Below are 57,671 nucleotides of genomic sequence, written 5' to 3'. Positions count from 1 at the left end.
AGTCCGCAAAACTTCAAAATAGTGTTGAGCAGTTTCATCATTACGGAACTTCTGTAACTGTTCTTCTTCACTAGAAAATGCCATCAAATTCGTCTCCTTCATACAAGACAAAACGGCGTGTTCTCACACGCCCTTCCGCCCTTAGCTTATTTCTTTGAATTAGCTTTCAATTGATCTTGTGTTGGTGCACCTTTCCATGCTGGAAGGTCAACCTTGTTAGAAGCATCATAAATGGTTTGGGCAACTTCATCATTTTGGTAAGCTTTAATCAAAACTTTGATTGCATCAGCCTTATTTGATTTTTCCCAATCCTTGTTAGCTGCAATGATGTTAACCCAATCTTTCAAATCTTGACTTGGATCTTCTTGGAAGAGGGTTGTATCGTAGTTAACGTTTTGTTGTTGGGCATATGAGTTATTAACAACTGCTGCATCTACAGATGAAAGAGTTTGAGCTGTTTGTTCAGCTGCGATTTCTTTGATTTCCAATTTCTTTGGATTTTCAGAAATGTTTTTGATTGTTGCCAATTCACCTTTTTTAACATCTAATTTAATCAAACCAGCTGTTTGGAGAAGAGTCAAAGCACGGCTTTCATTTGTACCATCATTAGGCACTGAGATAGTAGCCCCTTCAGGAAGATCTTTCACATCTTTATATTTAGCTTTTCCGTTTTCAGTACCTGAGAAAAGGTGGATAGGGCTAAGAAGTGTATCTGCTGCAGCAACAACATCACCCTTGTTTTCTTTATTCCAGTTATTCAAGAAATAAATGTGTTGGAAAGCATTGACATCGATTTCACCGTTTTTAAGGGCTTCGTTTGGTTGGTTGTAGTCCGTAAACTCTTTCAACTCAATCGTTACGCCTTTTTCTTTAGCCAATTCTTTGACCTTATCCCATACTGGTTCAGTTGCATCATCCAATGTCATGATACCAACTGTCAATGTTTTATCATCTTTAGCTGACTTGTTACCACCAGCACCACATGCAGCCAAGGCTACTGTTGAAGCGACTGCTAATCCTGCAATTCCAAGAATTTTTTTAAATTTCATCATAAGCTCCTTTAAATTGTTTTAAGTGTAAAACTATTATCCCATAGGATGAGAATTGTAGCAAATTGTTTATAATTGTATGAATCTATAGTTATTAGCTATAGCCTATCCTAAATTTTATTTATAAGAAAATGCTGAGAAATATCTATCCTCAGCCTATTTTCTTATTTTTTGCTTGGTACTTTCAAGGCATCTTTAGTTGGGATATAATCTTTATTTCCAAGGAATTTTTCAGCCAATTTAGCCAAAGTACCATCCTTTTGGAGTTCTTCCAAACGTTTATTTACAAATTTTTGAAGGTCTTTTTGATTATCAGCAAACAAGAAGTAAATGTATGGTTGTTGATCAGACTTAAGTTCAATGGTCTTCAAGTTTGTCAACTTATTGTTTTTGATAATTGAATTAACAGTTGGGGCATCAAAAATCTTGAAGTCATACTTACCTTCATTCAAACTTGTCAACATTTGTGTAATATTTTCATTTGTGTAGTTAAGTTCAACTGGCTTATCTGAATGTTTATCATTGAATTCAGTCAATTGAGTAGCTGTTGATGTTCCTTGAACTACCTGTGTAGAGTGACCAGCGATGTCATCATACTTCTTGATTTTACTATCTTTTGGAACCGTCAAGACTGCAGGTGTTGTTCCAATTGGATATGAGAAGAGGTATTTTTGGTCACGTTCTTCTGAGTAAGAGATATTGTTCCCAGCCATTTGGTATTTAGCTGAGTCAAGACCTGTAAAGACTGAAGTCCATTCTGTTTTTTGGAATTTCACTTCATACTTGTCAGAGTCTTTGAAGACCGCTTTAGCCACTTCTACATCGTAACCAGTTAATTCACCGTCTTTTTCGTATGAAAATGGTGCTGTTGTTCCGACCGTTGCAAAATTAACAGTTTCTTTAGCACCAGATGATTTTGACGAAGATGTATCTGAAGATGTATCTTTTGATTTTGAAGAACATGCAGCGAGCAATGCTACTGAGGCAATGGCTACACCTGTGATTCCAAGAATTTTTTTAAGTTTCATAATTGTCTCCTTTGAGATTGATTGTTCTAATTGTAACAAAAATCACTAGTCTTAACTAATACTTAAACATAATCAAGGTGATAAGAAAATCCTATCACTCTGAAGTATCAATTGTTTGACAAAATAAAAAAGGGAGAAAACCAATAACGATTTTCTACCTTTTTACTCATTAGTAATGTGATAAGCGCTTAATCACTTGCTGATTACTGAGAACCTCCCTTGCAGGAAAGAAATCAGCCTTCCCATTCTCAAAAAGAAGAACATCTGCCTTCTCATGATGAAGATGCTTAAAGTGATGGGCTGACATGATAATGGTTTTGCCAGCCGAATGAAGCTCATGTAAGAGCTCTCTAAAAAATTCTTCATATTCTTTAGAGAGATTGTTGAAGGGTTCATCAAGAATATAGACATCTGGATTGGTTACCATAATGCTGGCAAAGGCTACTTTCTTCTTTTCACCACCAGACAATTGATAAGGCACTCGGTCCCTTAAATCGTCAATTTTAAGTAGGGTTAGAGTGTCCTCAACACGTTTTGAGACTTCTTCTTCAGTCAAACCTAACTGACGAGGCCCAAAGGCAATCTCATCATAGACCGTACTATTAAAAAGCTGACTATCTACATCTTGAAAAAGAATACCTAACCGACTATAGAAATCACGTTTTTGACGTTTGTCCTTCAACCATTCCCTGACCTCTTTCCCTAGGAAAAGAATACGGCCAGACTCTTCTTGTTTGAAGCCTATTAATAGACTGATGAGACTCGACTTTCCAGTCCCATTTTCCCCCATCAACATCACATATTGCCCTTGTCTAATCTCCAAATCAAGACCAGTAAAGACCTTTTTTTGTTCATAGGCACAGGCCACTTGATTCAATTGAAACATCTCATCCTCCTAAAAGAATTTGTCCTAAAATTACTACCACTAGTCCAACCAAGGCAACCCAATCCTTCCATGTGAACGACCGTGATGACTTGACATACTCACCAACAAAGCAACGGGCTTCCATGGCCTGAGTGAGTTCCTCACCATAACGTATTGCTTTAAGGTAGAGAATTCCCCAGACATTGCTCCCAATTTGGAAACGGTGGTTACCACCATAGCTACGTGCCTCAATTCCTTTAAGCAAGTCCATTAATTGTTTCCCGAAAACATCAATATATTTTATGGTAATATCCAACTGGAGTAGAACAAGGTCAGGAAAATGCAGACCCTTTAGGGCAGCTAACATCTCACTTATCGTACTCGTCTCCGAATAATAGGCAATGGCCAAAGCAATCAAGGGGAGCCTTAAAAGAAAGAGGGTTTGTCCACCGCTAAATAAGAGATGGGGTAGATAAATAATTATAGGGAAGACCAATAATAAAATGGTCTTTTTTAAGGTCCTAACTAAAACAGAATGAGGTAGGAAAGCCACACCAAATCCTAAGACTAAGCCTAGAATCCATAGGACTGTGAGGTTTCGACTAATCCCAACTGAAAAAAGAAACAAGAGGAGAAGTAAAACCTTAGCCGTTGGATGAAAGATTGATGCGACTGGCACAGGATGTGTCTCAAACTTTTGGATAAGAGCTTCCAAATGGTGACGATTTCGGATAAGAAAGCTATTTTTACCAACTTTAGTCACTGCTGGGCGTTCTTCTAGCATCCAATCTGGCAGAATCATTTTTCAACCTTTCTACCAAAAATCAAGCGGTAGAGGATAAAGGAAATCAAAACAGCAGACGCAGCACTTAGGATATATCCCAAGACTTCAGGAATTCCTGCAATACTATAATCAGGGAAGATGGCGTGAAATGAGAATCCATTTAGCATACCTTTGGGCGCTTGAGCTACCACATGATAGTGGGACAATTTTTCCACCAACTCTTGAACATCCCATTCAGCAAAAGCTGTTCCAGTGGCCAATAAACCAAGAGGGGTTAAAATAATCATCGCCAAGATAAACAACAATAAAGGACGAAGCTTTTTGACAGTCGTTTGCTTATTATTCTCAAGATTCAAACGTTCAATGAATTGTTGTACACCTGCTGTGAAAAAACCTTCTACCAGACCAATTAAGAGGTGAGTCACACCCATAACTGGAATCGTCACCGACAATGGGTAAGGATTGTAAAGAGGGTTACCACTGCTATCTTTAAAGAAAATCGGCTGAATACCAAGTAAGACAGCAACTGTCAAGGCCGCAACCACAATACCAATGTAGCCACCAAAGAAGCTTGCGATTATCTTGTTCTTGGTCCACTTTTTCAAAAGAGTATAAACAGCGTAACCTACAAATGGCATAACAACAGCCATACAAAAAGTATTAGCACCAAAAGCCAAAATACCACCGTCACCAAAGAGTAAGGCCTGCATAGCCAGAGCAACACTAACCGCTAAACAGGAGGCCCACGGACCCAATAAAATAGCAATCAATACCGCACCAACGGCGTGAGCACTCGTTCCACCTGGCGCTGGAAGGTTAAACATCATGATAAGGAAGGACAAGGAAGTCCCAATTCCCAACATAGGAATCGTTTGCTTATCTGTATCCACCTTTACCTTCACTTCTTTGACAGCCTTATACCAAATAGGCAACATCACTGCTCCCATTGCTGCACAAGTCGTAGGACTTAGGTAATTTTCAGGAATATGCATTTTTATCTCCTCATATCATTTTTTCTCAAATTTAAAGGACTTAATCCATATATTTCTTGTCTAAAATAATCAGCACAAGCATAAATCACACGACGATTATCTTCAGCAGTCTTTCCCAAGATACGTAAAACCAGACCCGGAATATCCAAGGCTGAGATAGCAAAGTCAGACTCTAGATTCAAGTCTTCTAAGTGCTTCTGCAAAGCCTTGACAAAGGCTTCATCAATAGCTGGAGACACCATTACCAAACTATTGTAATTGCGCCATCCCTCAAAATAACCAAGCTTAAACATATCTTGTTTTTGAGGCTCCAAAAGGGTCTGATCACTGTAAACAAGCTCATTATCTTGGTAAATCTGTGTCAAATTACGAAAATAATGGTATTGAAATGGTAAATCCTCGTGTGACCAGCCCGCCGTCACACCATCTGAATAAATCAAGTGAGCAGACTTATCCATATCAATACGACTGGTTTGAAAATAGCGTGATTTTAAATAAGGAATCACTTCATCAGCCATGTACTCCAAATAACTATCTTCTTCAAGTGTGATGGACGTATTCTGTTGCGTTAACTGTCCCTTTTCACACTTGTAGACATAAGTCGGTGTTTGGGTTGTCACTAGGGCATGAGCATCTTTACTAACATCAATGGTTACTTGATACTGTTCACCCTCGACAAATCCCCCACCCATATTAATGAGAAAATAGTAAGGCACACCATTGGCATCCGAATTATCCGCTGACACTCGAGAGTTACCCTCTTGGTATTTCTTATGAGAGATTGTGCGACCATTTCGATTCGAAAAACCAAGATGGACAAAACCATCATATGTTTGCGTCATCTTATAAATCCTCTAGTAGGAAATTCTTGCGAATCCATGTTTCTACTTCCTTAACATTGTCTTCATTATTCAGATTTGTGAAAATGAAAGAATCCTCGTTACGGAAATGAAGGGTGTCTTCACGCATACGGTCGAGGTTAGCTCCAACATAAGGTGCAAGGTCAGTCTTGTTAATCAAGAAGAGGTCACTCTTAATCATCCCTTGACCAGCCTTACGAGGGATTTTTTCACCCTGAGCAACGTCAATAATGTAAATAGTGAAATCAACCAAGTCAGGGCTAAATGTCGCAGCCAAGTTGTCTCCACCACTTTCAAGGAAGATAACATCCAAATCATGGTTGAAGCGTTCTTGAAGGGTTTCAATCGCTTCAAAGTTCATAGAAGCATCCTCACGAATCGCAGTATGAGGACATCCACCAGTTTCTACACCAATGATACGGTCTTCATCTAGGCTTGAATTTTTCGCCAAGAAAAGGGCGTCTTCTTTGGTATAAATATCGTTGGTAATAACCGCTAAATTTAGGTCAGACATACGTCGTGTGAGACGTTCAAGCAAAAGAGTCTTCCCTGAACCAACAGGCCCACCAACTCCAATAATTACAGTACGTTTTGTCATTGTTTTTTCCTCTCAACCTTGTTGATATTTTAAGACATGAATAGGCGGAACACCTGAGTTTCATGTTTCATCTGAGCCAATTCAAGACCAGGTGTATTGGCCCCAAGGTAGGACGCATCCAGCTCTTGAATGGCTTGTGTTATGTGTTCTAATTGTGAAAAGCTACGTAAAACGATCTCTTGTCCAGCAAATTGTCCAAGGGGAATGGCACGAACAGCATTTTGAACCATAGTCGAGATAACGCTATAGCCATAAAGTGCTATGGCCTCACTGCAACCAATCCCCTTGTTGAAGACATAAAGAGCAAAGACAATAGCAGGATTGCCATAAACCTCACCCTTACGTATTTTGGACTGATAGTCATCCAATACTGGAATAGCATGTAGCCTTTGAATCAGGCGCAACATTTGCTTAGCAATCATCTTCGTTCCTTGTCTGGTTTCACGCGCTTGCGTCGAAACAGTCAAAGTCTTATCATATTGCCAAACTTGAGCCAAATCATCAGAAGTCATGGCATCATAGACTAGCTTAATCACAAGTCCTTCACCATACTTAAATTGGCTATCTAAATAAGCCTCTTGCCATTCCTCATAGCCCTTATCATCTGTTACAGTGTCTTCACGCAGATAATTTTCCATCCCAAAAGAGTGGTTAAATGATCCAATTGGAAAGGTTGAATCAACAATTTGAACAATTTCAAGATAGTCTCGCAAAGACACGTTAGCAAAAGGATTAATGTTCATGGGCAGTCAAATTCACGTGACGAAGGGGTTTGTCAAGGACCACTTCCTCAATCGTGTAGGCAATGTCTTTTTGAGTCAATACTTGCTCTACAACAGGGTCAACTTCCAAATAAATCTTGGCATCTTTCACCTCAATTGGTTTATGAGTATTCCCAAGAATATGAGCTGTAATTCCCATTTCATCCATATCTTTAGGAGAAATGACAATCAAATCCTGTGATTCAACACCAATCGCCAAAACATGATGGTCATCAATGAAAAAGGCAGAGCCATTTTGCAATTTTTGCCCCTTATCAAGACGAATACCAAATTCATTGCCGTGGTCGCTTTTCACACGAATAATTTTTTTATTAAGATCATCACTTGAAAGAATGACTGTTTCAATATGATATTTATCAACATCAATATCTTTAACAAGAGCATCTACTTTTGTAAAAATCATACTTTTTCCTTTTCTATTACATTTAAAAACTGCATCAAAGTCATTTAGCGCTTTAAGAAAGCACTAAAAACGTTTTCGCCATAAAATACAAAAGAGGTTGGAGGAAAAATTCCAGCCTCATTTATATGACACTTTTTCTTAGAACAAGAAATAGCGTTGAGACAATGATGTCGTATGGATTGGTTCACAAGTAACTAATTCATCATCAATAAAGACATCAAAGGTCTGTGGGTCAATACGGATTGTTTTTGGAGCGTAATCATTAAGTTTCATATCACGCTTAGTCAAGTTACGTGTATTCTTAACCGGAAGAACAATCTTATTCAAACCAATTTCTTCCTTGATACCGTGATCATAGGCATATTGAGAAACAAATGTAAGATTTGTTTGGTGAACCGCTTGACCATAAGCACCATATAATTTACGCATGATACGAGGTTGAGGTGTTGGAAGACTTGAACCAGCATCACCCATAACACCGTAAGTTAACATACCACCCTTAAGCACCAATTTAGGTTTTGCACCAAATTGAGCTGGTTCCCAGATAACGAGGTCCGCAAATTTACCAACTTCTACAGAACCAATATAGTCTGCAATACCATTAGTGATAGCAGGGTTAATAGTATATTTAGCCACATAACGTTTGATACGGTTATTGTCGTTAAACTCTGAATCCCCTTCAAGTGGACCACGTTGAGCCTTCATCTTATCAGCTAGTTGCCAACAACGCATAGCAACCTCACCGACACGTCCCATTGCCATGGCATCAGAAGTCATGATACTAAGGGCACCCATATCGTGAAGAACATCTTCTGCAGCAACAGTTTGCTTACGAACACGTGATTCCGCAAAGGAAACATCTTCTGGAATTTTTGGATCCAAGTGGTGACAAACCATAACCATATCCAACAATTCACCAATAGCATTTGTGGTGTATGGGTTAGTTGGGTTTGTTGATGATGGCAAAATATTTTCTTTACCAGCAAAAACCATGATATCTGGAGCGTGTCCACCACCTGAACCTTCGGTGTGGAAGGTGTGAACGGTACGACCTTGGAAAGACTCAAGAGTGTTTTCCATGAATCCACCTTCATTCAATGAGTCAGTGTGGACCGCAAAGGAAACATCATATTTATCCGCAACTTTAAGAGAATTATCAATTCCTGCGTAAGTTGCACCCCAGTCTTCGTGTGTCTTAATACCTGCTGCACCTGCCTTGATTTGTTCTTCAACCACTTCAGTTTCAGAACCAACACCTTTAGCGAGGAAACCAAAGTTAGCAGGCATATCGTCTACAGCTTGCAACATACGAGTAATGTGGAATTTACCTGGCGTACATGTTGTTGCATTACTTCCGTCAGCAGGACCAGTACCACCACCAAAGAGGGTTGTGATTCCATTATCCAAACCGAATTCAGGAAGGTCAGCAGAAATATAGTGTACGTGAAGGTCAATACCACCAGCAGTCACAATTAAACCTTCTGCTGCAATGGCTTCTGTACTAGCACCCACAACAAAGTCCACATTGTCCATTGTATCTGGATTACCACCACGACCGATAGCAACAATCTTACCATCACGAATACCGATATCCGCTTTAATGATACCTGTATAGTCAATGATGGTAGCACCTGTAATAATCGTGTCCACAACTGATGGATTTTCACGTGTTTCCGTAGCACTGACACCCATACCATCACGCAAAACTTTACCACCACCGAACTTAGACTCCTGTCCATATACTGTGAAGTCTTTTTCAATGGCTGCAAAAAGATTGGTATCTCCAAGACGTACGCTATCTCCTACAGTTGGTCCATAGTGTTGAGCATATTCTTTACGATCCATTTTAAAACTCATCTATCTGCCCTCTTTCTAGTCTAAGAAACCATTGACTTTGTTATTGAAACCAAAAATACGACGTTTGCCTCCAAAGTCAATAAGTTGCACTGTTTTCGTTTCACCTGGTTCGAAACGAATGGCTGTACCTGCTGGAATATCTAGACGTTTGCCTCGTGCTTTCTCACGGTCAAATTGAAGACCAGCTTCGTTTGCTTCGTAAAAATGATAGTGAGACCCTACTTGGGCAGCACGGTCACCCACGTTTTTCACTTCAAGACTAATGGCCTCATAACCACCATTATAATCAATTGGCTCACTCGCCACATGGTATTCACCTGGAATCATTACATTTTCTCCTTACTGAATAGGATCATGAACAGTAACCAATTTTGTACTGTCTGTAAAAGTAGCTTCAACTTGAATCATTGGAATCATTTCCGCAATTCCCTCCATAACATCTTCACGTGTTAAGAGATTACGAGCTTCATCCATCAATTGAGCAACCGTTTTACCTTCTCTTGCACCCTCAAGTACATAATCTGTAATCAAAGCGACTGCTTCTGGGTGATTCAGTTTGATCCCTTTATCTTTACGTCGTTGAGCAATCATAGCCGCAAGACTAATCATCATTTTTTCCTGCTCACGCATTGTCAATTGCATCGTTTTTCCTCCTTAAATCAATGCTTACCACTTGCCCCAAAGCATCAAAAGCCCTGGAATCCAAGCTGTTACAATTCCTTCAAAAATAGCTAGGTAAGGAACAAATTTCCCTAGGTTCTTCTTAAGGTTAATTTCAATAAAGGCAGTTAGCCATAGAATGCCCCACAAGAACCAAATAATACCATACCAAGCATTACCACCATATCCAGATGTTAAGCAAAGAATCCCTGCTGGTATCGTATTAATTGCCACAAATAAACTAAACCAGCCGTACAAACGTTGATCAAAATCAAAAATCGTATTGATAGCTGAATAAAGATAGGTAAAAGCAAACAAAAGACCTGTGGCACTACCATAAAACCAGTCAGCACCTTTTCCTGTGCAGGCCCCATAAGCAATGACAATAATATTGAGAATCAATCCCAAACCACCTGTAAAGATATTCATGACAACATTTGATTTGTCGGGAATCTCTTCCAAGCGATGAAATCCATTACTCATTAAAACCATGCCAACATAGAGTAGGATGACACCTAACATAAGAACCTCCTAAATTCTTTTTTATGTTAATATCATACTACTTTGACAACACATGTCAACGAATTTTCAGAATTTTTGCAACATCACTGTAGGCCTCAATCTCACATAAAATGTCAAAAAATAGCGTCACTTTTGACCATCAAGCAAGATGATTCCTTGTACTATTTCGGATGAAGGTGGACAAACCATTTATAAATTAGGCAAACACTTTTTTCGAATGAGAAAAATACTGCCAATCATCAGCCAGATTCTATCATCTCGTGTGAGAAAAATTTTTATGGTGGCGTTTTATTCCTCTCTCCTTCTCTAGTCCTAAGTCCATAGACCTATTTTTAGTAATTTTACGGTTGCGTAACAATTATCTTCATTTTTTATGATAAAGTCTTCTTTGGATTTAAAATCTAAAGGAGAATTATGATGGAAACAAATAACTGCAATACCGATTTACAGGTAGTCTCTCAGGAGTATCCCTACGAAGAGGAAAGTCTGCAAACCAAAACAAAAAAACTCTTGAAACATATTTCACCAAGAGACATCTGGAAACTCAAGAGCTTGATTATCGGTTTACTTGTCGCCTGCTTCCTCTATGTTGCTTATCTTACCAATCTTTCTTTTGCCTTACCGGCAATAATTGTACTCATAATGACTGTCGAACTTGGCTGTCGTTTACTGGCAGGAAAAGAAAAGAGAGGAATGCGTCTTGAATCAGGAATATTTATGACTACTAGCCTCCTACAAGGTCTGCAAATAAGTCTTTGGGGACTACACGACAGTTGGGAAAGTGCTCAAATGCTCTGCCTTCATGCCAGTTTTCTACTTTATTTAATGGCACGAACTGGACAAAGTAGCCAGAATAGACTGGGAATTATGGTTTGGATAGACCTCATCTACACGAGCTGCCTCTTCCCTCTGAAATATTTTTCCTTGGAGTTTTTACACTCCCCTATAAAACAAGACCTAAGCAAGAACTTTCTAAAGAAGAACGACACAACCGCCAGCTCCATAAGGGGATGATTTTAGTTAGTATTTTTGTAGCCTTGATACTTACTATATTTGCTGCCAGCCAGCTCAGTCAGGTATTACCTGCTTTCGGACAACTTTGGAAACAAGTTTTCCAGACACTTGCTACTTTGTTTAACTTCAACATTCACTTCGAAAACAGTGGCCTAATCATCTTCCGTTTGCTTTCAAGTATTCCTCTAGCTTTGGGACTTTTTGCCCAACTGGCTGCAGTCTATTTAGCCAAGGATAAGCCACTCAGTCAAACTCAACTTGAAACTAGTCTCAAAAAGACCCGTCTTTTCCCAAAACTGGCAGCTTATATTGTGATTGGAAGTCTCTGCTTCACTTATGCCCTATTTTTACTCACTGCCACAAGTCAAATGGGAGAGCTACTTTCTCTCAACCAAGTCAATATCCCAGCCCATCAAGCCTCACATATGGCTGTTCAGGGCTTCTGGCAATTGGTTCGCGTTTCTATTCTGAATTTTGGTGTCTTAGTGGGACTCTATCTTTACTCAAAAGAAAATATCTTTAACCACAAAGGACTCCGTTGGATTAGTACTCTACTCTTTACTTTTACTAGCCTCTTTGCCCTTATCGCTGGTTGGAAACTCTTTGGGGTCTATATTGCACTTTATGGCATTACACCACGTCGCTTACTGTCAGGATGGTTTGTGACCGTGCTCTTCGTTTGGTGTATCCTTACGCTTATTAGACTTTATAAACCCATTCAAACAACTCGTCTAGCCATCTTTTATGCGACTATCAGCTTTACCCTCGTTAGCCTCTTAGGTAGCTTTATTTTATAAGAAAAAGGAGTGAAACTAGATTTCCTAGTCTCACCCTTTTTTCATTGGAGTTATTTTGAATTTCTTGTTGGGAAGGCGTACATTACCCAGAGAGCTACCGTTAAAGGAGTTGCCTTTAAAACTATCCAAGCAACATTAAAATCAGCATCACGTAGACGACGAATCTGAATTGCAATTGTAGGAAGTGCTGTTGCTGCTATGAATAAAATGAAAGCCGTCAATGTAAAGCCAGCAGCTTTTGTTTGACCAAGTAAGTCCATCAGTAGGAAAATCAAGCTACCGATAACGCCATTAATCAAGACTACCCACCAATAGTCTGATCGTTTTGTACGACCATAAAAATCGAGATAGCCTAACCAAAAATTTTTATATGCCTCTAACATGTTTACACCTCTTAATATGATGTTAACAGTATACTATAGAAACTTTATAGGTGCAAGATGTGAAATGTTAGACTTCTTAAGTTTTTTTCATATAAGTAAGGAAATTTTTTAAATAAACTGAAACGGATTGAAAATAGGACTATCTCCTTCGACCTGTCCGTTAGTCATGGTCACTATGCGACTAACATGCTGACGGACACTGGCTCGGTGAGCAATGAAAATCACTGTTCGTTTCATTTTAGCAAGATTAGTCAACACCCTGTTCTCTGTATCACTATCTAGACCGCTTGTCGCTTCATCAAAAATCAAGATAGGTTGTTTAGACAAGAGAGCCCTTGCTATCGCTAACCTCTGTTTTTGACCACCAGAGAGGCCTCCATCTTCAGATACTTGGGTCTGAAAGCCTAGTGGCATTTTTTGAATATCGTCTAAGATATCAGCTTGTTGGCAAACTTTAAGAAGTTTTCTCTCATCAACTTCTCCTTCAAATCCTAATAGCAGATTTTCTAAAATGGTTCCCGTAAACACATAGGTCTGCTGGGGGACATAGGTTACCAATTGACGTAACTCTGCATGGCTAATGGCACTTTTATCCAGACAAACATGTCCAGCAGACCTTGTATAATAACCCGACAAAATTTTAGCCAAAGTTGTTTTTCCAGACCCACTCTGCCCCATGAGAGCAATCTTCTCACCCTTGTTAATGGTCAAATCAACATCACTAAGAGTCTCTTGCTGATAACTGAAACGATGGCTAACACCTCTGAGAGTTAATTGCTTAAAGGACAAATCCTTGAGTTTTCCCTTTTCTTCCTTATCCACAACATAAACTTCTTGAAGACGATTATTGGCTACCTTGGCCTGCTGAATTTTGGATTGGAGATTGATAATATTAATTAAAGGAGTTGTAAAATAATTCAGCAACATATTATAGGTAATCAACTGACCAGCAGATAGCTGTCCTTCCATGACCAATTGCGCTCCATACCAGAGGATAAAGACATTGGAAACTAGCTGAACCCCAGTCTTTAAACCATCTTGTGTTAATTGCCACTTGGCCTTAGACAAGGACTTCTTCAAGTAGTCATGGAATTTCACCTCAATTTCTCGATAACGTCTCTCTTCAACTCTTAAAGATTTTAGCGTTTCAATGCCTCTCAAATCATCAATAACGGAGGTATTGACTTGACTGTTTGCCTCCATCAACTGATAATTTTCCTTCTCAAAAAGCTTATAGAAAGCTAGAATAATCAAAACATAGAGAGGTACTACAGTTAAAGTCATCGCAAAAAGCGAAGGGTTTTGTAAAATGAGAGCCACGGCTAGAGTCATCACAATGGTCACATCTAAGAAAATCGATAAAATGGTTGAAGCCAGGGCATCGATAATGGTATTGGCGTCTCCAAAACGTGACGTGATTTCCCCAGTACGACGTGAACTAAAGAAACTAATGGGCAAAGAAAGCACATGCTTGATATAAGGAAGGATGACCGCAATGGACAAGTAATTACCCAATCGATGCAATAGATAATCTTTGAAGAAAGTAAAAACTTGTTGAGCTAGATAAGCGATACACAGGCCTAGAGAAATCATGGTCAGAAGAGCATAGTCTTCTTGAGGAATCAAGCGGTCAATAATAGATTGCAAATAATAAGAACCAATAATATTAACAAGAGTCACTAGAAAACTCAGCAAGACAATGACTGCTATCAATCCCTTACGACGAAATAAAATTGGTAGGAATGAAAGGAGACCAGGTACCTCTTCCTTATATTTAATGTAGGTTTCTCCTGGTTCAAAAAATAGAGTAACCCCTGTCCATTCCTTAGCAAACTCCTCAAGTGACATTTTAATGACCTTCTTGCTAGGATCTGGATCACCAACAACGACCTGACCCTTGGCTTGACCAAACACCGTATAATAATGTTGAAGACCACCATCCTTAACCACATGTGCAATAAAAGGATAAGATAGATTTTCTTGTTTAAACAAGTCTAAATCCGCACGAATAGCTTGCGTTTCAAGACCCAACTGCTTGGCTGCTTCAACCAAGCCAAGCGCAGAAGTGCCTTCACGAGAAGTCTGAGCCAACTCCCTCAAATAAGTCAAACTATAAGATGAACCATAGTTTTTAAGAATCATGGCCAAGGCAGCTACACCACAATCACGCTGATCAACCTGAGAAATATATGGATATTTTGACATGGTGACTCCTATTTAATAATAAATAATGAAGAATGGTGCTGCTGCAATAAGTAATACTAAAAATTTTCTTAAGTTTTTCAAAATTAAACTCCTTAATATTTTTATTAACTATATGATAAACGTTTAACTATAAAAAAAGTAGTGACATAAATGTCACTACGCAGTTGTTTACAAACCATCTGCCGCTTTCTCTGCTCGAGTCTTTTCTTCCAAAACGGAATCTTCTAAAACCGACGCAAACATTATAGCCTTATCATAGTTTTCAGCAGCTTTTTTCTTGTTCCCATTATGTATAAGCTCATACTTAGCTTCTAAAATATAGACACCTGGTTTGTAACTATGAAACTGTGATTTTTCTATGACAGCTAAAAGTTTATCTATTACTGTTAAGAAATCTGAGAAGGACTCATGAGAAATCTTTAAAGCAGCTATAGCCATCAAATCATTAAATAAGGCAATATTATAAGCATCATCCGTTGGGATGTTTTGCTTTAATACTCTACCTGCTATTCTGTCAAAAATCTTTTTATCATACTGCTTTCTCCCATAAAGATGATAGAAATAATAATCAATAACTAACAAATCATTAGTTGAAAACTTCTTCTTTCTTTTGACTTGTTCAAACAAATCTTCATAGATTTCTTCGACTTTAGGTCTCTCCTACCAACTGGTAAAACTCAATATATTTTCGAGAATATCTAGAGTCAATAGTTCCTCTTCTGGAAGAATATCAAAGAATTGATCATACACATCTTCAATAAGATCCAACTTCTGTTTAACTCTCTCCTTATCTCCGTACGTTGGGAACTTTATTAAACGATTTTTCATCTCATAGTAAGTATCAGGAATTTCAATCCTGTCATGATCCAATAAGTCAGCCATGCTTTTTCCCAGACGTTTTGCTATGTAGGATAATTTATCCAAAGAAGGGAGAGACTCTCCTTTTTCAATACGAATTAACTGGCGAACGGTCAACTCCTTACCATCTAAACAGAGCACTTCACGTGACATCTGTTGACTTTCACGCTCAGTTTTTATTCTTAATCCGATACTGTTCTTAATACTCAATAAAATCTCCTTTATTCAATTCAAAAGCTTAAGGCTATTATATCACAGTTGTAATGTAATTGACATATAGTTAATATTTTTTAATGTATCGATAATTCATATGATCTTTAAGAAATACGGACCTGTATCGTTGCCTTAATAATGAGTCAAAGGTTGGAAACATCTGTTCCAACCTCTTGATGCTATTTCTGTTTACTTTGGAACCGCCATTCAAAGCGAATACGGTCGTAAGTCGGGTAAATAGCATTCAGTAAACCAAATGCCAAGGTAAAACCGGCCAAAACATCTGTAGGATAGTGAACCCCCACGTAAATACGGGAAAGTCCGACGAGCGCAATTAGAAGCCCCGTAACAATATAAATGACTACTTTTGCTCCTTTTTTAGCCAGACGCTGAGCAAGGACAATAGCAATCGCACCAAGAATCATGAAGGTTCCCAGGGAGTGGCCACTAGGAAAAGAATAACCACCAGCATGGACCAAATGCGTAATTGATGGACGTGGGCGTTGGTAAATATATTTCAGACTTACAATCATGATACTAGCGAGAACGCCACTGGTTCCCACAAAGATAGCTTCAGATTTGTACTGGTTTAAATAAAGCCAAATTACCGCTACAATTGCAATAATGGCCTGAACAGGCGTGTTCCCAAGGACCGTAACCGCCTTAAAAAAATGCGTCAGTTCTGTTGGCAAATCTCCTCGAACCCAGGTCTGGATGCTGCTATCAAATCCTGTCAAGGCTTCAGGGTAGAACTTGACCATGTAACCGAGAGCAACAAATAGTAAAAGGGCAAAAGAAGTATAAATATAATGTATTTGTTTGTGTTTCATATTTATAATTTTACTAGAATTTTTATAATTTTACTAGAATTGACTTAAGCGGAGCATAAATCATAGCAAAGACTACTGCAAAAATCAAACCTTGAAGCAAATTAAAAGGTACAACCATAGTAAAAAGGTATTTATAAAGTCCTATGAATTGTCCAATATCGAAATTAGCAAATTTAGCATAGAGTGGTACTGCATAAATGTAGTTGAGGACAACCATGGCAAGTGTAAGAGCTAGTGTTCCTACAACTGAACCAAGAATAAAATTCTTACTTGTTTGGTTTTTCTTCCAGAAATAGCTAAGTCCCCAAACAAAGAATCCTAAAGCAATAAAATTCATAGGAAGTCCAATTATTGAACCTGGACCCCCATTGTTTAGCAAAAGCTTCAGCAATGAACGCAACAAGAGAACGCCAATAGCACTCTTAAAATCAAAGATGACTAAGGCAATCAGAACAGGAAGGATTGAAAAATCAACCTTCAAAAAATCTGCTGCCGGAATCAATGGAAATGAAAAATAAAGCAACAAGAATGAAATTGCGGATAAAATGGCGATATAAGCCAATTTACGTGTGTTTGTCATAAAAAAATTCCTCCAAATTTGAACAATTTGAAAGAAGTTCCCAATGGATTTGCCTATGCCAAAAAAGCCTACGCAAAAAGACTGGTCTTCTTCCATCCAGACTGTACTGTCGGTTGAGGAATCACACCTCATCAGCTTGCGCTCGCGGACTTATCTAAGATTACTATCAATACCATTAATGTCTAAAATCCTCCAAAAGCTGACGAGCTATCTAGAGAATCTCTTTCAATTAGGTCCTAACAGTAGATTATAGAATCACCACCGGTCGGGAGTTTCACCCTGCCCTGAAGACCTTTTAAGAGTAACATAAAAAAACCTTTGTGACAAGGTTTTGGAATTATGGATTTCTAATCTATTGATAACCATTAACTATATACTCTTGGTATGGAGATAAGGCTGTTTATTTTAATTTGTCATGCTGATAACGGTGACTCAATTCCAACCCCTCGAACTGCTGCTGACGAAGAGCCTCATAAACAATCATGCAAACCGTATTTGATACATTAAGACTACGGACATGTTCATCATTCATCGGAATACGGATAGCTTTTTCAACATGCTCACGCATAAATTCCTCGGGTAGACCCGTATCTTCACGTCCAAACATAAAGTAGTGGTCCTTGCCATCATCATAGGCCTCATCAGAATAAGTTTTATCCGCAAACTTCGTAACTAAATGTAAACGTCCTTGCTGATTTTTAGCCATAAAATCAGCTAAATTATCGTAATAGGTAATATCGAGTTTATCCCAATAATCCAAACCTGCACGTTTCATTTTCTTGTCATCAATCGGAAAACCCATTGGTCGAATAATATGAAGAGGGCTATTGGTCGCTGCACAGGTACGGGCAATATTCCCTGTGTTTTGTGGGATACGAGGCTCAAACAAGACAATGTGATTACGTGACATAACAATTCTCCTAGACATAAAAAATACCATGTCGCCCGGAGTCAAGCTCAGCAGACGACATGGTTGTGGACGTTCATTAGCTTAAATCATGACAGGTTAGATTTAAAATAACGAATCTTTAAACACTATTTTAGCACTATTGTTATAAAAGTCAATACTATTGACAGAAAAAATTATTATTTGTGATCTTGTCATCTAATTTTCATAGGAATCACTTATAAAGGCCTGAAAAGGATGATTTTTCAGCCAAAATAGAGTATCATAGAAGTGATTACTTGGAGGTAACTCATGCGTATTATTGTCGTAGGTGCCGGTAAAGTCGGTGCCGCACTCTGTCGTTCTCTTGTCGAAGAGAAGCACGATGTTATTTTAATTGAGCAGAAGGAAGAAGTCCTTAAACGCCTCATCAAGCGCTACGATATTATGGGCTTTGCCGGTAATGGCGCCAACTTCAAAATTTTAGAACAAGCCGAGGTCAATAATTGTGATGTTTTTATTGCAATGACTGACAAAGATGAGGTAAACATGATTTCAGCGGTTCTGGCCAAACAAATGGGGGCTAAAGAAACCATCGTTCGTGTTCGTAACCCAGAATATTCCAATGCTTATTTCAAAGACAGAAACTTCCTTGGATTCTCAGCGGTAGTTAACCCCGAACTGCTAGCAGCTCGGTATATCGCCAATACAGTTGAATTTCCGAATGCTTTATCGGTTGAGACTTTTGCTAATGGGCGCGTCATTCTTATGGCCTTTAAAGTTACCGAAAACAGTCAATTATCTGGCATGAGCCTTGAACAATTCCGGAAGAAATTTAGTAACATTTTGGTTTGTACGATTGATCGTAAAAATGAACTCATCATTCCAGATGGGAATGCCACCATTCAAGTTGGCGATAAGATCTATGTAACTGGGAAACGTGTTGACATGGCACTTTTCCACAGCTACATCAAATCAAAAAGCATTAAAAATCTTATGTTAATTGGTGCTGGACGTATCTCCTACTATTTGCTCAATATCTTGAAAAACACTCGTATTAAGGTCAAATTGATTGAGCAGAAAATGGATCGAGCACAAACTTTTAGTCAGGTCTTCCCAGAAGTTTCTGTCATTCTGGGAGATGGTACTGCCAAAGACCTTCTTCTTGAGGAAAGTGCTGCTAGTTATGATGCGGTAGCTACGCTCACTGGGGTAGACGAAGAAAACATCATTACCTCTATGTTCCTTGAGAGTCTTGGTATTCATAAAAACATTACCAAGGTTAACCGTACCAGTCTTTTAGAGATTATCGATACACGTGAGACTTCAACAATTGTCACACCAAAGAGTATTGCCGTTGATACTGTCATGCACTTTGTCCGTGGACGCTATAATGCCAAAGATTCTAGTCTTGATGCTCTTCACCATGTGGCAAATGGTCGCATCGAAACCTTGCAATTTCAAATCAAGGAAAATAACCAAATTGCCGGTATGAAGCTTTCTGACATTGATTTCGCTAACGGTGTTCTTATCGCCGCTATCATCCGTAATGGGAAAGCGATTTTCCCTACTGGTGAGGATAGACTGGCTTATGGTGATAAAATCGTGGTCGTTACCCTCTTACAAAACGTGACTCACATTTACGACTTGTTAAAGAGGTAAGCTGCTATGAATAGATCTATTGTCCGTTTTCTTATTTCAAAACTTCTGCTTATTGAAGCTGGTCTCTTAGTTGTACCACTTATCGTTGCCCTTATTTACCATGAGGATGCTAAGGTATTTGCTAGTATTTTGGGGACGATGGGGATACTTCTCCTCCTTGGTGGTATTGGCTCTCTCTTTAAACCAAAAAATTACCATATTTACACAAAAGAAGGAATGCTCATTGTAGCCCTCTGTTGGGTACTTTGGTCCTTCTTTGGAGGCTTACCATTTGTTTTCGCTGGGCAAATCCCAAGTGTTATTGATGCTTTCTTCGAAATGAGCTCGGGTTTCACAACCACAGGAGCTACAATTCTCACTGACACTGGGGTCCTGACACACTCTCTTCTCTTCTGGCGAAGCTTCGCCCACTTAATTGGAGGGATGGGGGTATTGGTTTTTGCATTAGCTATCATGAACAACAGTAAAAATGGTCACCATGAGGTTATGCGTGCAGAGGTCCCTGGCCCAGTCTTTGGTAAGGTTGTTGCCAAGCTGAAAAATACAGCTCAGATTCTGTACATCATCTATCTGGTCATGTTTGTGATTTTTGCTATGATTCTATGGATTTGTGGTATGCCACTCTTTGATAGTATTATCATTGCTATGGGAGGTGCTGGTACCGGTGGTTTTGCAGTCTACAATGACTCTATCGCTCACTATCATAGCGACTTGATTACCTATGTGGTTACAGTTGGTACCCTTCTTTTTGGGGTTAACTTCAACCTTTATTTCTATATTTTGCTGCGCAAAGTCAAATTCTTCTTCCAAGATGAAGAATTACGTACTTATTTTGCGATTGTTGCAATCTCAACAGGTTTAATCGTCCTCAATATTTTTGGTATCTACCACAATTTGGCTGATTCGTTTAAATATTCATTCTTTGAAGTGTCAACCATCATCACAACCACTGGTTTTGGTCTAACAGATATTACCAATTGGCCTCTATTTTCTCAGTATCTCCTGCTCACCTTGATGTTTATTGGGGGATCAGCAGGTTCTACGGCTGGTGGTTTCAAGGTTATCCGTGCAATGATTATTGCTAAAATTGCTCGTAATCAAACCCTAGCAAGTCTTTACCCTAACAGAATCCTTTCCCTTCACATTAATGGAAGCGTTCTTGATAAAGAAACACAACATAGTGTCCTTAAATACTTAGCTGTATATGTATTTATTATGCTAGGTCTAGTAGCCATTCTGTCATTGGATAATCAAAATCTTTTAGTAGTGACAAGCGCTGCTGCTTCAACCTTCAACAACATTGGACCATTACTAGGAACCAGTGATAGCTTCGCTATTTTTAGTCCTTTGTCTAAGCTTATCATGGGATTCGCTATGATTGCTGGACGCTTGGAAATTTATCCTGTATTGCTCCTATTCCTACCAAAAACTTGGTCAAAAATTTAAGCATAAAAGAACTCCTTTGGATTACTTATCCAAAGGAGTTTTATGACGTTTTAGGCTAAAATAATCTGGAACCGGATCCTCTCCAGTTTCTGAAAAAGGGTGACATCGTAAGATACGAGCAATACCCATAAGAACACCTTTTAAACCATGTTTTTCAATGGCTTGAATCATGTAAACCGAACAGGTTGGACGAAAGCGACAAGACGGTGGAAAGAGGGGAGAAATCCATCTCTGATAGGCCATAACCAGAACAATCAGAAACCTCTTTATCATTTAACCTTGTTAACAGCAGCGTTATGAAGCTGACTGATTTCTTTTTATTGAGACGACGTGATTCACCTGGACGAAGGCCTGTCAAATCAAGAGTCCCAAAACGGGTACGTGACAACTTATCAACAAGCAAGCCCACTGACTCAAACATTTTCTTAACCTGGTGGTTACGGCCTTCATGAATGGTTAATTCAACAACTGAACGGTTCTTTTCATGATCAACCTTAACAATATTGTAACGTGCTGGCTTGGTTTTCTTACCGTCAATCACCACACCACGAGTTAAAGGACGAAGATTTTCCTTGGTCGCAATGCCTTTCACACGCGCCAAATAAACCTTGTCAATCTCATTACGTGGGTGAATCATTTTATCAGTAAAGTCACCATCATTAGTCAAGATAAGAAGGCCCGTCGTATCCCAGTCAAGGCGACCGACTGGATAAATACGTTCCTTAACATGAGGCATAAGATCAATAACCGTCTTACGATCCTTTTCATCAGATACTGAAGAGATGACCCCACGTGGTTTGTTCAGAAGATAGTAAACTTTTTCCTCATTGTAAATAGGACTGCCATTGACTTCAACAGTATCACCGTTTTTGACAATTGTTGCCAATTCCGTAACTGTCTTGCCATTTAGGGTCACACGACCTTCTTTTATGAGTTCCTCAGCCTTACGACGACTAGCCACACCAGCGTGGGCAATATATTTATTAATACGCATTCTTTTTCTGCAGCTTTTGCGCTGTATCCTTTCTACCTAGCATCTCTGCTATGTTCCTTTAGCTTTTGGTAATCAAACTTTACCAAATCTCAAGCTTGATTATCGAAATCCACATGTTCTTCCAAATCTTCTTCCTTAAAGAGACTGGTTTCCTGATCCTCGAGTTCTAGTTGGTCGATAGCCACCAATTCATCCAAACTGTTAATTCCCATATAGTCTAGAAAATAATCCGTCGTCGCATAAAGGTTAGGGCGACCAACAGCATCTTTTTTACCAGCTTCTCGTACCAAATCGAAAGCCTGAAGCTTAGTAATGGCGCCACTGGAATTAACACCCCGAATAGCATCAACCTCAGCACGAGTAATAGGCTGTTTATAAGCAATTATAGAAAGAACTTCAAGGCTCGCTCGAGAGAGACTTTGGTTAATTGGCGTTTTTGAGTACTCACGAAGAAGACTTGCAAAGCCTGCCTTAGTCACTAGCTTGTAAGTATTTGAGGACTCCAATAAACAAAGAGCTGAATCCTCATCTGCCTCATACTTTGCCTGCAATTTTTCCAAGGACTGAGTAAGTCCCGTAACTGGCATTTCCAAAAGCTGTGCCATAGTACGTAGACTGAGTCCATCTTCACCAGCCACAAAAAGTAGGGCTTCTAATCGTGCTAAGTGGCTACTCATTCGTCCATTCCTTTCTTAGTGTGATTGTTCCAAAAATGGTTTCCTGCTGTACCGAAATGCGATGTACCTTAATCAATTCAAGGGTTGCTAAAAAGAGGGTAATCACTTGGTTCATATCCTTAGCATCTGTGAAAAGATCTGCTAGAATCAACTCATTTTTAGCACTAAAGGCCTCCTCAATAACCAACATCATGTCTTCAATCTTATAATCATCACGCACAATGGTCGTGTGATTTCGACGAATCTCCTCCTGCTTTTCCGCCATAATCTTTGAAAAAGCCAAGAAAATATCTTGAATAGTCTTGTCCTGATTAAGGGACACGTCTTCATAAACCAATTCAACCTTTGGCTTTGAAAAATATTGGGCTCGCTCTTCATGTTGTTTGGCAAGCTCTTGACTAGCCGTCTTAAAGCGAGCATACTCTTCCAATTGACTCAAGAGCTCAAGCTCCGGATCATCCGCTTCGGGCTCAGACTCTACAACTGTCGGCAAAAGCTTGCGACTCTTAATTAGCATGAGTTGACTGGCCATGAGCATATATTCACCAGCAACCTCGAGCTTCATTGCCTGCAAGGTTGCCAGATAAGCCAAATATTGCTCAATGACATCAACAATGGGAACATCGTAAATGTCTACTTCATATTTAGAAACCAGGTGGAGCAACAAATCCAGTGGCCCCTCAAAATCTTTTAACTTAATATCCATTAGGTCTTGTAGTATTTCTCCAAGGTCACTGGACTTTTTAGCCCTAGCAAACGAGCCAGTTCAAAGGCGCCCGTTCCCTTTTCAATCTGTCTAAGAATAAACTGCTGTCGCAAAATCTGTGCGGTGACCCCAGGTAATCCACATGCAGTAACATAAGTCTGAATTTGCTTATACAACCATTGACGAGTGAAGGGCTTACCCAGAAGTAATCCCTGACTATTCTCATTCTTAATCATCAACAAGGATTGCTTCAAAGCGCCATCTAGTCTGAGAACACGCTTAGTGCTTCCCTTGGCCACAGTTACAATACCAAATGCCAAGTCAATATCAGCCCAGTCTAGCTCCAAAAATTCAGAAGGTAGGAGTCCTAACTCTAGAATAAACAGACAAGCTAGTTTACCGGGTCCCTCCTGCCCTTCATAAAGCGCTAAAAGCTCCAGTCTCTCTAGCTCCTCTTCTTGAGTAGACACCCTTGCTATTTCTGAAAGTGTTAAAAATTCAGATAAGTCACCCTTTTGATAGAGGTATCGCAAAAATTGATTAACTGCGGACCGCTTACGCTTTTGTACCGACGGTTTCCAATCCTTCAATTGGTTTTCATAAACCTTGAGGCTGGTTGCATCAATTTGTCCAGAGATTAAGTTAGCAAACTGCTTAAGGTCATACACATAAGCCTTCTTTGAACTATCAGAGATAGTCTTGGTACTCAGAAACTCAGTGATCTGAGTTGCCAGTTGTTTTTGGAATGATGATATAGTCATGTGTAAAGTCATGTAAAAGGCTATTGACTGCCTTGAGAATCGATTTTCGCGTAATAATTCCTTTGAAAATACCTTGGCTATCAACGACTGGAAGAAAAGGATTATTGACCAACTTATGCATGACCTCATTCAGACTAGCATTATCTTCCACTGTTTCCATAACGTCTGATGTCATCGGTCTAATATCACGGTTAACCATTTCCCACTCTTGCAAGTTGTGTTCTTCTTGATAACGTTTTATATCTGTCAAAGAAATCGTTCCAAGATAGTGTTTATCTTTGGTCAAAACTGGAACACGAGAATACCCGTTACTTGTCAAAAGCAAAACCACATGATTAGCCTTATGGCTATCAATAAAAATGGCAAGCTGATCTGACGGAATCAAATAATTATCCAAATGAGCCAATAAAAAATCTTCAAATTCTTTAGCAATCATCGTTCAAATTCCTGTGTCAGTTCTGGATAAAGCTCATGATCACGTGTGTAATACTCCACACGAATCTTAGCATTGTCTATAAGCACCTTAGCATAAAGCTTAACATTGATAGGCCCTCGTGGCTGCGAAACAGAGCCTGGATTGATAAATACTGTTTTACCGTTTCGCCAAGCTGTTGCTGCATGCAAATGCCCATAAAGACAAATATCAGCGTCCTCTTGTTGTGCCCAAAGATCTAACTTATCCCAGGTGAAATTGATACCGTAAAGATGACCATGCGTTTGAGCAATAATCACATCACCAAGTTTAACCACCAAGCGTTCTGGATAACCTGAGTCATAATCACAGTTCCCACGAACCACATAAATACCGTCCCAAACCGGGTCACTTGATTCTAACTCAGAATCCCCATTATGGAAAATAGCGTCTACTTTACCTTGGTAACGCTTCTTAATATCTTCTACAATATCACGATCTCCATGAGAGTCACTCATTACAATTATTGATTGTTCTGCCATGCTGGAAAAACCTCCATAAGTTTCTTAACAGCCTGACCACGATGCGACTGTTCATTTTTTTCTTTTGACGAAAGCTCTGCTGCCGTCTTACCTGTCTCACCCACTAAAAAGAGAGGGTCATAACCGAAGCCATTGTCACCTTTTGGTTCTCGACCAATGTATCCCTCCCAGTCTGCCTCAACAACTAGACTATCACGGCCAGGGGCTGCAACCACTAAGGTTGTATGGAACTGAGCTGAGCGTTTATCATCATCAAGCACCATGGCGAGCTCATGTAATAACTTAGCATTATTCTCAGCATCGGTCGCATCAGGACCCGCAAATCGAGCAGACCAAACTCCAGGCAAGCCCCCAAGAATATCAACCTTCAATCCTGAATCATCTGAAAGCACCATTTTACCAGTTAACTCAGAAATCGTTTCTGCCTTCAAACGAGCGTTTTCCTCAAAGGTTGTGCCTGTTTCAGCAACTTCAGGTAAGTCTGGATAATCATTAAGATTTTCTACCGTAATACCGAGTTTTCCAAAAAGTTTACGAAACTCCTTAGTTTTTCCTTCATTACGTGTTGCAATCAACAAAACGTCGCCAAATGTGGACTGACTCTTAGAACCAAAGAAATCTTCCAAAGCGACTCCTTCTTTAGGCACATGGACATAGACAAGTTTTTCACCTTCACTGACGAGTAAGGCACCCTGATGTTGTGTAACAGCCAAATCGCGACCAGTATTCTCCTTCAAACTGTCTAAGATAAAAGACACCAAGCGAAGATCTGATGAGTGCTTAACAATATGCAACTGGAAGCCACTAACAGCAAGTGCATTTGTCAATCCCTGGAAAAAATCAACATACTGTTCATAAGCCTCATCGCCACCAAAACAGGTCAACTGATTGTAACTGCCAAAACTAGCCAAGTACCAGTCTTGCTCATCTTTATATTCAAAAATTGATTTAGTCATTTTCTAACTCCTTGTCCAGATCTACGTGCTGAACAGTAACGGCTTCACCTAGCCATTGATCCGCAATTTCTTTAAAACCTCGCACACTGGCTGTGGTGTAATATTCTTCTGTCTTATCTTCAACTTCACGACTACGATTAATCTCAAAATAATTGAGCAAAACGGATACATCACGAACAGTCTCAGCACCGCTATCAATTAACTTGACACTTGGTCCCATGACATTTTGGATAATAGGGCGTAATAGTGGGTAATGGGTACAACCCAAGACCAAGGTATCTACCTTACCGACTAAGGGCGCCATGCTTTCGTAGACAATCTTTTTAGCCACACTTGATTTAATCTCATTGGATTCAACAATGGGGGCAAAGCGAGGACAAGGCAAACTCAAAACAGCCATCTGTGGTGCCAAACGTTTGATTTTTTGTTCATAGATGTTAGAGGCAATCGTCATAGGGGTGCCAATCACACCAATTTTGCCAGACTGACTAGACTTAATAGCTGCACTAGACCCTGGCAGAACCACACCCAACACTGGTATATCCAAGGCTTCTTTGATTTCTTCCCAAACCACTGCCGTTGCTGTATTACAGGCAATAACAATCATCTTGACATTTTTAGTCAGAAGGAACCTAACCAACTGCCAGGTATACTCTCTGATTTGTTCCGCTGGTCTTGGACCATACGGGGCTCTAGCAGAGTCGCCAATATAGACGACAGACTCATGAGGCAACTGACGTTTAAGCTCACGTACCACCGTCAGGCCTCCGACGCCAGAATCCAAAAATCCTATAGGTCGATTATCCATCTTGCCTCCTTATCCCCTTACGTTACATGTAAAAAGCTGAGATTCACGTCCCAGCTCCCCACCATTATTTTTTCTTTTTCTTGCTATTCGCAAGTGCTTGTTTTTGTTGCTTGATAATTTGGTTATATGTTTGACGTACCCTTGCCTCATTAGGTTTTTGTCCTGCTGCAGACATCATGGTACGAACAGCGTCCACATTCAAACGAGGATTTTCAGCTAACTCTTTCTCCATTTGTTTGCGGGCAAAATATGCGCCTCCGTAGAAGCCAGCCAAGAGGGCTACAAAAACAAGAATAATCCAAAGGACGGTGTTCATAAATTCTATTCTCCTATAACGTTAATTATTTCCTATTATAGCAAAAATGCCACTTACTGACAAATAAGACGATGGTTTCTAAACCACCAAAAAATTTTTTGACTAAAATACTAGTAAAATGAGAGTTTCAGTTTATTTTACTTACAACTGTAAAGGACTTGTAAGATTTCTAGAAAAAAATAGGTTATTATATAGGTTGTGGAATTATTATTATGTTTATATAAAGGGGTTTATTTATGCTAAAGGAAGCAACTATTTCCGAACGAAAAATTGTCAACGCATTTATTGAACTCTTAGAAGAGAGTTCACTAGAACAAATCAGCATCACAGACATCATCAAGAAGGCTAATCTTAGCAGACCAACCTTCTACTACTACTATTCAAATAAAGAGGATTTGGTTGAGACCACCTTCTCAAAAATTTTAGATAACGTCTCAAGCATTTTGCAAGAAGACATGACTTACCAAGAAGGTGTTGTCACTGAGATGCTACATTATCTTAAGGACAATCGCAAACTATGTCTCACACTAATGACGCATATTCCCAACATCAATGGAATGATCCGTGAATTCATTATCGAGACTATCCTTAACTCTGATATTGAAAACGTCACAGAGCTTATGGAACAAAGCTATCATATCCCAGCCAAGTATTCATTGGAAGTTTACGTTAGCACTATTGTTACCATTCTGACACTTTGGCTCAAGGAAGACTGTATCGAATCTCCTGAGGAGTTAGCAGATATCATTCTTGAAGCTGTTATCATTAAAGTAAAATAAGCTAGAGCCTTATAGGCCTAGCTTATTTTTGTTAGATTTCAAAATCAAAACCGTCAAGTGTCGCAAAGTAATCATTCATGGTCTCAGCACGACGAATCATGCGAGCTGTTCCATCTTCTTGATAAAGGATTTCCGCAGAGCGAAGACGACCATTATAGTTGTAACCCATTGAGAAGCCGTGGGCACCAGTGTCATGGATAACCAAAGTATCTCCAATACGAGCTTCTGGCAATTCACGGTTCTTAGCAAACTTATCATTATTTTCACAAAGCGAACCTGTCACATCAACTACTTGAATCTCGCCATTGGGATTGGTCATATTAGTGATGTGGTGGTAGGCATCATACATAGCTGGACGGAGCAAGTTAACCGCAGACGCATCGACACCTACATAACGACGATAAGTGTCCTTAATGTGAAGAACTTTAGTTACTACGAGACCATGAGGCGCTGTCATGTAGCGACCAAGTTCAGTATAAATACTGATGTGACCTAGACCATTTGGAACCAAAATCTCATCAAATTTAGCGTGGACGCCCTCACCAATAGCTGCAATATCATTTTGTTTGTTAGCCGGAGTATAGTCGACTCCAACACCACCAGACAAGTTAATAAAATCAAGACTGACACCTAATTCGTTCTTGATTTCTACAGCCAATTCAAATAGCTGAGCAGCTAAGGTTGGATAGTACTCATTAGTGACGGTATTAGATGCTAAAAAGGCGTGCAAGCCAAATGATTTAACCCCTTTTTCTTGGAGGTAGGCATAACCCTTAAAGAGTTGTTCCTTAGTCATCCCAAATTTAGATTCTTCAGGATGGTCCATAATGTCTGTACCAAGAGAAAAGACACCACCTGGATTAAAACGCAAAGAAAGGGTCTCTGGAAGTCCCGCAACTTCTTCTAAAAAGAAAATATCTTCGTAAGCATCAAGGTTAATTGTCGCATCAATGTTACGAGCATATACAAATTCTTCAGCACGTGTGTCATTAGAAGTAAAACTAATCGTAGTGTTATCAAATCCAATTTTCTTACTCATGACAAGCTCTGTATCTGTTGCACAGTCCACTCCACAGCCTTCTTCCTTCAAGATTCTGAGGATTGCTGGATTAGGTGTTGCCTTGACAGCAAAGAATTCTTTAAAACCTGGATTCCATGAAAAGGCTGCATTTACAGCACGTGCTGTTTCACGAATGCCTTTTTCATCGTAAAGATGAAAAGGTGTTGGAAATTCTGCAGTAATCTGTTCAAGTTTATCTGCCGTAATAAAAGGTGTTTTTGTCATTTTATTCTCCATTTTTTGCATAGTAACCTTATTATAGCATAAGAAAAGGTTTGAAAACCAAAATTCTAATCATCTCGATGGGGTTTTCATGTTACAATAGACATATCACTTAAACAAAAAATGGGAGATTATTTATGAAAAAATATCTTTACTCTGGGGCACTTGCTCTAGCAACCATCTTGACATTATCAGCATGTGCCAAGCCAAAACTCGATGCCAAGTTATCTGTTAATGATGTCGTTCAGATGTCAGGAAGCAACCTCAAACTTAAGGATAACCAAAGTCTGATTGAAGTATCTTTTAAACTTGAGAATACTTCTGAAGATATGGAAAAAGATTTGAAAACATCTGCTAAACAATTCTACCTCAAAGATAAAGATGGTAAAAAAGTCACAGCAAGTAAGCTTGACAAGAGTGACCTACCTTCTCTCTTTAAGAAGAATAAGGACGTCAAGGACGCTACGGATGATTTTGGAAAAGTTGAATCAGACGACTATAAGTCTGCATCCCTCTTCTTCGAAGTTAAAAACAACCAAACCTATAAACTATACTTTGAATCTAAAGATGAAAAAACCGAGGGTGAAACTGTTTCTACCGACCTAAAAGGCTTTGACGGTAACGCAACTACTAATGTTAAAAAGGCTGTAGATGCGTATTTCAGTGCTGTTCTTCTAGGCGGAGAGAGCAAGGACTACAGCAAGTTCGTCTCTAACGATTTAGACAAGTCTAAAGGCGAACTCAGCCAATATTTCTCAGATCACCTTCAATACAGTTATGAAGGAACTGGCAATATCAAACCAACTGGAGATGAAGTTCCAAAAGTTTTCGACTGGGTTCAAACTGCTAACCGTGAGCGTGGTCATTATACTGTTGACAATATTATTGTCACTAAGGATAAGGCAGAATTTAACCTTGATTTGTCAACCATTAGTATGAAAGAAGCTGACGATGCCTATGTTGCTAGCCATCCAAATCTCACAGATGAGCTTAAAAACTATCTGCAAGGTAAGGGAGCTAACGCTGATAATGTCGACCAATTGACCAAGCAATACTACATGGAAACTTACTTGCCTAATTCAATCAAAGAAGTCAATCCATCAACGCCAAAAACTGAAGGAACCAATGTATTTGATGGTTATTCAGTCGAACTAACCAAAAAAGATGATAAATGGACCTTCCCAGATAAAGAAAACTATGTAGGAAATTGGGAACACTATCCTCTCTTCTATGCATACACAGGGCAACAAGGAACACTTACAAGTTATCGTTAATCATCAAAAAAATCAGCCGTTTGGCTGATTTTTTTAACTAGTCACGACTTGCAAAGAGTCGTAAGATATTTAAGAATAGGTTAATAAAATCTAAGTAGAGACTCAACGCCATTGAAACTGCCCAGCCATCTGAGACCTGACCATTCATAGCGTAATAAACCTTTTTAATCATTTGGTTATCATAAGCAATTAATCCAGAAAAAATGAGGACCGATATAATACTAATGACGAAGCTCATTGTACCACTTGCTAAAAAGATGTTTACCAAGCTGGCAACAATAATCCCAATCAAGGCTGCCATAAGAAATTTAGCCATTCCTGACAAATCACGTTTAACAGAAATACCAATAAGTGACATGGTAAAGAAGACAATCGCAGTACTAATGAAGGCTTGAAAAACAGTAGCCTGCGTGTATTGGACAATGATAAAACTTAATGTAAAACCATTTAAGGCTGAATAAACTAAGAATAACGGCAGGGCCGCAGGTGTATTCTTTCGTGCAGCACCACTAGCCAAAAAAACCAGAGCTAACTCAACAAAAATGGCTGCCGTATAAACTCAAGAATAGTTCATGAGAATATTAACAAAAAGATGTGAGAAGGGGCCCAACATTAAATAAGAAATGACTGCTGATAGACCTACTCCCATACCAACAAGGCCATAAATTTTTCCGAAAAAGCGGTTTAATCCCGCATCACTAGTTGTATAAATTGCATTGGATTCCATAAATATCTCCTTAAAATAATAAATTAATGGTGGTGACTTCGTAGCGCCTTACGACGAAAATGCTTACGATTTTTAATTCGGTTTCGTAAGGGTGTCGCCGCTTCCTTAACCGCCCAATACTTATCTACCATGGTAACAATATAAGATTCCTTATACTTTGGTGGGGCAATCGTTGCTCCCCACATATGCTTGAGGATAATGTCCTCTTCTTTTTTGTTTAGGTTAACAAGCTTCCTAGCGTTACGCACAGCAATACGTGGATGCACCCAAGCATGACTCTTATTAAATTTGGTCACCCGCCAATCATAATAGAAAAAATCATGTAAAAGACCACCACGAGCAGTACTCTTAGCATCCCAGCCAAATTTTTTAGCAATCTTGTAGCTGGTATAACTAACATTGACCGAGTGTTTCAAACGTGTCGAATGGTGATGCTGTACAATTCCATCCAATTTTTGAAAACGTGGGTGTGAGATCAAATGTCCCACAACTTCCATGAATTCTTTATCGTCTTCTGGTCGTTTCATAATAATACCTCATTAACGTTTCTAATGCTTTTTCATTATACCACTAGAGCTTAAATTTACTTTAAAAGGTTCGCCTTTTTCGTCTAAAATCATCCCTGAGACCTAGAGACTAAACATGAGGATTCCTGCTGCCACAGCAACATTTAAGCTTTCTGCTCGACCTGGCATATTAATATGTACAAGTTGATTCACAGACTCAGCCATATCCTGACTAATTCCCTGACCTTCATTTCCCATCACTAGGGCAAAATTGCCATCTGTCTTAACTGCTCTATAGTCAACGGAAACAGTTGAAAGTGTCGTTGCCAGGATGGGGAAACCTTGTTTTTGGCAAGTCTCAATCATCTCAAAAATTGGTCCGCGATAGATTGGTAGGTGAAAATGACTTCCCTGCATAGAACGTAGAGTCTTCTGATTATAAATATCAGCCGATTTGTCCGACAAAAAAACTCCGTCATAACCCGCTGCATCTGCTGTACGAATCATTGTTCCAACATTTCCAGGATCCTGCACATCCTCCAAGAGAAGATACTTACCTGAAAGAGACTCTGGCAGGCTCTGAGATTCTTTAGCAACTTCTGCCACGATTCCCTGAGGCGTCTGAGTTTCACAGAGCTCCTTGAGCACCTCGGGGCTGACTAACTTGACCTTAGACACATCTACCACACGATCTGCCATCTCCTCAAGCACGAAAACTTGAAGAATCTCAGCGCCACTTGCTTTGGCCTCCTCAAAAAGATGCCATCCTTCTAAAAGATAGCTAGTTTTACGATGCTTGCCTTGCAATAATTTTCTAGCAGTCTTAATACTAGCATTTTGCTTTGATTGAATGATTTCCATACCCTCATTATAGCAAAAATTCCTTGATAAATCTTGGGCTTGACCGACTTTATAGCAAGGATTATACTAAAAGAAAGAGCTTTCAAATAGGAGGTCATAGACCATGCAAAAAGTAAGATTAATTGTCTCAGGAAGGGTGCAAGGCGTTGGCTTTCGCTACTCAACTTATGCCTTGGCATTAGAAATCGGTGACATCTACGGCCGGGTCTGGAATAACGATGACGGGACAGTTGAAATTCTAGCACAATCTGACCAGCCTGCCAAATTGGCCAAATTTATTCAAGAAGTTCGAAAGGGACCTTCAAAATGGTCTAAGGTGACCTACGTTGATGTCACCATGGCTAACTTCTCTAATTACAGTGATTTTCGCATGGCCAATTAAGATGGGACTACCATTTTTAGCTTGTTCTCTTTCCTAAAAAAAGGTAAAATAGACAGGTATAACTAAAAACAAAAGGAATGATATTGTGAATAAAAATCAAAAACGACTAGCCCTCATGGGGCTTGCTACCAGCATGCTTTTCTTCCTATCAGGATGTGTGAGCCTTGATAAATCTGGTAATCCTACTGGTTGGGTCTGGAACCTTCTTGGTCGCCCAATGAGCCACATCATCACCTACTTTGCAAATAATCTAGGACTTGGGTTTGGACTTGGTATCGTCTTCGTAACCATCATTGTTCGTTTGATTATCTTGCCACTTGGTCTTCATCAATCTCGTGGTGCAGCCTACCAAGCCGCAAAACGTGAATACCTTGCACCTATCTTGGAACCAATCAACGAACGTTTGCGTAATGCTGAAACTCAAGAAGAAAAGATGGCTGCCCAATCTGAACTCATGCAGGCTCAACGTGAAAATGGTGTCAGCTTGATGGGGGGCGTTGGTTGTCTGCCTTTATTGATTCAACTTCCATTTTTCTCAGCTCTCTACTATGCTGCTCGTTACACTCCTGGTGTACTACATGATCACTTCCTCTGGTTTAATCTTAATAGCCGTGACTTCCCATTGATCATCATTATTGCTGCCCTTTACTACTTCCAATCTTGGTTGTCTATTCAACAAGTTCCTGAGGAACAACGTAAGCAAATGGCAGTAACCATGTACAGTATGCCAATCATGATGATTGTCTTTGGTATCAGCTCTCCTGCAGCTGTAATCCTCTACTGGTTTGTCGGTGGTATCTTCTCTATTATCCAACAATTGATTACCAACTATATTATTAAGCCTCGCTTGCAAGAAAAGGTTGCTGAAGAGTTTGCAAAGAATCCTCCAAAAGCACCTCGTAAAACACCAGGCACTCGCAAAGATGTGACACCTAAAAATACTCAAGCTATTGCTAATAAACCAAAGAAAAACCGTAACGCCGGTAAGCAAAATCGAAAATAATGCATCAACTCTCTTGGCAATTCCGAGAGAGTTTTTCTTATGCTATTTTGAGGCATACCTTATTAGCCATTCTTTAGATTACATCTATATTAACAGCAAACAAAAAGCCCTTCCTAGGAAGAGCCACGTTAGCTTAGGCTGTTTTTTCAACGCTAAGAATCTCAACAGAATAACTACCCGCTGGTGACTCGATAGCTACCTTATCTCCAACTTTCTTACCAATCAAGGCTTGAGCAATTGGACTTTCATTTGAAATCTTACCTGAGAAGATGTCGGCACCAGCTGCACCAACAATATGATAGGTATCCTTATCGCTTGTGCCAACTTCTTGAACGACTACTGTTTTACCAATAGCAACTTCATCGTTCGCAACAGCGTCACTGTCAACAATCTCTGCATAACGAATTTTTGTTTCAAGAATTTGAATTTGACCTTCAACAAAAGCTTGCTCATCTTTAGCTGCTTCATACTCAGAGTTTTCTGAAAGGTCTCCGTAAGAACGGGCCACCTTGATACGTTCTACAACCTCTGGACGACGGACAAGTTTATACTCCTCCAATTCTGCTTCAAGTTGTTCTTTCTCTGCTAGGGTCATTACATATGTTTTTTCTGCCATGTTTATCTCTTTTCTATTGTTGTTAAGCCGATTGGCTTGGGAAACAAGATTACTACTTGTTTCCTTGATTTTGATTAGTCAATGAGACTATTTATCTTTTATCTTGCTATTAATATAAGTTTCAACATTATGTTGATGGTCTTCATAATTTTCCGCAAAATAGACATTTCCATTGGTCACGTCTGCTACAAAGTACATATATTTAGAAGATGATGGATTAATCACTGCTTCAATCGCTGATAGACTCGGACTGTCTACAGGACCTGGCATCAACCCCTTATGAACATAATCATTATAAGGAGAGTCAATACTTGTGTCAATGTTTGCATCTTCCTTTAGGGTCGTCTCTTGCCCAAGTTTTCCAAGGGCATAAAGAACTGCGATGTTACTTTGCAAGGCCATGTCTGAGCTAAGACGATTATAGAAGACGCTGGCAATGTTTTTACGGTCATCATCCGTAGCTCCCTCTTTTTCAACGAGAGATGCTAGGGTCAAAACTTCATTTACATTATGATTACTTGATGAAATCGTAGCATAGTAAGGTGATAGATAAGTGTTCATCGTAGACAACATTTCCTCTGCTAAAGATTCCACCGTTGTATCATCATGGATATTATAAGTTGCTGGGAATAAATAACCTTCAAGAACATATTTAGCCTGGTTAGAGTCCGGAAGATTAGCCAACAAGGTTGGATACTTGGTTTTCATCTTAGCAATGAAAGCATCATCCTTCATAAGTTTCAAGAAGTCTTTAGCCTTTAGTCCAGTCGATGATTTTTACCCTTTTTAGCTGATGAATTAACTTCTACTGCCTTGGCGATTTGATCAATCGTATATCCTTCTTTAACCAGGACTGTGCCAAGAGATGGCTCCTGAGGTTTATCACTTCCTTTTTTCTGAAGGGCCTCAATAATTTCATCCATGGTCATGCTGGCTTGGAGGTTATAGTAACCACTTTTTAGATTTGAAACATTCTTAAACTTGGTATAGTAATTAAAGACCTTACCAGACTTAATAACACCAGCTGATTCTAGGAGTTGACCGATGTAACTACTACCTGAATTTTTAGGAATTTCAACACTGATAAACTTAGTTGAATTAGCATCCTTTGCCCCTACAGCTTGACTAACGTAACGGTAACCAAAGAAACCTACTAGTGACAAGATAAGAATCAAGAAGATAATAATATTTCGTGCAATCTTCCCAGCACGACGGTTATTCTTATTACGCTTTTGATTTCGGTTAGAACGTGAAATTGGCTCTTCGTCGTCAACTTCATCAGGGATGGCATCTTTCTGCGAAGCCTTTTTCTTTTTTGTTTTCTTACGCTTTTTCTTTTCAGGTTTATCAGAAGCTGCTAGAGCAATGCTCTCATCCTCCTCTTTGTCTTTAGTGACTGCATCTGGCTGAGTCCCCTCTGATACAGCCTTATCACTTGTCACCTGATGTTCTTTCAAGAAATCTTCTTTTTTAAGATCTGAGGTCATCTTGGCCTCCAATTCTTTAGGGTCTGTGTAAATAGCTTCTTTAGACTTGGCTTCAATGAGCTCCTGAGCAACATCTGCAGGGATGTATTCCTCCTCAGAGGCCGCATCAAGACTTGTTTCCCAAACTGGACGTTGGAAACGACGCTTCGAAGTTACCTTAGGTTGAGGAATATCGGTAATCTTCTCCTCATTAAGTGGTTCTTTTAGGCTAGATACTGATTTTGAATGACTGTCAGCTCCTAAGGACTCAGCTTGAGACTGAGAAGACAAACTAACACTCTCTTGGACATCTGGTTTCGACTCAGAAGTCATGGATTTAGCTGTATCACTGTCAGAAACAGCATGCGAACTAAAATCTTGGTTACTTACTTTATTAGATGCTGATTCCGTATGAGTATTTTGGCTGTCAGCTGACGTTGAAAGTGGTGTCTTGGGCATAGTTGCACTTTTATTATGCTCCTCCTCACGAAGAGAACGGAGCCGTGTTGCTTCTTGTAAATCTCGAAGAATCTGATGTTTAAAACTTAAGCTATCTTCAACAGATTCCGAGTGTTCATTAAACTTGTCCGTCAAGGCATACCTCCTCTATAGTAACAAACGCCATTATATCTTAAAAAGTCAGTTAATGCAAATCAATTAGCCCTTTGTCACAGTAACTTAATACTGAAATCACTGGAATTTAGACTTTTCCCAGACCAAATTGTACCATGAGCTACCTCCATGATTTGATTCTGATTCTCCCTCATCAGTGAAACCATTCATTTCATAATAAGCAATAAGATAATCATGACAAGTCAAACTAATCCCTTGACGCTTTTGTGCAATAGCCAGATCTTTAAGTGCTGCAATTAAGGCCGTCCCAACACCCTGCCCTTTAAACTCTTTTGAGACAGATAAACTAGTGACTGCGATAAAACCTCCTTCACTGGCATTCGGAGTTACCTTATGAAACAAGTCGTCTGTTAAGTAACGCTTATCAATTACAGGTCCTTCGATATAACCAGCCACCTTACCATCAATCTCAGCAATTAAGAAGGTATCACAAATAGTCTCTAGGCGCTCTAAAATAGCCTCTGGTGTTGCAGCCTCTTCAAGCGAAAAATTGTCCTGTTCAATACGAACCACATCGGCCCAGTCTTCCTTTCGGGCGTGTCGAATAAGCATATCAATTTCCTTTCTATCAAGAGAAAAAGCTGAGCGAAATCGCTACAGCTCTTAATCTTATTACATATGTGTTTGCAAGCTCGCAAGTAGCTCTTCGAACGAACGTTCATAAAGTTGGATATCTCCTGCTCCCATAAAGACATAGACAGCATTGTCATGGTCAAGAAGAGGCGAAACATTTTCAACTGTAACAACTTTAGCAGGCTTTTTAATTTTAGCCGCAAGGTCTTCAACCTTAACATCTCCATGATCCACTTCACGCGCTGAACCATAAATTTTCGCCAAATAAACCGCATCCGCCTCATTCAAAGCTTCAGCAAATTCATCAAGCAATGCAATGGTACGTGTAAAGGTATGTGGTTGGAAAATGGCAACAATTTCTTTGGATGGGTACCTTTGACGTGCTGCATCAAGCGTAGCAATGATTTCAGTTGGATGATGAGCAAAGTCATCAATAATAACAGTCCCGTTGATGATTCTCTCTGTGAAACGACGTTTAACACCTGAGAAAGTATTAAGATGTTCAGCAACCAAGGCCATATCAAAACCAGCCACATACATGTTAGCGATAACCGCAGTTGCATTCAAGATATTATGACGTCCGTAGGCTGGCACATGGAATTCCCCTATGATTTGTCCATCATGTTTCACCTTGAAATTAGATCCTGTCGTTGTACGAACGATATCTGTAGCCATGAAGTCATCATTTTCTTCAAAGCCATAGTAGTAAATCGGTGCATTAGAAGTGATTTTACGGAGGTAAGAATCCTCACCATAAACAAAGAGCCCTTTTTGTACTTGCTTTGCATAATCATCAAAAGCTGAGAAAACATCATCAATACTTGTAAAGTAATCTGGATGGTCAAAGTCAATGTTGGTGATAATTGAGTAAGCAGGGTGGTACGGCATGAAATGACGTTCATATTCATCAGCTTCAAAGACGAAGTATTGCGCATTGGCAGAACCACGGCCTGTTCCATCACCAATAAGGTATGATGTATCTGTGATATTTTTCATAACATGTGACAAAAGACCTGTTGTAGAAGTCTTACCATGTGCACCAGCCACACCAAAGCTAGTGAACTGGTTCATGAAATGACCCAAAAACTCATGGTAACGCTTGAACTTATAACCATTTTTAACGGCATAGGCAATTTCAATGTTGTTATCTTCATGAAAAGCATTTCCAGCAATCAATTCAACATCATCTGTGATGTTTTTTTCATCGAAAGGAAGAATAGGAATACCTGCTTGTTCAAGACCACGTTGAGTGAAGTAATACTTTTCCACATCTGAACCTTGAACTTTGTGTCCCATTTGGTGGAGCATCAAAGCCAAAGCTGACATACCAGATCCTTTAATTCCAATAAAATGATAAGTTTTTGACATAGTTTCTCCTTACAATCGCATTGCGATTAGTTTGCGTCTTCTAAATGCGTCAAATTCAATTCTTGAGCAATTCGGTGTTCACGGTAAGTTTGACGTTCTGGATAATTGTAAACCTGGCTACGTTTCAAGAAATCATAACTATTTTTCTTGACATTCTTACGAGAAGGGTTACTAGGCTGTTGATAAGTTGGAGCCACTTCTGCCAAGATATAAGTATCTTGTTGCAGACGATTGGCCAAATGATGAATCTTTGAATGTTTACCATTAGGTGCCAAAGTTCTCTTGATAGCACTTACCGGAGCACCCAAGATAGATGCTGTCACAGGTTTTTTATCCGTCGTGATAGCAGCTGGTTCAACTGTAGCCTCAAAGTTTGGTTTAGCTTCTTCCTTAGGCTTAGTAACCAATTGACGGCTAGTCGTATGTTTCGTTTGTTGAACCTCTTGGCGCAAGAATTTTTGGCGTTTCTCACGAACATCACGCTTAGCCTTCTCACGAGCTTCCTCAGCGTAAGTCATACCAGCTTCATGCGTCTCCACTCGTTTTGACTCTTTCTTACGATTATTAGGCTTAGCTGACAAGAAATCATAATTAGGTAATAAATCATTGTAGTCCTTTTCTTGGTAAGGGCCACGGATATTTGTGATTAAATCTTCGTTTTCGTATAGGCGCATAGAGACCGGTTCTTGCAAGCAAGATTCCCCGTCTGGAATCAGCGGAAATTGTCGTCTTTGGCGATACATAAAAGACTTCCTTTCATTTTCGAGATGATGCGTATCTTAATAAAACAATCGAGAATGGGTAGATACGTCTTGCAGTATTCTATTATAGCCTAATTCAAAAGATTTGCCTAGTAGGATTTTGTATTTTAGTATTGAAATATCAATTATAACAATTTAAGATATTGCAATACCAAGAATTTCTTTAATGTCTTCAATTGTCATGCTGGCACGGCTTTCATTGCCATCCAAAACTGTCGTGACAAGGTTTTTCTTGCCCTCTTGAAGCTCAAGAATTTTCTCTTCGATAGTCCCTCTTGTAATCAAACGGTAAACTTCGACATTTTGTTCCTGACCTATACGATGGGCTCGACTAATGGCCTGCATTTCCACCGCTGGATTCCACCAAAGGTCAATGAGAATAACAGTATCGGCACCCGTTAGGTTCAGTCCCACACCTCCTGCTTTTAAAGAAATCAAGAAGGCATCTCGACTTCCCTGATTAAAAGCTCTGGTCATCTCCTGACGACTATCAGATGGTGTAGACCCCGTTAATTTATAAGAGGAAATGCCTAATTCTTCCAAAAGACCTTCTGTAATATCCAACATGCCACGAAATTGTGAAAAGATAAGCACTCGATGGTCGGATTCTTTAATTTGACTAAGCAGATCCCTCAGACTATCTATTTTTCCACTATCTCCAGCATAATCCATAAATAAAGCAGGTGTATCACAGATTTGACGAAGACGGGTAATACCTGATAGGATTTCCACCTTACGTCGATTGATTTCCTGGTCACTGGCCAAGATTAAACCTTGCTGCATCTGTTGCAATTGCGCCAAATAAATCGCCTTTTGATCATCCGACAATTCACTTTGGTGAGTCACTTCAATTAAATCTGGTAAATCAGGAAGTACCTCTTCCTTCTTTCGTCTGAGTATAAAGGGTGAAATATAACGGGCTACTTCCTTAGGTGTCAACTTAAGAAAAGCTTTTTTAGCAGGCAAAAGTCCGGGAAGAATAATTTGAAAAATAGACCAAATTTCCAATAAATGATTTTCAATAGGGGTTCCAGACAAGGCTAAACAATGCGGAACAGAGAAATCACGAAGATACTTCGCAATCTTTGTTTGCGTATTCTTCATGACTTGAGCCTCATCTAAAATAAGATAATCATATTTACCAGCCTTGTATGCCTCAAAATCCTGACGGAAGGAAGCATAACTAGTAATAATAATCTGATGATCCTCAGCAATAATGTCATCACGTTTAGGTTTGAGTCCGTAAGAAACCGCTACATCTAACTGAGGCGTAAATTTTTTAAATTCATCTTGCCAGTTGTAAATGAGGCTTGAAGGTGACAAAACTAAGACACGTTGTCCCTCTTCCAAATGTGCAGAGAGGTAGGCAATGGTCTGCAAGGTTTTTCCCAAGCCCATATCATCGGCCAAAATACCACCAAAACCATAGTGGTGCAACATGGACAGCCACTGAACACCTCGTTCCTGATAGGGACGAAGCGCAACTTCTACCTGATAGGCCGGTAAGTCAAAGGTTTCAGGATGTCTCAAATGTTGCGTCAACAGTTGAAAATCCTTCGAAAAACTAACCGAATGATTCTCTGAAAGAGCATCCATTAATTGGTAGGCAGCTAATTGAGTCAGCTCCAGATGCCCCTGTCCTGAATAACGAGCCCTCAAGCTTTTTAGACTCTCGCTAACACGATGTGTCGCCTCATCAAAGACAATCAATTGACCACTACGATTGATAAAATAAGGTGCGCTTTCCATCAAAGCTTCCAAAGCATGATCCACGTCCTCGTCATCAAGACTTGAAAAATCAAAAGAAATATCTAATAGATTTCCCTGACGTTCTACCTGAACTTGTGGACTCTGCTCAACACGTAAGTCACGCAAAGTCTCCCCAATCAGGACCATACCTGCATTTTCAAAAGCTGGAATAGTGTTGGTGAAGAAATCATAGAGTTCCTGGCTGCTATTTAACAATTTGTTTGATTGAAAATCGGGAGGGAAACCATACTTGTCCATCAAACGAAAAACAGCCTGTTCATGCCGATAATTACTCGTAAAGCCTAAATGGCTCAACTCATGATGATTATTCACGAGGAGACCATCAAAATCAAAGGCCAGTGCCAAGGTAACCTCATTTTCAGACTTCAAATCGAAATGAAATCTGGGCGTAAAATCCTTGATATCAAAGGCCTTAGGAGCCTTAACTGGTCCCATAGTTTTAAAATCAAAGAGACTAGCAGCTAAAATGGATTGCTCATCCAAATTAAAACTGACATGCTTATTCAAATCACTCCCGATAGGCAGTGAGCGTAAACCAACCAAAAGCTTTTGTTGCTTGCGATTGAGACGGTAAAAAACACCTTGATAAAAGAGGATGCGATTATTAAAGAACGCCTGGCTATTCTTTTCAGCAACAGTCAATTCAATCATTTTAGGTTCAACACAAATCTCAAATGAGAAAAGGTTGGCTTCAGCAGTCAAATCTTCAACCAAAAGCTGATGGTATTCCAAGCCCTCCCATTCAAAACTAAAGCCGTCCAGTTCTTGCATTAATTTCAAACCCTCCTCGAAAAAACCGTAAGAGAGTCGCAGGTGTCGGGCATTGTTTGGCAACATGAAGTCCAAATTAGTCTTTGACTCATCCGGAAGCATCCGCCCTAAAAAATTCAAAAATGATTGTGAAGCCTGATCAAACTGGATAAGCGATAGGGGTTCATAGTAGTTTTTACCTATCTGATAATACCCTTCAGTCTCTACCAACTTAAGAAAGGCAGGAATATCACGAATGACATAGGAACGTTCATCTGGCAGACGTCTTAAACGTAAACTCCACCAAATTTCTGAACCATAGGTAGACTCCTCACCTTCTACAGTCAAGCTATACCTAACTGTATCATCTTCATTCAGAGAAAGCCCTTCTAAAAATAGACCACCAAAAGAATGGCCTCGCTCCTGTCCCTGAGCGGATTCTTGCTCCTCTTCCAGTTCTGCTAAGAGTTGCTGACCTTCCTTATCATTTTTGAGATAATACTCGACTGCAGCTAAATGCGGACAATAGCCTTTTTGAGCGAAAGCATCACAGTCACACGTAATTTCAGAATCATTGAGTGCATAAATTAAATGATGTTGGTCCACTGTTGTGTCCAACTGAGTTTCTGAGACCTGATGAATGGTAATTACGCCCTTTTCGAATAGTTTAATACCCTCATTACGGACTCTACCCGGCATCAATTTTGCCATAGTATTCACCCCTATCCTATCCCTCTATTATAGCACAAATTCCTTATAAACTAGGCCTGTATCACGATAAATCAAAAACACCCCCTCAGGGAGTGTTCTCAACTTTTATTAGTAATCAAGTTTGTCTGAATGTCCTGAACCATTACCAACAAAGTAACCTGTCTTACAGTTGATACTAAAGAGGTAAGTTCCATCAGGAAGGTACAAGTTGTAGTAACCATTACCATTGATGATGTTAATTGGTTCAAGGATGAAGTTATCTCCTGAGAAGTAACCACGTGAGTGTGAAGTACTGATAACCTTATCAAGAATACCATCTCCCCAAGTCCAAGCTGGGTTACTTGTGTCCGCTACGACGTTTGCGTTGTATGGTACTCGTGAGCGATCACGTTGGAGGATAGATGGATTGTAATTAGTAATCCCTCGTGTCACAATTGTTGAAGCTGCAGCTGAACCACCTGTAGTTCCACTAGCTACACCTGTTGAAGCTGAGTTAGCTGAATCACTTTGAGCCCCAGAAGTATTTGACGCAGTGGCATCACCAGTATTAGAAGCAGCTCCAGATGTGTTACCACCTGATGGTGCAGCAGGACTAGCGGTATTGTCGCTGGCAGAAGCTGTCGCCGCAGATGTTGCACTAGCAACCTTAGCTTTTTCTTCAAGCTGTGTTTTACCACCCTTGATTGCTTCTTGAATGGTACTATCAAGACTAGCGTTACCAGTGGTAGTCACACTTTCTGGAAGATCATTGAAATTAGCGTCAGATTTAACAGAGATAGATCCATTGTAGCTACCATCTACAAGAGCATCTGATTCATACTTACTATTAATCTTTTGAACTGCTTCAATTTGTTTCTTCAAATTATTATATTTGGTTTTAGCTGACTCATAATACTTGGTTTTTTCCAATTTTTTAAGCAGTTTTTCCAAATCTGGTAACTTGCCAAATTGATCATTAGCAAGCTTTGTTTGCTCATCATCTGTGAAGAAATTCTTATACATTTCTTCGAAGGCCTTATTATCCGCAGCTGCTGTATCCTTGCTTGATGATGATGACGTTGCTGAAGAAGCCGTGCTGGCAGTTTTAGCAGATTGACTATGAGTGCCGTGATAAAGAGCATAGCCCCCACCAATTATAGCTAAAGCCAAAACCGTTAAAGCACCGATGACAACTCCCTTACGGCGGTAAACTGGAATATCATCATCAAAAGCACCCTTATGAGATGGTGAAACAGACTCTGAAGAGATTCTTTCTTCTGCTGAAGGACGATTAACACTCATTGAAACTTTTGGTGTCGCTGTCTCATCATCAGCTTTAGCCCCTGTTACCCCTGCAACCGATGCAGCAATGGCTGATAAATCAATGGTTTGTGAAATAGCAACATCATCTAACAAAGGCTTAGACTCTTGGGGCTCAGGAGTATTGCTATTAGCTACTTCAGGGCCTTGGGGTAGCGGATCATCAATGTTCGCAATCAAAGGATTGTTATCATCAATATTATCTACAGTTGCTTCGCTATAGACCGGTTGCTCAACTGAAGTAGCTGGTTCTGCGATAGCATCGCCAAGATCAAATTTTTCTGCTTCTGATGTGATAAAACGATCTGCGTTCAATGAAGTGATAACCGTTTCAGAGCTTTGACTTTCAGGTTGAACAATCACCTCAGGTTCCACAGGAGCATCTGGCAACTGTCTATCAACAGCAGGCGAAGTCTCTTCTTCCTTAGTATCAGTGACATCAAAACCAAATGTGACCGGTGTAACCTCTTCAGTAGCTGTTGTTGAGTTGATTGACTCATTAGCCATTGATTGACCAATTAAACCTGAATCCGCAAATTCTTGACGTTGCTTTTGAATAAAGGCATCCAAAGGTGAGGTATCACCATCAGCTTCAATTGTTTTGGAGAATTTTTGAGAAGCAACTTCTTCACGGTGTTGCTTGATATACTTATCCAAAATGCTATCCGTTTCTGTTACACCAGCATTAATCTCAGCTTCTTTGCGGACAGCCTCACCAACTGTCATTTCCTTAGCTTCTTGAAAATCTAGTTTTTGGCTACCTTCATAGCCATTTTGTGTTTTATCTTCTGACACGTTTAATTTACCTTTCTAGCCTCTGAACGGCGAACACGTTCTCCAAAATATTGATATAAATCAACTCGAAGGGTACCGTTATATAGCTTACGTTTTTTGTCGGCTTTCATACCGTATTTACTTTCAAATTGTTCATCACTGGTCAAGATAAACTTGCTCCAAGTTTTAAGCGGCGCAAAAGTTTTGCCCATTTCATTATACAAGATATCCACAGCCTTGTCATCCAACAAGCGCTCCCCATAAGGAGGATTTGAAATGATAACACCATTGATTTTATCCGTTTTTAAGTCTTGCAAACGCATTTGTTTCAATTTAATAACATCTTCAAGACCAGCCTCACGTGCGTTAGCTCTAGCAATCTCAACCATACGGCCATCAATATCACAACCCATGATATCCAATTCAGCATCATAATTTGCCTTACCTTCCGCTTCATCACGGACCGACTGTACTAAATCTTTATCCACCCAATTCCAGGCTTCAAAGGCAAAATCACGATTAAATCCGGGAGCAATATTCATACCAATTAGCGCCGCCTCAATACAGAAGGTACCTGAACCACAAGTCGGGTCAATCAGGGGTTTATCGGGATACCAATTACTCAGTTCAAGAATGGCGGCCGCCATATTTTCTTTAATCGGTGCTCCACCCTTATCGGTACGGTAACCACGTTTAAAGAGACTAGCACCTGTGGTATCAATCAATACCGTAGCCTTATCCTTTAAGATAGACACTTCAATCTTAAATTCTGCACCCGTTTCTTGAAGGGGTACGCCTTCAGGACGGTGGAAATACTTCTGTAGTTTCTTAACGACAGCTTTCTTGGAGATTGCCTGAACAGATGGTTCGTTATGAAGTTTTGATTTAACACATTTGGCCTTTGAAATTGGAAACTTCGCTCCGAGGGGAAGGTAATTCTCCCAATCTAAGGCAAAGACCCCCTGAAAAAGTTCCTCAAAGGTACGTGCTGGAAACTCACCCACCACAATCTTAATGCGATCTGCAGCTCTCAACCAAAGATTGGTTTCAGCAATAGCACGAACATCACCCTGAAAACGTACCTTACCATTTTCAACCTGAGTATCATACCCTAACTCACGCAATTCACGTCCAACCACTGCTTCAAGGCCTGCCGCAGCCGTTGCTACTAATGTAAATGTTTCTTTCATTGTTACCCTTTTATCTAATCATTACAAATCTAAATGTCATTAACCTCTCGCTTATCTTTTTCCTCTGTATCCTTAAAAAATTTGAAATGAGGGAATTCTTGCTAAAAGAAGGCTGAGACATGCGTCTCAGCCTCACCTATATGCAATTTTCTATAAGCCATGTTTTGTTCCAGAAGTGACTAGGCACCACTTCCTTCGATAATCATCTGTCTACTGCAAAGCAGTCAGGATGGTCCGTTCGTTTCCAGCCATCCCATGCCCCTACCAAAGTTTGGGTTGCTAGCTTGAGGGGTTTACCGCGTTCCACTTTTTAGGTTTCCCTAAAAACTCCGTCACTGTGGCACTTTCAGAGCTACTAAGACCTATCCAACGACTTAGCCGGTTCACTCGCCGTAACTTGAGAATCAAGTCCCTAGGCTTATTGATTCACCTAGCACAAACACTACTGGCATCACAGCCAGTGCTAGCATGGACTTTCCTCATGGAAGACTAACAACCATGCGATTATCCAAAAATTGCACAAAACCAGAGTTATTTGACAATTTGTTTTCCAAAGACTTCTTTTTCCAAACGACTGATACGTTTTAAAATATCGTAGTTTGAAGATGAAGCTACATTGGCAGTGGCACGTGATGGTTCACTTGTTGCACTTGCATAAGCTGAACGACTCGCAGGAGCAGCTGAGGCTTTAGCCTTCAATTTTGCATTTTCCTCTTGCAGTTCCTTAACCAGTGCAATATAAACACCATAGTCTTTGATGACATCATCTAGAAATTCATCAACTTCTTTTTTATCGTACCCACGCATACTAGTTTTAAATTCTTGTTCGTAGATTTTCTTGGGCGTTAAATTAATTTTAGCCATGATACTCTCCAATACTTGTCTTATCTAACTTACTAATACTTTACTGTCTAATGTTTTTATGATACAGAAAAAATAATAAAATTGCAAGCTTAAAAAACAATTATATCCTATTCTGACATCAACTCATTGAGGTCATCAAAAGTCAGCCTAGATAGAGGATAGTCCTTTGCTTCTAACATCATATCGTAAAAATATTTCAGATTTGTTTCATTTTCAGGTTCATAAAACACATAGGCCTGATCGGTATTGTCAATGAGAAACTGGTTAAACTGTTTGAATTGAGCTGGTGATTGGTAGGCAGGAAAACTATACTTAACAAAATCGACCTGCTTAAAAGCTGCAAGTTTGGCCTGATTCGCTTCATTCCAATTCTGCCCATGCGTTTCAAATGGAAAAAGGGTGGCTAATTTCAAAGAGTAATCTTCTTGAAGTTCCTTAGCCACTTCCAACGCCCAAAATTCAAAACCAAGATTTCCAGTAAAAATTATCCAGTCTACCCCTTCATCCAAAAAACGCTTAAAATCACGCTTAATAGCTTTTTTTATGATAGTTACCTTGGGATCATTATCTTTAAAAACACCAAGTTCAAAGCTCTTATAGCCAGTTACCAGTAGTGATGTCATTCCTTGTTTTCCTCGTTCATTTTATGGTATAATGAAATAGTCTTTATGCATATCTTATAAAGAAGAAGGGAAAGAAATGGTAAACTATCCCCATCAGATATCTCGTAAGATTGCACAGGCACGTCCTAAAAAATCCAATAGTGTTGACTTTGCCAATCGGGGAATGAGCTTTGAATCTGCTATTAATGCGACTAATGATTATTATTTGTCACGTGGTTTAGCTGTTATTCACAAAAAACCCACTCCTGTTCAGATTGTCAAAGTTGATTATCCAAAGCGTTCAAGAGCAAAGATTGTAGAGGCTTACTTTAGACAAGCCTCCACTACCGATTACTCTGGTGTTTACAAAGGATACTACATTGATTTTGAAGCCAAAGAGACACGACAAAAGACATCGATGCCTATGAAAAATTTTCATGCGCATCAAATTGAACACATGTCTCAGGTTATCAATCAAGATGGGATTTGCTTTGTGCTACTTCATTTCTCAACGCTTAAGGAAACCTACCTTCTGCCCGCTAAAGACCTGATTGCCTTTTATCAGATTGATAAGGGGACAAAATCAATGCCTCTTGATTATATCAAAAAAAGAGGCTACGCAATTGCAGAAGCAGCTTATCCTCAAGTTCCTTATTTAGAAATCATTGAAAAATTATTAGGTGGTAACACATAATGGCTAAATTTAATTTCAGCAACTTTAAAGAATCACTTAACGGTTTGACTAAACGTGCTAAAAACATAAAGATCAATCGTTCAGATTCTTCTCGCTATAGTAAAGGAAAGCGTTCAGCTTCGTCTGATCAAAGTCTCGGTTGGCGTATTGCAAAATACGGATTCATTGGACTACTAACTTTCTTTGTAATCTGTGTCATCGCAGGTGGTGGGCTCTTTGCTTACTATGTTAGCAGTGTCCCTAAACTCACCGAAAACAAACTTCAATCCACAAACTCAAGTAAGATCTACGATACCAATGGTAGTCTTATCGCTGACTTGGGGTCTGAAAAACGTGAAAGTGCATCAACAGATGAAATTCCAACAACTCTCGTTAATGCCATTACTTCTATCGAAGACAAGCGTTTCTTTACTCACCGTGGTATTGACGTTTATCGTATCATGGGAGCAGCCGTTAATAACCTTCGTCATAGTAGCACCCAAGGGGGATCTACACTTGACCAACAGTTGATTAAATTGGCTTACTTCTCTACAAATACCTCAGACCAAACTCTTAAACGTAAATCTCAAGAAATCTGGTTGTCTCTTCAGATGGAGCGACAATTCACTAAGCAAGAAATCTTGACTTTCTATGTTAACAAGGTATACATGGGTAACGGTTATTATGGTATGAAGACCGCTGCAAAATCTTACTTTGGTAAAGATTTGAGTGACTTATCTGTGGCTCAAGCTGCCTTGCTTGCTGGTATTCCACAGGCTCCGACACAATACGATCCGTATGCTAATCCTGATGCAGCAACAGAACGTCGTAATACTGTTCTTAAAGAAATGTATGACGATAAAAACATTTCTAAAGACGAGTATGAGAAGGCAAAGGCAACAAGTGTATCAGATGGCCTTCTCCCACTTACGAAAAAAGCTAGCTATGAACCTTATTTAGATAACTACATTAAACAAGTTATTGAACAAGTATCTGACGATGCTAATGCTGACATCTACTCAGCTGGATTGGACGTCTACACTAACCTTAATCCTGACATCCAAAAATACATTTGGAATGTCTACAACTCAAACGATTATATTGCTTATCCTGACGATAAACTTCAAGTAGCTTCTACTATCATTGATGTTACTAATGGACATGTGGTTGCTCAATTGGGATCACGTCACCAAGACGAAAATATCGCCCTTGGTACAAACCAAGCGGTTCAAACTGACCGTGACTGGGGTTCTACAATGAAGCCTATCACCGATTACGCACCTGCTATTGAAAAAGGGGTATACACTAACACCGGTACTACCGTTTATGATAACCCTTATAATTTCCCAGGTACTTCAACTCCTGTTTATGACTGGGACCACAAGTATTACGGAAGCATCTCTCTGACTTATGCGCTTCAACAATCACGTAACGTCACTGCGGTTAAAGCCCTTCAAGCGACTGGTTTGGAGTATGCTCAATCCTTCTTGAAAGATTTGGGTATTGAATACCCAGAGATGTTCTACTCAAACGCCATCTCATCTTCAACATCATCATCAGATTCTAAATATGGTGCCTCAAGTGAGAAGATGGCAGCCGCCTATGCAGCCTTTGCCAATGGTGGTACTTACTATAAACCATCTTATATTAGTTCAATTAAGTTTGAAGATGGTTCAACGAAATCATTTGATTCTAAAGGTACCAAGGCCATGTCGCCACAAACAGCTTATATGATGAATAGCATGTTGAAACAGGTTTTGACAGGTGGTACGGCGACTGAAGCTTATGTTCCTGGTACGATTAATGCCGGTAAGACAGGTACATCTAACTACGGTGATGATGAGTACTACCAAGTACAACGATCAAGTGGTGTCTATGCTGACCTTATGGTTCCTGACGAAACGTTCGTTGGTTATAATACTAAATATGCAATGGCCATTTGGACAGGTTATAAAAACCGTAAAACTCCACTTTATGGCTCAGACCTTGATATCGCTAAACAAATCTACGGTATCACAAGTAGCTATCTGAACCAAATGTATGGTGCCGGTTCTGAAGATTTTGATATGCCTAGCGGTGTTTATAACAATGGTAGCTATGTCTTCCTTACTGGTTCTTCGACATCAAACGTCTATACAGGTTCACTTGGAACTTCTAGTTCTTCATCAAGCCTAGGTTCAAGTCAAAGCAGTGATTCATCAAGCTCACAAGATAGTCAACAGTATGGCCCTGATGCATCAACAAATCCTTCAACATCGGGTTCTAACAGCTCTGAACATTCAAATTCAAACACCTCTACAGCTGATGAGTAAAAGCAATCGAAAAGAGTTATCCATTGGATAGCTCTTTTTTACAACCATAAATTCTAATGAAGCCAACTAAAAACACTGGATAAAATTCCAGTGTTTTTGAAATATCCTCTTATTTTGAAGCAAGGGCTCCCATTGGATCCCAAGGCGCAAGCACTTGTGGATCTGCTTCATAGGCAGCCAATTCTTCAGCTGTAAGGAAGTCTTTGCGAACAACGATTTGATAGGTGTATTCATCCATCCAAGCATCGGAAGCAACAAAGTATCCTTTTTGTCCGACCTTATCTCCCCAAGAATTTTCAACCTTCCATTTAACCGATTTGCCATCAGCGTCCAAATCCACTCCGGTCAATACCATGGCATGGGTCATGAGAGATTCACTGTAATCCAAACGTCCTGCCTTGTCTTGCGTCAAGTTAATATCCATGCTTGCTGTAAAATCATATACATTAGTTGCAAGAATACCTTTTTGACGATCTGAGACTTGACCAACATCTGAACCAAACCAAACAGTTTCTCCTGACTTCATTTGTGCAATAGCAAGCTCTTTGAAACGATCCATCGGAAGGTTAAGATAACGAACACTTGGCGCTCCTACAACATTTCCCAACATCTCAACAGTGTATGATTTTCCATAAGGTTTATCAGCTGTTGGAGCATTGATGACTGACACATAGTCGCTAAGTTTAAGACCTACATATTTCTCAAAGAAAGCTTGTGGAGTGATATTTTGCTCAGATTGGTAGTTGTTATCTTTATCACGGTAAGCAAAATCAAACTGACGTGGTGGTAAGCCAAGAGTCATAGCTAGATAATTGAAGATTTCTTGAAGAAGTTCTTCTTTCTTAGCTTGAACAGCAGCTTGATCAGCACCACCAGCAATCAAATCACGCAAAATCTGAGCATCTTGGCGAAGGAGTTTATTAAGGTATTGGTTAAGTTCGCGACTATTACTTGAAGCTACAGACTCTGGATATACTGATTTGGGAACGACACCATATTTTTCGAAAAGTGATACGACCATATCCCATTGTCCACCATCTTGTTGAGGGGTATCCAGAAGGAATTTAACCTTACGACTGCCAATCTCTTGATCTGCTGTAGCAATGATTTGTTCCAAGAACCAATTTGATTTTTCATACTTGTCCCAGAAGAAAGTATGAGCTTGAGAAAGCTCAAAGCTTTCCAATTTGAAGTCTGAAATCAATTTGTGACGGAAAGTATTAAGTGCCGCAAACATCCAGCAACGACCTGAAGCCTTTTGGTTAGACACTTCATCTTTAGTCAAATCAATTGAAAATACATGATCATTTTCAACTGCTGATTGACGTGTTTCGATGGATTTAAGCAAGCCGTTGTGTGTTACAGCATTCTCAATAGCACTGTATTTAGCATTGGCTTCATAATCCGCAAATAGTTTATCTGTGAAATCTCTTGATAGTGAAGTCATAAGATTCCTCCTTTTAAGCCTTATTCCTTACTATTTTATCACTAATTTCTGAAAATTCAATTTAAAAATAACCCTAGGTCAAACCTAGGGTTACCAACAATCTTATTCCGCTTGATTAAAAACTGTTTGAGGCTCTGCTTTACTTGGCATACAAGACATGATTAAAAGTGCAATGCTTCCGAAAATTGAGAATAAAGCCACGATCGGTATGAACCCCATACAACTTAGAAGTACCCATGCTGGATGAAAGCCTGCATCTCGCAAGCGACGTGTTTGGAGGGACAATTGTGGGATGAGTTCAATTAAACCAAAGAGCATGACTGGCCATGCATAGCCCATAATCAATTGTCGCAGTTCAGCCGGATTATTTAACAGAGCTGGGTCGTTAAAATCAACATTACTGAACAATGGAATGAGAATACAAAATACGACAAGAATGGTCATAATAATGACATTAACCAAATAAGTCCACCAAAAATCTGGACGTGTTGAACGTCCTCTAAAGTCAAAAGCACGCTTCCAAAAGTCAATGTAAGCTTTAATCATAAATCATATTCTCCTCTTATTTCCAAAAATCGTCAAAAATAGTGATTGGCAAATGGCGTTTGTGTTGACCTTTACGCCACCAATTTTCAATGGTTTCTTGAGCTTTTGCTGATACTTCCTTGCCTTCAAGGTAATCATCAATCTCACGATAGGTCACACCAAGAGCCACTTCATCAGCGATTCCTGGCCGGTCCTCTTCCAAATCTGCTATTGGCACTTTTTCATAGAGAGCCTTGTCAGCACCAAGTTCCGCAAGAAGGGCTGCACCTTGACGCTTGTTCAGACGAAAAAGTGGCAAGATATCGGCACCACCATCACCAAATTTTGTGAAAAAGCCTGTAAGATTTTCAGCAGCATGGTCCGTACCAATGACTGCACCACTATTTTCACCAGCAACTGCATATTGAGTAATCATGCGTTGACGAGCCTTAATATTTCCCTTGTTAAAGTCAGAAATACTTACACCTGCCTTGGCAAGCTCAGCAACCTGACCATCAACAGCTTCCTTAATGTTAACCGCAAGACTCACATCTGGCTTGATAAAAGCAAGGGCATGTTGGGCATCATCCTCGTCTGCCTGCACTCCATAAGGCAAGCGAATGGCAATAAACTGATAGTCTTTCCCTGTCTCTGCACGAAGCTCTTCAACAGCAAGTTGGGCTAGACGGCCAGCCAAGGTAGAATCTTGACCTCCGGAAATCCCTAAAACATAAGTCTTAAGGAAAGGATGTTTGAGCATATAAGCCTTCAAAAAATCAACAGATTTTCGAATTTCTTCTTTTGGATCAATGTTAGGTTTAACCCCTAGTTGATCAATAATTGTTTCTTGCAAAGTCATAATGTCTCCTTTTACTCTGGCAAGTTATGGGCTTTCTTTCGTACATTGTCAATAAGGGTCATCTTGTTATCCCATACGTCTTTAGCTAAGTCAACTGGATAATCTTGAGGGTTTAGCATGCGCTTGTACTCATTCCAAAGCTCATCCAATTCCTTAGTCGCATAAGCCTTGATTTCATTAAGACTAGGCAAGTCATAGATGAGTTGACCCTTATCGTAGATAGGTACCAAGAGTGGTACCGCATCAAAACCACGGACAGTTTTATTGATGTAGGTGTAGGTCGGGTGGAACATATTAATTTCTTCTAAAGCATTAACATCTGTGTCCGCAAAGGTGATATAGTCACCTTCTGATTTACCCTTAGCACGACTTGTAATACGCCAGACTTGCTTCTTACCTGGTGTTGATACCTTCTCAGCATTGTTGGATAATTTGATAGTATCATGCATGACACCCTGATCATCCTCGATTGAGACAATCTTGTAGACAGCACCCAAGGCTGGTTGGTCATAAGCAGTGATAAGTTTGGTACCGACACCCCAAACATCAATTTTGGCCTTTTGCATCTTCAAGTTAAGGATGGTATTTTCATCAAGATCGTTTGAAGCATAAATCTTGGCATTAGGGAAACCAGCCGCATCTAGTTGCTTACGTACTTGTTTAGACAAGTAAGCCAAGTCACCTGAATCAAGACGGACACCCAAGAAATTGATCTTATCACCCAGCTCTTTAGCTACACGAATGGCATTAGGAACACCAATTTTGAGAGTGTCATAGGTATCCACAAGGAATACACAGTCTTTATGAGTAGATGCATAAGCTTTGAAGGCATCGTAATCATTGCCATAGGCCTGAACAAGAGCATGAGCGTGAGTACCAGAAACTGGAATGCCGAAAATCTTACCGGCACGAACATTTGATGTCGCATCCGCACCACCAATCACAGCTGCACGGGTACCCCAAATTGCTGCATCCATCTCTTGTGCACGACGTGTTCCAAACTCTAAAAGAGGGGCATCGCCAATTACTGAGCGGATTCGAGCTGCCTTGGTCGCAATCAGCGTCTGATAATTGATAATGTTAAGCAAAGCAGTCTCTACGAGTTGACACTGGGCCAAGGGACCTTCCACCTGAAAAATCGGTTCATTAGCGAACACTAAATCTCCCTCAAGTGACGAATTGATGGTCAATTCAAGTTTTAAATTAGCTAGGTAATCTAGAAAATCAGCAGGGTAACCAAGGTCCTTCAAATAGGCAATATCGGTTTCTGAAAACGTCAGATTTTCAAGATAGTTAACAATACGTTCCAAACCGGCAAAAACGGCGAAACCATTCTTGAAAGGGAGCTGACGGAAAAAGACTTCGAAAACAGCTTTCTTATTATGAATACCTTGGTTAAAGTAAACCTGCATCATATTGATTTGGTACAAGTCGGTATGCAAGGTTAAACTATCATCTTTATACATAGAATTTCTCCAATCTAATCGGTGCTTCATTTTGTTGTCAATTGCTTTTATATGCGACTATTATAGCATTTTTGGGCAATTGTCTCCACTTTTCAGAAAGTTAATTATTATTTGGATTTTCAAATTTTTCTAATGTTTGTATATTAAAAAAGAGTAGTCTTGGTGAACTACTCTTCATTTCTATTCATATCTTAGGGACTCGACAGGGTCCATTTTACTGATTTTACGGGCTGGAAGGTAGGCTGATACATAGCCCATCAAGAGCGAGAAGCCAAACATGATAAGAATTGATGTCAGGTTGAGGTCAAATACCTTGCTGACACTTGGGTAGAAATGTGAAACAATCATATTGGCCAAGCTTCCAACTCCCTGCGATACAAGGAGGGCAAGAGCCAGGGAGATACCCGTGATCCAAAGGGCCTCGTAAACAAAGATGGCTTTCACATCACGATTAAGGTAACCTACGGCCTTCATAACACCAATCTCTTTTGAGCGTTGCATGATATTGATATAGATGATAATCCCAATCATAACAGCTGAAACTAGGATAGCTTGTGACGAAAGGATAATCAAGAGAGCCTGGATAACACGGATGAATTTAATAATCACATCTAGGATGGCCTGTTGAGAAAGCACCAGGTACTTTTTGTTTCTCTGCAATTTTTTAGTGACTTGCTCAGTCTTGGCTGGATCCTTAAGTTCCAAAAGCATGTAAGAGACTGTCTTGGTAAAACCATTTTCTTTGAGTAGGGCTTCCAATTGTTTGGCAGGCATATAACTAGTGCTTTCTTCAGCATCCTCGCTGTCATCAACAATACGGACAATCTTAGTCTTGATATCCGCTACTTTAGTTTCCTCAGCAGTATTTTCAACAATCTGAGCTGAGATTTCTTTGTCGATAAAGTCTTTAGCCTTGAGCTTCTTGCCGGTTTCTTGGTTGTAGTATTTGACAAAGCTCATCGGAAGGGTCAAGCCCTCTTCATCTGCAGATTTAAAAGGTTTCCCGGCTGAAATCTTATCCTTACCATTGCGAGATGTAGATATTTTTGTGTTCTTGTAGAGACTGATAACCTGAGAATAGTTAGGAAGGTCCTTGCTGAAATCCATGGTCTTACCATCAAGGGTAAGACTGGTCATATTCATGCCAAAGGGACTTTCCAAATATTTAATGTCATCACTCTTAATCTGGCTACGAATAAACTTTTCGTCATCTGCATTGAGAACCCCTCTGCCTGCTGACTTAGCACTAAGACTAATCTGAATTTGAGATGGAATGTTACCACCATCGGTACTGTCATTAATCATACCAACAATAGCATTTCCCAAACCAAAGGAAATCAAGACACCAATAAAACCAATGGATGTGGCCGTCGCAATCAAAAGATTACGCCACTTACGTTCCATAAAGTTGTTCAATGACAATTTAAGTTTATGCTTGAGGGTCAACCCCTTATTTTTCGATTGTTTCAACGACTTCACCATCCTTCATTTTAATGACAACATCCGCATAATCCGCCACTTCAGGGTTATGGGTTACGATAATCACAGTTTTGCCTGCCTCAGCTAGCTCTTTAAAAATTTCTAGAACATTTTCCTGAGACTGAGAATCAAGAGAACCTGTCGGTTCATCCGCTACAATCATTTCTGGATTATTGACCAAGGCACGGGCAATGGCCACACGTTGTTTTTGCCCACCAGAAAGCTGCTTAACATTTTTCTTGATAAAGCCTCCAATTCCAAGACGATTGAGCTCTTTTGCCGCAATCTCGACCATCTCTTTGTCAGTCATATTTTTAACGTAAAGAGGCATCTTGACATTTTCAAGGACTGATTGATGAGGGATCAGATTGAAATTTTGAAAAACAAAGCCAATATGGGCCTTTCTAAAATAGGTCAGGTCACGCTCTGAAAAATCACGCATGTTCTGATTCTTGAAATACAGATTTCCCTGATAATGACTATCCAAGCCGCTAATAATACTGAGCAGACTGGTTTTACCACAGCCAGATGGACCGTAGATAGCAGTAATCTTGCCTGGTGCAATCTCAAGTGTGACATCGTTCAAAGCGCGCTCTTGGTTTGTACCATCGAGATTATAGTACTTTGAGATGTGGTCAATGGTTAAAATGGACATGATTTCCTCCGTAAAATTGATTTAGATTAGATTTTGATTAGATTTCCTCTGGTTATCTGTAAGAAAATTTCAAGCAAAATAGCAGAAAAACTTAACTAATCGCCTTCTAAAACGATACATTAATTATAAACATTAAATGATTATAAAAATAGTGACATAAATGTCACTATGGCATGAGAAAAAGCCAAAGTCCCTAAGACTGATACGTACCGTGTCAAGTAGACAATTGAAATAAATAAAATGTGAGGAACCAGGTTGCTTTGGGTTAAGCAGTCTGGTTTTTCTTATCGGCAATAGTTTTCCAGTAATCTCTATATTTTTTAGATTGTTTAATTGGATAATATGGAGCTTGTTCTGGATTTTCTTGTGCTTCAGCTCTCACTTGAGCTGGTGTTTTCCCATTGAATCTCTCTTGGGGATCATGATATAGGTAATAGTGAATGGTCTTTTCGTAAGCCTCTTTCATCTCTTCAAAACTTGACACATTTAGGATAAAGAACTGCTCTCATTTCCTTTATAATTCCCTGCCAGCTCTCCATTGGCCCATTATCGATACAACGACTGACTCTAGACATTGACTGTGTCATGCCCTGCGCTTTCAACATGTAGGTAAAAGAT

The 57,671-nt window shown here is 39.6% G+C and carries 57 protein-coding genes, 1 other RNA gene, 4 pseudogenes and 1 riboswitch (1 of these 63 only partly in view); of the genes and pseudogenes, 10 read left to right on the top strand and 52 right to left on the bottom strand.

Annotation, left to right across the window (positions count from 1 at the left end):
* From HSISS3_RS01295 to HSISS3_RS01230, 14 genes are all read right to left on the bottom strand, one after another.
* Window positions 1-84 carry the 5' end (the start) of a M20/M25/M40 family metallo-hydrolase gene (locus tag HSISS3_RS01295; protein WP_021151431.1) on the bottom strand. It extends 1,290 nt beyond the left edge of the window, so 84 of the gene's 1,374 nt are visible here — the first part of the coding sequence; its start codon is at window positions 82-84; its stop codon lies off the left edge, out of view.
* Between the two features lie 62 nt (window positions 85-146).
* A complete protein-coding gene (locus HSISS3_RS01290) occupies window positions 147-1,049 on the bottom strand; it encodes a MetQ/NlpA family ABC transporter substrate-binding protein (RefSeq protein ID WP_008535865.1) in 903 nt (300 codons plus the stop codon).
* 164 nt (window positions 1,050-1,213) lie between these two features.
* Window positions 1,214-2,077 carry an amino acid ABC transporter substrate-binding protein gene (locus HSISS3_RS01285; RefSeq protein ID WP_021151430.1) on the bottom strand — a complete coding sequence of 288 codons (864 nt, stop codon included), beginning with the start codon at window positions 2,075-2,077 and terminating at the stop codon, window positions 1,214-1,216.
* A 169-nt stretch (window positions 2,078-2,246) separates the two neighbouring features.
* Window positions 2,247-2,963 (bottom strand): ABC transporter ATP-binding protein, encoded by a 717-nt coding sequence (locus tag HSISS3_RS01280; RefSeq protein ID WP_021151429.1) that lies wholly within the window; start codon window positions 2,961-2,963, stop codon window positions 2,247-2,249.
* Window position 2,964: 1 nt separating this feature from the next.
* Window positions 2,965-3,744, bottom strand: coding sequence for an energy-coupling factor transporter transmembrane component T (locus HSISS3_RS01275; protein WP_021151428.1), 780 nt, complete (start codon window positions 3,742-3,744; stop codon window positions 2,965-2,967).
* Window positions 3,741-4,718 (bottom strand): cobalt transporter CbiM, encoded by a 978-nt coding sequence (cbiM, locus tag HSISS3_RS01270; RefSeq protein WP_021151427.1) that lies wholly within the window; start codon window positions 4,716-4,718, stop codon window positions 3,741-3,743. The genes HSISS3_RS01275 and cbiM overlap by 4 nt, the downstream gene beginning before the upstream one ends.
* 2 nt (window positions 4,719-4,720) lie before the next feature.
* Window positions 4,721-5,560 (bottom strand): urease accessory protein UreD, encoded by an 840-nt coding sequence (locus tag HSISS3_RS01265; RefSeq protein WP_021151426.1) that lies wholly within the window; start codon window positions 5,558-5,560, stop codon window positions 4,721-4,723.
* 1 nt (window position 5,561) lies between these two features.
* On the bottom strand, window positions 5,562-6,176 hold the full coding sequence (ureG, locus tag HSISS3_RS01260) for an urease accessory protein UreG (RefSeq protein ID WP_002889216.1): 615 nt from the start codon (window positions 6,174-6,176) through the stop codon (window positions 5,562-5,564).
* 29 nt (window positions 6,177-6,205) lie between these two features.
* Window positions 6,206-6,919: an urease accessory protein UreF gene (locus HSISS3_RS01255; RefSeq protein WP_021145017.1), complete on the bottom strand. Its 714-nt coding sequence runs from the start codon at window positions 6,917-6,919 to the stop codon at window positions 6,206-6,208.
* Window positions 6,909-7,361: an urease accessory protein UreE gene (gene ureE, locus HSISS3_RS01250; RefSeq protein ID WP_008535851.1), complete on the bottom strand. Its 453-nt coding sequence runs from the start codon at window positions 7,359-7,361 to the stop codon at window positions 6,909-6,911. The genes HSISS3_RS01255 and ureE overlap by 11 nt, the downstream gene beginning before the upstream one ends.
* 138 nt (window positions 7,362-7,499) lie before the next feature.
* Entirely contained in the window at window positions 7,500-9,218 is a 1,719-nt protein-coding gene (ureC, locus tag HSISS3_RS01245) for an urease subunit alpha (protein WP_002889219.1), read from the bottom strand.
* A 15-nt stretch (window positions 9,219-9,233) separates the two neighbouring features.
* Window positions 9,234-9,545, bottom strand: coding sequence for an urease subunit beta (locus HSISS3_RS01240; protein ID WP_002886559.1), 312 nt, complete (start codon window positions 9,543-9,545; stop codon window positions 9,234-9,236).
* Window positions 9,546-9,557: 12 nt separating this feature from the next.
* Window positions 9,558-9,860, bottom strand: coding sequence for an urease subunit gamma (locus tag HSISS3_RS01235; RefSeq protein ID WP_002886558.1), 303 nt, complete (start codon window positions 9,858-9,860; stop codon window positions 9,558-9,560).
* Window positions 9,861-9,884: 24 nt separating this feature from the next.
* A complete protein-coding gene (locus tag HSISS3_RS01230; RefSeq protein ID WP_021151425.1) occupies window positions 9,885-10,400 on the bottom strand; it encodes an AmiS/UreI family transporter in 516 nt (171 codons plus the stop codon).
* A 417-nt stretch (window positions 10,401-10,817) separates the two neighbouring features.
* Between HSISS3_RS01230 and HSISS3_RS12145 the strand changes: the two genes are divergently transcribed.
* Window positions 10,818-11,414: a hypothetical protein gene (locus HSISS3_RS12145; RefSeq protein WP_021151424.1), complete on the top strand. Its 597-nt coding sequence runs from the start codon at window positions 10,818-10,820 to the stop codon at window positions 11,412-11,414.
* On the top strand, window positions 11,297-12,211 hold the full coding sequence (locus tag HSISS3_RS12140; RefSeq protein ID WP_367998933.1) for a DUF4153 domain-containing protein: 915 nt from the start codon (window positions 11,297-11,299) through the stop codon (window positions 12,209-12,211). Before HSISS3_RS12145 ends, HSISS3_RS12140 begins: the two co-directional genes overlap by 118 nt.
* Window positions 12,212-12,261: 50 nt before the next feature.
* Here the strand turns inward: HSISS3_RS12140 and HSISS3_RS01220 are convergent, their stop codons facing one another.
* The 6 genes and pseudogenes from HSISS3_RS01220 to HSISS3_RS01195 all read right to left on the bottom strand — a co-directional run bounded on the left by HSISS3_RS01220 (window position 12,262) and on the right by HSISS3_RS01195 (window position 18,190).
* Window positions 12,262-12,594 carry a DUF805 domain-containing protein gene (locus HSISS3_RS01220; protein ID WP_008535848.1) on the bottom strand — a complete coding sequence of 111 codons (333 nt, stop codon included), beginning with the start codon at window positions 12,592-12,594 and terminating at the stop codon, window positions 12,262-12,264.
* Between the two features lie 108 nt (window positions 12,595-12,702).
* Complete coding sequence (locus HSISS3_RS01215; RefSeq protein WP_021151422.1) at window positions 12,703-14,799, bottom strand: peptide cleavage/export ABC transporter; 2,097 nt, start codon at window positions 14,797-14,799, stop codon at window positions 12,703-12,705.
* A 168-nt stretch (window positions 14,800-14,967) separates the two neighbouring features.
* Window positions 14,968-15,867: pseudogene (locus HSISS3_RS01210) on the bottom strand (helix-turn-helix domain-containing protein).
* Between the two features lie 182 nt (window positions 15,868-16,049).
* Window positions 16,050-16,700, bottom strand: coding sequence for a phosphatase PAP2 family protein (locus HSISS3_RS01205; protein ID WP_042771698.1), 651 nt, complete (start codon window positions 16,698-16,700; stop codon window positions 16,050-16,052).
* 22 nt (window positions 16,701-16,722) lie between these two features.
* A complete protein-coding gene (locus tag HSISS3_RS01200) occupies window positions 16,723-17,280 on the bottom strand; it encodes an ECF transporter S component (protein ID WP_021151418.1) in 558 nt (185 codons plus the stop codon).
* A gap of 80 nt (window positions 17,281-17,360) precedes the next feature.
* Window positions 17,361-17,576: riboswitch (FMN riboswitch) on the bottom strand.
* Between the two features lie 104 nt (window positions 17,577-17,680).
* Window positions 17,681-18,190 (bottom strand): tRNA (cytidine(34)-2'-O)-methyltransferase, encoded by a 510-nt coding sequence (locus HSISS3_RS01195; RefSeq protein ID WP_021145006.1) that lies wholly within the window; start codon window positions 18,188-18,190, stop codon window positions 17,681-17,683.
* 288 nt (window positions 18,191-18,478) lie between these two features.
* Between HSISS3_RS01195 and trkA the strand changes: the two genes are divergently transcribed.
* Both trkA and HSISS3_RS01185 read left to right on the top strand, forming a co-directional pair.
* On the top strand, window positions 18,479-19,828 hold the full coding sequence (trkA, locus tag HSISS3_RS01190; protein WP_021151417.1) for a Trk system potassium transporter TrkA: 1,350 nt from the start codon (window positions 18,479-18,481) through the stop codon (window positions 19,826-19,828).
* A 6-nt stretch (window positions 19,829-19,834) separates the two neighbouring features.
* On the top strand, window positions 19,835-21,274 hold the full coding sequence (locus HSISS3_RS01185) for a TrkH family potassium uptake protein (RefSeq protein ID WP_021145004.1): 1,440 nt from the start codon (window positions 19,835-19,837) through the stop codon (window positions 21,272-21,274).
* Between the two features lie 21 nt (window positions 21,275-21,295).
* Here HSISS3_RS01185 and yidD read toward each other — a convergent pair whose 3' ends face one another.
* The 10 genes and pseudogenes from yidD to HSISS3_RS01135 all read right to left on the bottom strand — a co-directional run bounded on the left by yidD (window position 21,296) and on the right by HSISS3_RS01135 (window position 27,446).
* Window positions 21,296-21,547 (bottom strand): membrane protein insertion efficiency factor YidD, encoded by a 252-nt coding sequence (gene yidD / locus HSISS3_RS01180; RefSeq protein ID WP_042766886.1) that lies wholly within the window; start codon window positions 21,545-21,547, stop codon window positions 21,296-21,298.
* Window positions 21,544-22,268: pseudogene (locus HSISS3_RS01175) on the bottom strand (pseudouridine synthase). The gene yidD and the pseudogene HSISS3_RS01175 overlap by 4 nt, the downstream one beginning before the upstream one ends.
* Window positions 22,269-22,357: 89 nt before the next feature.
* Entirely contained in the window at window positions 22,358-22,945 is a 588-nt protein-coding gene (gene scpB, locus HSISS3_RS01170; protein WP_021145001.1) for an SMC-Scp complex subunit ScpB, read from the bottom strand.
* Complete coding sequence (locus tag HSISS3_RS01165) at window positions 22,938-23,651, bottom strand: segregation/condensation protein A (RefSeq protein WP_021151415.1); 714 nt, start codon at window positions 23,649-23,651, stop codon at window positions 22,938-22,940. The genes scpB and HSISS3_RS01165 overlap by 8 nt, the downstream gene beginning before the upstream one ends.
* Entirely contained in the window at window positions 23,651-24,412 is a 762-nt protein-coding gene (gene xerD, locus HSISS3_RS01160; protein WP_042771696.1) for a site-specific tyrosine recombinase XerD, read from the bottom strand. Before xerD ends, HSISS3_RS01165 begins: the two co-directional genes overlap by 1 nt.
* Complete coding sequence (cbpB, locus tag HSISS3_RS01155) at window positions 24,366-24,848, bottom strand: cyclic-di-AMP-binding protein CbpB (protein ID WP_021151413.1); 483 nt, start codon at window positions 24,846-24,848, stop codon at window positions 24,366-24,368. Before cbpB ends, xerD begins: the two co-directional genes overlap by 47 nt.
* The gene (locus HSISS3_RS01150; RefSeq protein ID WP_004183713.1) at window positions 24,845-25,366 is read right to left on the bottom strand and encodes a metallophosphoesterase; all 522 of its coding nucleotides are present in this window, start codon (window positions 25,364-25,366) and stop codon (window positions 24,845-24,847) included. The genes cbpB and HSISS3_RS01150 overlap by 4 nt, the downstream gene beginning before the upstream one ends.
* Window positions 25,348-26,322, bottom strand: coding sequence for a nucleoside-triphosphate diphosphatase (locus tag HSISS3_RS01145; RefSeq protein WP_021151412.1), 975 nt, complete (start codon window positions 26,320-26,322; stop codon window positions 25,348-25,350). The genes HSISS3_RS01150 and HSISS3_RS01145 overlap by 19 nt, the downstream gene beginning before the upstream one ends.
* Entirely contained in the window at window positions 26,315-27,130 is an 816-nt protein-coding gene (gene racE, locus HSISS3_RS01140; RefSeq protein WP_008535826.1) for a glutamate racemase, read from the bottom strand. The genes HSISS3_RS01145 and racE overlap by 8 nt, the downstream gene beginning before the upstream one ends.
* A 64-nt stretch (window positions 27,131-27,194) precedes the next feature.
* Window positions 27,195-27,446, bottom strand: a complete 252-nt coding sequence (locus HSISS3_RS01135) for a YneF family protein (protein ID WP_008535824.1) — start codon at window positions 27,444-27,446, stop codon at window positions 27,195-27,197.
* Window positions 27,447-27,682: 236 nt separating this feature from the next.
* Here HSISS3_RS01135 and HSISS3_RS01130 point away from each other — a divergent pair, with 236 nt between their 5' ends.
* A complete protein-coding gene (locus HSISS3_RS01130) occupies window positions 27,683-28,225 on the top strand; it encodes a TetR/AcrR family transcriptional regulator (RefSeq protein ID WP_021144995.1) in 543 nt (180 codons plus the stop codon).
* Window positions 28,226-28,256: 31 nt separating this feature from the next.
* On the opposite strand, the gene HSISS3_RS01125 is transcribed toward HSISS3_RS01130, so the two are convergent.
* Complete coding sequence (locus HSISS3_RS01125) at window positions 28,257-29,510, bottom strand: diaminopimelate decarboxylase (protein ID WP_021151411.1); 1,254 nt, start codon at window positions 29,508-29,510, stop codon at window positions 28,257-28,259.
* Window positions 29,511-29,644: 134 nt separating this feature from the next.
* On the opposite strand from HSISS3_RS01125, the gene HSISS3_RS01120 reads away from it, so the two are divergent.
* Window positions 29,645-30,781 carry a DUF5105 domain-containing protein gene (locus HSISS3_RS01120; RefSeq protein WP_021151410.1) on the top strand — a complete coding sequence of 379 codons (1,137 nt, stop codon included), beginning with the start codon at window positions 29,645-29,647 and terminating at the stop codon, window positions 30,779-30,781.
* Between the two features lie 37 nt (window positions 30,782-30,818).
* On the opposite strand, the pseudogene HSISS3_RS01115 reads toward HSISS3_RS01120, so the two are convergent.
* The 3 genes and pseudogenes from HSISS3_RS01115 to HSISS3_RS01105 form a co-directional block, all read right to left on the bottom strand.
* Window positions 30,819-31,508 (bottom strand): annotated as a pseudogene (locus HSISS3_RS01115) (Bax inhibitor-1/YccA family protein).
* Between the two features lie 23 nt (window positions 31,509-31,531).
* Complete coding sequence (locus tag HSISS3_RS01110; protein ID WP_021151407.1) at window positions 31,532-32,035, bottom strand: HD domain-containing protein; 504 nt, start codon at window positions 32,033-32,035, stop codon at window positions 31,532-31,534.
* Between the two features lie 102 nt (window positions 32,036-32,137).
* Window positions 32,138-32,875: a TrmH family RNA methyltransferase gene (locus HSISS3_RS01105; protein WP_021151406.1), complete on the bottom strand. Its 738-nt coding sequence runs from the start codon at window positions 32,873-32,875 to the stop codon at window positions 32,138-32,140.
* 103 nt (window positions 32,876-32,978) lie between these two features.
* On the opposite strand from HSISS3_RS01105, the gene HSISS3_RS01100 reads away from it, so the two are divergent.
* Both HSISS3_RS01100 and yidC read left to right on the top strand, forming a co-directional pair.
* Window positions 32,979-33,257 (top strand): acylphosphatase, encoded by a 279-nt coding sequence (locus tag HSISS3_RS01100; protein ID WP_004183724.1) that lies wholly within the window; start codon window positions 32,979-32,981, stop codon window positions 33,255-33,257.
* 85 nt (window positions 33,258-33,342) lie between these two features.
* The gene (gene yidC / locus HSISS3_RS01095; RefSeq protein ID WP_004183725.1) at window positions 33,343-34,260 is read left to right on the top strand and encodes a membrane protein insertase YidC; all 918 of its coding nucleotides are present in this window, start codon (window positions 33,343-33,345) and stop codon (window positions 34,258-34,260) included.
* Window positions 34,261-34,393: 133 nt separating this feature from the next.
* On the opposite strand, the gene greA is transcribed toward yidC, so the two are convergent.
* The 11 genes and pseudogenes from greA to HSISS3_RS01045 all read right to left on the bottom strand — a co-directional run bounded on the left by greA (window position 34,394) and on the right by HSISS3_RS01045 (window position 47,658).
* The gene (gene greA / locus HSISS3_RS01090) at window positions 34,394-34,876 is read right to left on the bottom strand and encodes a transcription elongation factor GreA (RefSeq protein ID WP_004183726.1); all 483 of its coding nucleotides are present in this window, start codon (window positions 34,874-34,876) and stop codon (window positions 34,394-34,396) included.
* 87 nt (window positions 34,877-34,963) lie between these two features.
* A pseudogene (gene mltG, locus HSISS3_RS01085) lies at window positions 34,964-36,936 on the bottom strand (endolytic transglycosylase MltG).
* A gap of 96 nt (window positions 36,937-37,032) precedes the next feature.
* A complete protein-coding gene (locus HSISS3_RS01080) occupies window positions 37,033-37,527 on the bottom strand; it encodes a GNAT family N-acetyltransferase (protein ID WP_021151403.1) in 495 nt (164 codons plus the stop codon).
* Between the two features lie 60 nt (window positions 37,528-37,587).
* A complete protein-coding gene (gene murC / locus HSISS3_RS01075; RefSeq protein WP_008535804.1) occupies window positions 37,588-38,916 on the bottom strand; it encodes a UDP-N-acetylmuramate--L-alanine ligase in 1,329 nt (442 codons plus the stop codon).
* 26 nt (window positions 38,917-38,942) lie between these two features.
* Window positions 38,943-39,659, bottom strand: a complete 717-nt coding sequence (locus tag HSISS3_RS01070) for a hypothetical protein (protein WP_021151402.1) — start codon at window positions 39,657-39,659, stop codon at window positions 38,943-38,945.
* A gap of 153 nt (window positions 39,660-39,812) precedes the next feature.
* Window positions 39,813-42,908, bottom strand: coding sequence for a DEAD/DEAH box helicase (locus tag HSISS3_RS01065; RefSeq protein ID WP_042771695.1), 3,096 nt, complete (start codon window positions 42,906-42,908; stop codon window positions 39,813-39,815).
* Between the two features lie 108 nt (window positions 42,909-43,016).
* Window positions 43,017-45,002 (bottom strand): cell division site-positioning protein MapZ family protein, encoded by a 1,986-nt coding sequence (locus HSISS3_RS01060; protein WP_021151400.1) that lies wholly within the window; start codon window positions 45,000-45,002, stop codon window positions 43,017-43,019.
* Between the two features lie 2 nt (window positions 45,003-45,004).
* Window positions 45,005-46,171, bottom strand: a complete 1,167-nt coding sequence (locus HSISS3_RS01055) for a THUMP domain-containing class I SAM-dependent RNA methyltransferase (RefSeq protein WP_004183740.1) — start codon at window positions 46,169-46,171, stop codon at window positions 45,005-45,007.
* 148 nt (window positions 46,172-46,319) lie between these two features.
* An RNA gene (gene rnpB / locus HSISS3_RS11350) (RNase P RNA component class B) lies at window positions 46,320-46,687 on the bottom strand.
* A gap of 15 nt (window positions 46,688-46,702) precedes the next feature.
* Entirely contained in the window at window positions 46,703-47,035 is a 333-nt protein-coding gene (gpsB, locus tag HSISS3_RS01050; RefSeq protein WP_021144976.1) for a cell division regulator GpsB, read from the bottom strand.
* A 107-nt stretch (window positions 47,036-47,142) separates the two neighbouring features.
* Entirely contained in the window at window positions 47,143-47,658 is a 516-nt protein-coding gene (locus HSISS3_RS01045; protein ID WP_008535798.1) for a DUF1273 domain-containing protein, read from the bottom strand.
* Window positions 47,659-47,734: 76 nt separating this feature from the next.
* Between HSISS3_RS01045 and recU the strand changes: the two genes are divergently transcribed.
* Both recU and pbp1a read left to right on the top strand, forming a co-directional pair.
* Complete coding sequence (gene recU / locus HSISS3_RS01040) at window positions 47,735-48,331, top strand: Holliday junction resolvase RecU (RefSeq protein WP_008535797.1); 597 nt, start codon at window positions 47,735-47,737, stop codon at window positions 48,329-48,331.
* Window positions 48,331-50,622: a penicillin-binding protein PBP1A gene (gene pbp1a / locus HSISS3_RS01035; RefSeq protein ID WP_021151399.1), complete on the top strand. Its 2,292-nt coding sequence runs from the start codon at window positions 48,331-48,333 to the stop codon at window positions 50,620-50,622. Before recU ends, pbp1a begins: the two co-directional genes overlap by 1 nt.
* Window positions 50,623-50,731: 109 nt before the next feature.
* Here the strand turns inward: pbp1a and pepC are convergent, their stop codons facing one another.
* The 7 genes from pepC to HSISS3_RS11255 all read right to left on the bottom strand — a co-directional run bounded on the left by pepC (window position 50,732) and on the right by HSISS3_RS11255 (window position 57,537).
* Window positions 50,732-52,069, bottom strand: coding sequence for an aminopeptidase C (gene pepC / locus HSISS3_RS01030; protein WP_021144973.1), 1,338 nt, complete (start codon window positions 52,067-52,069; stop codon window positions 50,732-50,734).
* Between the two features lie 102 nt (window positions 52,070-52,171).
* Window positions 52,172-52,615, bottom strand: coding sequence for a DUF805 domain-containing protein (locus HSISS3_RS01025; protein ID WP_008535792.1), 444 nt, complete (start codon window positions 52,613-52,615; stop codon window positions 52,172-52,174).
* 16 nt (window positions 52,616-52,631) lie between these two features.
* Window positions 52,632-53,453 carry an ammonia-dependent NAD(+) synthetase gene (nadE, locus tag HSISS3_RS01020; protein WP_021151398.1) on the bottom strand — a complete coding sequence of 274 codons (822 nt, stop codon included), beginning with the start codon at window positions 53,451-53,453 and terminating at the stop codon, window positions 52,632-52,634.
* 11 nt (window positions 53,454-53,464) lie between these two features.
* Window positions 53,465-54,919, bottom strand: a complete 1,455-nt coding sequence (locus tag HSISS3_RS01015) for a nicotinate phosphoribosyltransferase (protein ID WP_021151397.1) — start codon at window positions 54,917-54,919, stop codon at window positions 53,465-53,467.
* A gap of 180 nt (window positions 54,920-55,099) precedes the next feature.
* Window positions 55,100-56,401: an ABC transporter permease gene (locus tag HSISS3_RS01010; protein WP_134954244.1), complete on the bottom strand. Its 1,302-nt coding sequence runs from the start codon at window positions 56,399-56,401 to the stop codon at window positions 55,100-55,102.
* Entirely contained in the window at window positions 56,370-57,053 is a 684-nt protein-coding gene (locus tag HSISS3_RS01005) for an ABC transporter ATP-binding protein (RefSeq protein WP_021151395.1), read from the bottom strand. The genes HSISS3_RS01010 and HSISS3_RS01005 overlap by 32 nt, the downstream gene beginning before the upstream one ends.
* 265 nt (window positions 57,054-57,318) lie before the next feature.
* Window positions 57,319-57,537 (bottom strand): hypothetical protein, encoded by a 219-nt coding sequence (locus tag HSISS3_RS11255; RefSeq protein WP_021151394.1) that lies wholly within the window; start codon window positions 57,535-57,537, stop codon window positions 57,319-57,321.
* Between the last annotated feature and the right edge of the window lie 134 nt (window positions 57,538-57,671).

The organism is Streptococcus sp. HSISS3 (assembly GCF_000448605.1).
Taxonomy (GTDB): Bacteria; Bacillota; Bacilli; order Lactobacillales; family Streptococcaceae; genus Streptococcus; species Streptococcus raffinosi.
This window is presented reverse-complemented; position numbering and strand designations above follow the sequence as displayed.

Coding starts and splice junctions, on each gene's coding strand:
- HSISS3_RS01290 (WP_008535865.1), bottom strand. CDS start 1,049: ATGAAATTTAAAAAAATTCTTGGAATTGCAGGATTAGCAGTCGCTTCA.
- HSISS3_RS01285 (WP_021151430.1), bottom strand. CDS start 2,077: ATGAAACTTAAAAAAATTCTTGGAATCACAGGTGTAGCCATTGCCTCA.
- HSISS3_RS01280 (WP_021151429.1), bottom strand. CDS start 2,963: ATGTTTCAATTGAATCAAGTGGCCTGTGCCTATGAACAAAAAAAGGTC.
- HSISS3_RS01275 (WP_021151428.1), bottom strand. CDS start 3,744: ATGATTCTGCCAGATTGGATGCTAGAAGAACGCCCAGCAGTGACTAAA.
- cbiM (WP_021151427.1), bottom strand. CDS start 4,718: ATGCATATTCCTGAAAATTACCTAAGTCCTACGACTTGTGCAGCAATG.
- HSISS3_RS01265 (WP_021151426.1), bottom strand. CDS start 5,560: ATGACGCAAACATATGATGGTTTTGTCCATCTTGGTTTTTCGAATCGA.
- ureG (WP_002889216.1), bottom strand. CDS start 6,176: ATGACAAAACGTACTGTAATTATTGGAGTTGGTGGGCCTGTTGGTTCA.
- HSISS3_RS01255 (WP_021145017.1), bottom strand. CDS start 6,919: ATGAACATTAATCCTTTTGCTAACGTGTCTTTGCGAGACTATCTTGAA.
- ureE (WP_008535851.1), bottom strand. CDS start 7,361: ATGATTTTTACAAAAGTAGATGCTCTTGTTAAAGATATTGATGTTGAT.
- ureC (WP_002889219.1), bottom strand. CDS start 9,218: ATGAGTTTTAAAATGGATCGTAAAGAATATGCTCAACACTATGGACCA.
- HSISS3_RS01240 (WP_002886559.1), bottom strand. CDS start 9,545: ATGATTCCAGGTGAATACCATGTGGCGAGTGAGCCAATTGATTATAAT.
- HSISS3_RS01235 (WP_002886558.1), bottom strand. CDS start 9,860: ATGCAATTGACAATGCGTGAGCAGGAAAAAATGATGATTAGTCTTGCG.
- HSISS3_RS01230 (WP_021151425.1), bottom strand. CDS start 10,400: ATGTTAGGTGTCATCCTACTCTATGTTGGCATGGTTTTAATGAGTAAT.
- HSISS3_RS12145 (WP_021151424.1), top strand. CDS start 10,818: ATGGAAACAAATAACTGCAATACCGATTTACAGGTAGTCTCTCAGGAG.
- HSISS3_RS01220 (WP_008535848.1), bottom strand. CDS start 12,594: ATGTTAGAGGCATATAAAAATTTTTGGTTAGGCTATCTCGATTTTTAT.
- HSISS3_RS01215 (WP_021151422.1), bottom strand. CDS start 14,799: ATGTCAAAATATCCATATATTTCTCAGGTTGATCAGCGTGATTGTGGT.
- HSISS3_RS01205 (WP_042771698.1), bottom strand. CDS start 16,700: ATGAAACACAAACAAATACATTATATTTATACTTCTTTTGCCCTTTTA.
- HSISS3_RS01200 (WP_021151418.1), bottom strand. CDS start 17,280: ATGACAAACACACGTAAATTGGCTTATATCGCCATTTTATCCGCAATT.
- HSISS3_RS01195 (WP_021145006.1), bottom strand. CDS start 18,190: ATGTCACGTAATCACATTGTCTTGTTTGAGCCTCGTATCCCACAAAAC.
- trkA (WP_021151417.1), top strand. CDS start 18,479: ATGCGTATTATTGTCGTAGGTGCCGGTAAAGTCGGTGCCGCACTCTGT.
- HSISS3_RS01185 (WP_021145004.1), top strand. CDS start 19,835: ATGAATAGATCTATTGTCCGTTTTCTTATTTCAAAACTTCTGCTTATT.
- yidD (WP_042766886.1), bottom strand. CDS start 21,547: ATGATAAAGAGGTTTCTGATTGTTCTGGTTATGGCCTATCAGAGATGG.
- scpB (WP_021145001.1), bottom strand. CDS start 22,945: ATGAGTAGCCACTTAGCACGATTAGAAGCCCTACTTTTTGTGGCTGGT.
- HSISS3_RS01165 (WP_021151415.1), bottom strand. CDS start 23,651: ATGGATATTAAGTTAAAAGATTTTGAGGGGCCACTGGATTTGTTGCTC.
- xerD (WP_042771696.1), bottom strand. CDS start 24,412: ATGACTATATCATCATTCCAAAAACAACTGGCAACTCAGATCACTGAG.
- cbpB (WP_021151413.1), bottom strand. CDS start 24,848: ATGATTGCTAAAGAATTTGAAGATTTTTTATTGGCTCATTTGGATAAT.
- HSISS3_RS01150 (WP_004183713.1), bottom strand. CDS start 25,366: ATGGCAGAACAATCAATAATTGTAATGAGTGACTCTCATGGAGATCGT.
- HSISS3_RS01145 (WP_021151412.1), bottom strand. CDS start 26,322: ATGACTAAATCAATTTTTGAATATAAAGATGAGCAAGACTGGTACTTG.
- racE (WP_008535826.1), bottom strand. CDS start 27,130: ATGGATAATCGACCTATAGGATTTTTGGATTCTGGCGTCGGAGGCCTG.
- HSISS3_RS01135 (WP_008535824.1), bottom strand. CDS start 27,446: ATGAACACCGTCCTTTGGATTATTCTTGTTTTTGTAGCCCTCTTGGCT.
- HSISS3_RS01130 (WP_021144995.1), top strand. CDS start 27,683: ATGCTAAAGGAAGCAACTATTTCCGAACGAAAAATTGTCAACGCATTT.
- HSISS3_RS01125 (WP_021151411.1), bottom strand. CDS start 29,510: ATGACAAAAACACCTTTTATTACGGCAGATAAACTTGAACAGATTACT.
- HSISS3_RS01120 (WP_021151410.1), top strand. CDS start 29,645: ATGAAAAAATATCTTTACTCTGGGGCACTTGCTCTAGCAACCATCTTG.
- HSISS3_RS01110 (WP_021151407.1), bottom strand. CDS start 32,035: ATGAAACGACCAGAAGACGATAAAGAATTCATGGAAGTTGTGGGACAT.
- HSISS3_RS01105 (WP_021151406.1), bottom strand. CDS start 32,875: ATGGAAATCATTCAATCAAAGCAAAATGCTAGTATTAAGACTGCTAGA.
- HSISS3_RS01100 (WP_004183724.1), top strand. CDS start 32,979: ATGCAAAAAGTAAGATTAATTGTCTCAGGAAGGGTGCAAGGCGTTGGC.
- greA (WP_004183726.1), bottom strand. CDS start 34,876: ATGGCAGAAAAAACATATGTAATGACCCTAGCAGAGAAAGAACAACTT.
- HSISS3_RS01080 (WP_021151403.1), bottom strand. CDS start 37,527: ATGCTTATTCGACACGCCCGAAAGGAAGACTGGGCCGATGTGGTTCGT.
- murC (WP_008535804.1), bottom strand. CDS start 38,916: ATGTCAAAAACTTATCATTTTATTGGAATTAAAGGATCTGGTATGTCA.
- HSISS3_RS01070 (WP_021151402.1), bottom strand. CDS start 39,659: ATGTATCGCCAAAGACGACAATTTCCGCTGATTCCAGACGGGGAATCT.
- HSISS3_RS01065 (WP_042771695.1), bottom strand. CDS start 42,908: ATGGCAAAATTGATGCCGGGTAGAGTCCGTAATGAGGGTATTAAACTA.
- HSISS3_RS01055 (WP_004183740.1), bottom strand. CDS start 46,171: ATGAAAGAAACATTTACATTAGTAGCAACGGCTGCGGCAGGCCTTGAA.
- gpsB (WP_021144976.1), bottom strand. CDS start 47,035: ATGGCTAAAATTAATTTAACGCCCAAGAAAATCTACGAACAAGAATTT.
- HSISS3_RS01045 (WP_008535798.1), bottom strand. CDS start 47,658: ATGACATCACTACTGGTAACTGGCTATAAGAGCTTTGAACTTGGTGTT.
- recU (WP_008535797.1), top strand. CDS start 47,735: ATGGTAAACTATCCCCATCAGATATCTCGTAAGATTGCACAGGCACGT.
- pbp1a (WP_021151399.1), top strand. CDS start 48,331: ATGGCTAAATTTAATTTCAGCAACTTTAAAGAATCACTTAACGGTTTG.
- pepC (WP_021144973.1), bottom strand. CDS start 52,069: ATGACTTCACTATCAAGAGATTTCACAGATAAACTATTTGCGGATTAT.
- HSISS3_RS01025 (WP_008535792.1), bottom strand. CDS start 52,615: ATGATTAAAGCTTACATTGACTTTTGGAAGCGTGCTTTTGACTTTAGA.
- nadE (WP_021151398.1), bottom strand. CDS start 53,453: ATGACTTTGCAAGAAACAATTATTGATCAACTAGGGGTTAAACCTAAC.
- HSISS3_RS01015 (WP_021151397.1), bottom strand. CDS start 54,919: ATGTATAAAGATGATAGTTTAACCTTGCATACCGACTTGTACCAAATC.
- HSISS3_RS01010 (WP_134954244.1), bottom strand. CDS start 56,401: ATGGTGAAGTCGTTGAAACAATCGAAAAATAAGGGGTTGACCCTCAAG.
- HSISS3_RS01005 (WP_021151395.1), bottom strand. CDS start 57,053: ATGTCCATTTTAACCATTGACCACATCTCAAAGTACTATAATCTCGAT.